This window comes from Clostridium ihumii AP5, from assembly GCF_000612845.1.
Taxonomy (GTDB): Bacteria; Bacillota; Clostridia; order Clostridiales; family Clostridiaceae; genus Clostridium_J; species Clostridium_J ihumii.
Genome location: NZ_CCAT010000007.1, coordinates 1 through 57671 on the forward strand (window position 1 = coordinate 1; position 57671 = coordinate 57671).

The following is a 57671-nucleotide window of genomic DNA, read 5'->3' on the forward strand; positions in this document are numbered from 1 at the left end:
GAAAGCATTTCTTGTTTTGCTTTTAACCTATCTAATCCTTTTCCATGGTCTTTAAGTCCAGCCGTAGCATTCTTAAACTCAGATTGAATTTCTTTTAATGACCTATTTAAATTTTTAACGCCTTGGTCAAAACTACTATTTTCCATTGCTACTCGAACAACTAAACTTCCTACATCTTCTGCTATATAAATCTCCTCCTTTCCCTAAAAATAAAAAGAGATTAATGAATAAACACTAATCTCTTATAACCACCCACATTGATCTATATATATTTCTTTTTCTTTTTCTTCTTTGTTATTTTTTGATGTATATGCTAAAACATCAATATAATAAAATATATCCATATCATCTATATCATTCATAGTCCACTTTTCTTGTTTTAATAGGTTACTATAAATATCCAACATAAAATCCTCTGTAGTAAGTGTACAAGCACTTTCACCTTCCACTTTCTCAGAGGAATTTAGTTTTTTAATTTTTTTTCAAAACTACCTATAACTTTTTCCATATCTTCAACTACTTTATCTATAAACTCATTTGCTGGAAATCCATCCAATAATTCATCTATAGTGAATTGCTTTCCATAAACAGCAACCATATATTCTCCTAATGTATCTATTGAATCTGAATTAACCCCTTTCTCCATTAATTTGCTTAAAGCTAATGTTTCCTTTAATCTTCTAGTACTCACAAAAGGTGCTATAAAAGTTTTTTCTTTTCCACCTATTAACAATGTAATTTTCATCTTATTCACTCCTAATTTTAATTAATTTTTAATTACTTTTTACTACTGTTGTTTTTTTACAGCTTTTTAAAAATTCTTGTTTAAAAAATTCCTCTTGAGTTGGTGCCCCAGTTAAATCTGTATCAGCTGTAAGTTTGTAAACACCATCATTTATACGCGGCATAAATTTAAATTTAACCTTTTGAGTTTGAAGTTCTATTTTATCCTCTCCAGTTTTACCCTCTTCTTCTAATGGCTCTGCTTTACCCTTTGTTAGCCACACCATTCTAAAGGCTTCCTGTTCATTATCACTTTTTGATTTTGGTGCTTCAAAACCAAAAGCTATTTCTGTTGCCGTAGCATCTTTATTTTCTACAAGTACACCATTTTCTATTTTATAACCTAACAAATCAGCTCTCTCTTCTAGTTTTAACTCTGCAACATCTATTTCAACCTCAATTGCTCCAAGTGCAGTTACTGTTTCTAGTAACTGGTCATCTCCATACAATTCAGCTGAATTTGTTTTAGGTGAAATTTTTATACTCTGAGCACCTACAAGTTGTTTTATTTTTGTATCATATTCTAATTCATCTTTAGTATCCTTTGTTAACTTTACATATCTAAAATTTCTTAATCCTTTAATTGCCATAATTATTCCTCCTAATTTTTTATATAATAAAAGAACCTCAATACTTTATGGAATAATCCTGTATCGGGTTCATATGCTGCATCATGTATTGTTCTCTTAATGAATCCATTCTTCTTTAATAAATCTACTGTTATTTCTTTTAATTGTTCTAAGTTTTTTTTGCTCCAAATATCTATTTGCACATAAAATCCTGTGATGCCTTCTACATCATCATAATAACTCTCACCCTGCTCTAAGTAAGTAAAAAAAGTAATATATGTTTCACTATTACCTGTGTATGTTCTGAATTCTACTGGAACATCTAATTCTTTAAGTGTATCTATTATTATTCTATTTATACTGATAATACATCACCTACTTTAAATTTAAAGCACTTTTTAATTCTAACTTTATAACTTCTTGTGCTTCTTTCTTTTTACTCTCATAAGCTGGAGACATAAAAGGCTTTGCTGGCATTTTACTAGTTCCAAATTCTAAAAATTTACCATAAAATATACTACTATTATCTCCTTTTTGAATTCCTACAAGTACATATTTACTAGTACCTTTTTCCCTAATCCCAGATAATTTCAACCCTTTTTTTAACTTTCCTGTTTTTTTAGGTGTATTTATTCTAGCTTCTTCTAAAATTATTTGACCTGCTTTTTTAAGTGCTCTATTTTCTGCTTTAACCCCTTGTTTCCCCATCTCCTCTATCTTTTCTATCAAATCTCCTATACCTTCCAACTCCATATTAGCCACTTTTTCTCACTTCCTTTGCATGTATCTCATATTCAATGTGTTTTTCCTCTAAATCATTTATAGAATAAATATTAAATTTTCTATTGTTATACAAAATGTTCATTTTAGTTGTAATTCCTTCAAAATATCTACAATTGAATATTTTATCTTCTTGTGATTGTATTGATGCTGCATTGTAAAATTCTCTTCCTCTTAATCCTCTAACACTCGCCCAACATTCTCTAATAACTTTAGTACCTTCAATTTTATATCCATCTTCATCAACACCATTTTCACCTATTATAGATATGAATTTTATTCTTTTGTCTAATTTAGAAAAATTCATATTTCACCTCTTAATAAGCTAATTGAATTAATATCATTGTAACTATCTCTCTAACTTTGACACCTACTTTTTCAGTTGTCATTGTTCTATTTTCGTGCATATCACCAATTAGAAATAATGCTACAATTTTAGCTAACTTATTATTTGAATCAAATTTTTTACCAGTTCCATTCATTATAAATTCTTCTGCTGCATTTATTAATATTTCTAAGTATTTATTTTCTTCATCACCGTCTATTTTTAAATATTCCTTAACTTCTTCAACAGAAACTATCATTTTATCACCTTTTTAAAAGCACCAGTTTTAAACTGATGCTTTTTTCTTTAAGTAGATTAATCCTTGTGCTCCAACTAATTTATTATTACTATCCTTTCCGACTGCCATTTTACCATCTGCAATCATTAAAGCCTTATGAATCCATTTATTTTTATCATCATTAAAGTACTTTTTATAATACATATTTAAGTTTGAATTTAGCATGTAATTATTTAGGTCTATTACAGCACCAAATATATCTCCTGCCTTAGCAGTATCAAAGCTTGGAAGTTTATCTACTGTTAATACTTCTCTACCATTTAATATTTTTTGTCCTTTTTCATTTATCTTTCCTAATCCTATTTTTTGTCCGTTTTTATCAGTCATTCCATTTAGATACTTCTCCCATGTTGCTTTACTCATAACATATATAACACTATCTTCACTTACTTCTGGAATACTTGCTTCAACTTCTGCCCACTTTGCTACTGTTCCTATGTCTTCTACTGTCATATCAATTTGTTGTTCTTTAGGCACTTCGACTTTTGTAAATCCTAATGGTTTTCCACTTCCATCACCACTTACAATTGCAGTTTCTATTGCCCTTATCATTGCCTTTTTTAACTGCTTAACTACAGTAGCTTCAAATATTGGTAGTGATACTGTTGATGTTAATAATCCTATAGCAACCTTTGCTTCTAACACATGATATGAAAAAGTTACTTTTGCCTCCATTTTTGATTTTTGTTCATCTGACACTGTACTTTCATCTGCTAACCATGTTGCTTCTGGATTCACTTCTGAAATAGGTATCGCTACTCCACCTTGATATGATGTTTGAGTAACTCTATTTAATATTTTACCTTCTATTGTCATATCTTCTATAACTTTATTCATTATTGTTGTTGGTATTACAGCTCCTATATCTGCTACTGTTGTCAATGAATCTGCTCTTTCTTCTTGTATAAATTTTTCAGGTATTGGTGTTCCATCTACAACATAATTTCTAAATGCTTGTCTATATTCCAATGATCCATATAAATCTACCTCTGTTCTTGTTTCTGTATTTGTTCTATATGTTGCTAAAGGTTCAAATCCTCCAACTGGATCATTACCTAAACTTCTTTTAGCTGGGTCTTGTTCCTCTTCTTCCCTTATTTTAGATTTTAATTCTTCTATGTCTATATCAATTTTTCTTATATCTAATTCTATTTTATCTAATGCTTCTCTTGTTTCTGCACCTTCTATACTTTTTAAAAAATTTGCCCTTTGTTCTTGTTTTTGTTGTAATAATTTTTTTAAATCCATTTGTGTTACCTCTTTCTTTCATTTATTTATATTTATACTTAATTTCTAACTTCCTTTTTTGTAAGTCTAAGCCATCCAGCTGTTTTAAATTATTCTCCAACAATTCAAAACTCCTTGCATAAACAGAAGTTGTATCATAAAATGGAGTATCCACTACACTTACATCAAATAATTTATTAATGTTTGTAACTTCCCTTAATGTTTCATCCTTACCATAAGTCCAAGTATCACCACTTTCGCCTACAGTGAAAGCAAAAGACATCTTATCAATCAATCCTTCTTGAATTGATTTATAGATGTCTCTGTTACTTTGTGTATCTATTAATTCAGCTTTTATTTTAAGTCCTATATCATCTTTTATTAACTGTAAGCTATTATTTCTAGTCCTTGCCATTATGCAAAATGTATCATTATGATTATATCTTAATGGTACATCCTTCATATCTGTATTGTCTAAAGCACCTCTTTTTATAGTTTCAGTGAATTTATAACCACCATATTCATGTGTTGCTGGTTGGTCATACTTAATAGCATAACCCTCAATAAGCATTTTATTTTCATCATTATCTACAGCTCTAAATTCAACTAGCCTTTTTTCTCTTTCATCATTCATTTTTAGTCTCCTTTACAACGTTACCCTTACTCATTTGATATGCATCCGCTATATCTCTATTTATATAGTTTAAAGACATATGTCTAATATCTCCGCCCTCAAAAGGTGGAAATCCAAATATACCTAATATTTGATTATCTGTAAGAGTTCCTCTACTGCTTAATACATCTACTGCTGATATTTTATTTTTCATATTAGTAAACATTAACCCTTGTGAATAAAAAATAATTTCATTTCCAAAATCTAACTCTCTTACTGTAAATAGTACCTTTGAGAACACTCTTCCTAAACTTATAATCATTGGTTCTAATGTTTTTTCATAAAAAGCCTGGTATTGTTCCTCTGTAAAATCTCCATTTAATACTGCTAAAGATACCCCGTAATTGTTTAAAATTTTCTTATCTATAAATTCCATTGTATCTTTATCTATAAACTTAGGATTTACATTTAATGGTGTATATTCTGATTTTAAATCTATTGGCAATATACCACTACTTGCATCTAAAATTTTTTTTTCAAATTCTTCTCTTTCTTTAATTTGTTTATCATCTGATAACATTGTATTTATCTTTAATAATCCTCTAATTGACAATGATGATTTTATTCCCTTATCAATACCTTGAATTATAGTATCATTAGTTTTTAATAACTTTAATAATGCTTCATTGTTTGGTTCTCCATTTATATCCCCACCCATTAAATCATTAGCTCCAAAATCTTTTCTCCAATGAATTATCTCATCATAAGGTAGTGTAACATCACTCCCACCTTTAAATGTAAATTTTACAAATATTCTATTTGTAGTATCCTCTAAAAATTCAACTAAGGTTGGATTTAATGGATATAACCCTATATATTCTCTTTTATATGTTCCTTGTCCTAAATCTATTTTTTTATATTTAGGATATATAAAACAGTTTTTATTTACTTCTCTAAGATAAGTTATTTTTTCTAAAAAATCTGTAGTTGTCATTACTTCATTAGGACCATATTTCAATAGTCTATTAATGCTGCCATTAATAATATTTTGTTTTCCATCATATACACGAATATGTTTAGGTTGTAACTTACTTATTTCATTTACAATACACCTAATACAATTTTGTACAATGTCACTTGCATATATATCCGAACCGAATTGAGAAAAGATAGGTGTTGAACCATTAAGCATTTTTGCATATTCTCTTTGTATTTTTGTTTCTTTAAATAATTTAAATATATTTTTAAAAGCCATAAGTCACCTCCTATCTAACTATTTCTAAATATTCTCTCCTGTATCTGTCATATACTGCATATAAAATTATTAAAGTTACTGCTCCATCAATTCTTTGTGTTCCTGTATCATTATGTTTCATTGGCATTATCTGTCCATATTGATTAACTTTTGCAACTGTATTTTTTAAACACCATATATCTATAGGATTTTTATTATAATTTATTAACTTGCTTTTTAAGTCTGCTTCAACTAACTTCATGGGTGTTGATAAATTATTATAATCTTGTCCTATTTTTTCTAATTCAAATCCATAGTCCTCCATTTCTTTTACAAATGATTTTGCATTCCACCTATCATAACCAATTTTAAATAATCTTATATTATATTTTTTATATAAGCTTACAAACCACATTACTATATCACTATAATCAACTTCATTCCCTCTACAAACATGAATTAATCCTTGTTTTGCCCACTCTAAATAATTTTTTTTATCTTCTTCTGACCCTTCTTCAACCTTCGTTTCTGGAATAAAATATTTTTGTAAAATATATTTTCTATTATCATTGGGTCTCTTTATAAGTACTTTTGCACTAGATAAGTCTGTTGTTTCTGATAAATCAACTGCTCCTAAACCTATTGATCCAACAAAATCCTCAATATTATAAGTTAGATCATTAACTATATCTTTTTCCATTAACCATGCTTCACTACTATTTTGTTTAAAATTAAAATCTTTAGATAGTGTAAATACCCTTTCTGCCTTATCATGTTGAGCTTTTCTTAATTGGTCTCTTAGATACTGAATTTTTTTAACAGTTCCTAAGCTTGGATTAGCTTTAAACCAACTTTGTTCATCTTGATACACTTCTGTTTCACTGTCTTGTGTATATAACCAAGGTAGTAATGTATCATCCTCTATTTCTCTTTTTAATACTTTTCTAGCATAAATAAGTTCTTTATCTAAATATCCATCATCAACAAAACCCTCTGTAGTTATATTTATAAACATTGGTTCATCTTTAATACTTTGTGATTGCTCTATAGACTTTGCTATTACATTATCTTTCATTTCATGGCTTTCATCTAATATTGCAAGTTCTATATTTCTTCCTTCTTTATTTCTTGTTTTATCACTAAGCTTTTTGATAGTTGATTTATTTTTTAGATTAAATATACCCTTTAAATTTTTATGAGTTCTTTTGCTTTTCTTATCAAACATTTCTCTCATATTATTAATTTCATCAAATATGAGATTAGCCTGTGCATCATCATTACTACTACATATAATATCTGAACCTGCATTGCCTATCATAAATTCAGTAAAACATAATGCTGCACAAAACGTACTTTTGCCATTTTTTCTAGCGACTAATAAAATTAACTTTTTAAATCTTCTTAGTCCTGTATCTTTCCATTTAAAAGAATAGAACGCTTCTATTACTGCCTTTTCCCATAATTCTAATAAGAAAGGCATTCCGTTAAATGGAGATTTTGTATGCTTGCAAAATGTTTCTATAAACTCAATTCTTAAATCTGCACCACTTGTATCATATATAAATCTATCATCAGCTAAATCCTCTATTAGATTTTTAAGGCAAGTTTTTAACTCATTGCCTAGAACAATTTCTCCTGTTATCGATTTATTGTAATACTCTAATAACCATGAATGTTTACCATTAATTTCACTATTGGCTAATTTAACAATTGTTTTTAAATTTTTGCTACTCATTTATACTCATCTTATCTTTAATCCACTTATCAAAATCATCATCTTCTTCAATCACATTTTTCTGTAATATACTATTTAATGTTTTTATAACTATAGAATAACTATTGACATTCTTTAAATATTGTTTTCCTGCTTCTGTTGACTTCTGTAATGCTTTATTTACAGGATTTATTTTAATCGTACCAACTTCCATTATTAATTCTCTTAAAACATAATTTTCAGCATATAAAAAAGAAGCATCTTGAATTAATCCTTCAACAAGCTCCTTCTTATTATCTTCTACATCATTAAATATTTTTTTTATTTTTTCATATTCTCTTTTATATACTAACGTTTTTTCCATTTTTCTGAAAACCTCTTTCAATTTTCAAATTTTTCGGTTTGTGTGTTCCTGATGTGTACCTCCACCGGTCCTTTGAGTTCTCACTCAAAATTAATTATGGGGGGTTACTTAGTGTATTCACTAAACCATTTCTCTATATATTTAATCCATTCATCTTCATACTTTTGTTGTCTATAATCATTACAGTACTTCAACCTATATAAACATTCTTCTTTATCTACATCTATGAAGATAAGTTCTGCCCCTAACTCTTTTGCTAATTGCTCTCTTGAATACTTATCTGCATATCCACCAATTATCCAAGCACTTTTAAATCCTCCATATCTTGTTTTTATATTATCTAATATAGTATTTCTAATTGACAATACATTGTACTTTAAATTGTCTGGCTTATCATATCTAGGTAATAATGTAACGGCTTCATACAATCTGTCCATATCAACTACTATGTCACCTTTATTCATATTCTCTTTAACATAAGATGTCTTCCCTGATAATGGTGGACCATATACAATATATATTCCTCTTTCCTTTTTCTTTTTTATTTGACCTTTACACCATCTTCCATGTAGTTTATTGTGGCACTCTTGACAAAGTACTTCTATATTATCTGGATTAAGAGTTATATTAACATCTGTTATATTTGTTGGTGTAAGTTCCTCTTTATGATGTAATTGTATATGTCGTGATTCTCTAATTATCTTCTTACACTGCTGACATATTGGACCTCTTTCAGCTAATATTATCTTTCTAAAGTCAATCCATTCTTTTGATTTGTAAAACTTTCTTGAAAACTCCTGTGCCATTTAATCACCATACTTTCATTGCATCCATAGTTTTTATATGTTCAAACCTCTCTCTTTCTAACTCCAACTTCTTAATATCATGTTCTTTTCTATGTCTTAACTCTGGATTATCTATTTGTACTTTTAATCTTTCTACCCTAAGCTTTTGCTCCTCTGTTACTATATCCCAATTAGCATTTAACATTTCATCATATTGTTTAATTAACTTTGCTAATGTATTAAATGCTTTAGACTGTGTATTGATAAGGTTAGCTTCCTTATCCCAAGCAAATTGTATTTCATACTCTTGACTCTGCATCTTATCACCATATGTTGTTTTCTTTAGTTCTTTAGTTATATCTTCTTTGCTTTCAACATGCATTATGTCTTGCATATTAATTATTCTTGCCTCTTGTAAACAAATACTTCTCCATAGCTTTTCTAATGGATCTTCTACGTTTAACTCTTCCATTATATTTTTTACTGCTAAAGGAATCCTTGAACTATAGTTACCATACTTATAACTATTTGTGTTTCCCTTTGGAGCTCCGCCTTTGTTTCCTACTGCATTTGTATTTCCTAATGGAGCACCACCTTGTGGCTTATATAATTTTTTCCACTTGTCTACTCTCCTCCAATAGTTTATATTCGATTCTTTTTCATTAAGCAATTTAGCAATTTCTTTTGAAGTTATTTTTCCTTTAAATTTCTTATAAATTTTAAAGGCTTTTTCTCGATTATTGCTTTTATGTTTGCTCATTTCTCATATATTTCTCCTTTCTAATTTTCAAACTCATAAATGTTAGTTTGAAATTGATATATAATCAAAGTTATTTACTATGTTTATTACGAATTTTAGTTGTGTTGTTTTCCGTTGTTTTTTACATTTTATTCCTTGAATTGTAACACACTCTTCCTTGTATCTTTTATAAGTGATATTTTAAGGGATTAAATACCTTACTTTGCTCCATTGTGAGGTATTATATTTTTTATAACTCTACTTATATATGCATTGTTTTTTATACCATTAATAACTATTAGCTTAAAAATGAGGTATTCTAGTGTAAAAAAAATGAATATATCAATATTTTAGAACACATACTTATCTGCTTTTTTAGCTGAATCTTGAAGTATATCATTGTCTAATCCTATATACTCCATTGTTATACTTGGCTTACTATGCCCAAACAACTTTTGTACATAATTAATATCCTTATCATGCTCTAAATACTGAAAATATCCATATGTTTTTCTTGGTGTATGAACACCTATAGAATTTTTAGCAATACCCAATTCTATAATGACCTCTCTAAATATTTTTCCTAAACTATCTCTTCTTATATGTTCTTTAAATGGTGCAATTCCTTTTCCCTTCTGTGACCAATACAAATACTCTGAATCATGTTTACTTTCAATATAATCTTTCAAAATAATTAAAAGCTTACTACTTAAAACAACTACTCTTTCAAATTGTATTTTACGAGTCTTTTTAGTTTTTTCTTCTAAAATTACTAATTCACCTGTTTCAAGTGATTTTCTTATATCTCCTACAGTTAATTCAACTAAATCACATCCCCTATATCCTGTATTAACACCTATGCTCCATAAAATATAAGCTGGATAATTATATTCTTTTAACCTATTGGATATTCTTTGTAAGTCCTTTACATCTTTTATTGTTACTGATGCATTTTTACCTTTCTTTCTCATTTTTGACTTACCTGCCTTATTGCTCCATGAACTTTCTTGTATACTCTTTCATTCATACATTCTTTTAAGCTATCTTCAACTTTCAAACTTTTTATATTTCTATTATTGCAGTAAGGACATGCTAAATAGCCCTTAAATTTTTCTATATCCTCTGTTAATAACACAAATTCTTTCTTACAACCTGTACACTTATAGGAACTATATATCTTACCCATATCCTCACCTACTTTCTTTGTTCGCATAAAAAAAGACTAAGTACAAAATACCTAGTCTTTTAACAGCTATAACTTTTTAATCCCTGAGTGCAATTTACCGTTATATAATTATTTCATGATATCATTATATAACATTTAAACTACCATTAAAACTCCATCTTTTTACCATTGTTACACCACTTCAAATTTTATTCCTTCTACTCCAAACAGCAATATTCCTAACTCTTTAATCATTTCATTAATCCACCTTCTTGGAGTATTGATTCCACAATTTATTTTTTTTACTATATCATCATATGGTACTTTTTGAAAATAAAACATTTCTAAAACATTATATTTCTCAATTGTGCCTAATTTTTTTTGCTTTTTTTTCAATATATTCATTGCCATATCTATATGAGCTATCATTATCAAAGTTTTACTTTTACTTCTCTTTATACTTAGTATATATATTTCATCTTTTTGTGATGTATCTAATTCCATTAAATACTCTTCCTTTAATTTTCCTGCATCATCTATTGCATTATTGACATGTTCTTTCAACTCATTATAATTCTCTAATAATAATTTTGTGTTATGGAAAATTTTATCTTTTGAATCTTGTATCCTCTCTTTATTAAATTCTTTTATTGCCTTTTTTGTTGCTTTTTCTATTATTTCATCTATATTTTCATTATTCATCTCCATATTGTATCCCACCCTTAACCTAATATATTTTTATTAAAATATTCTATACTATAAAACATAATACTATCTCTTCCAACACCTATAATAAATTTTTCACCTTTACCTATTTTTTCAAAGCTATCATTTATAAATTCTACAGCGCCCTTACTAATTTCCCATGCTTTCATTCCAGCTAATCTATATCTTTTGTAATCATCTTTTGTGAATATCCTATATTCCTCTACTCTTTTTATATCTTTACTCCTTCTTGCTGTACCTTTCGTTAATGCTTTAAGTTTAAGTATTTCTCCTTGAAGTAATTTTATTTTATTCTCATAATGACAAACACTTATATTTAATAATGCTATAATTATCATTATTAAATATAATTCTGTTACTTTGCCATTCAATAACTGTACTAAACTCAAAGCTATTGAAAAAATTACTATCACTTTAGTACATCTATCTAAATTACCATATATCTTCTTTAAAAAATTCATAATTTCACCCTCTTTATCTCCAATTTTAATTATTTATTTAATAACCTTCAACATTGGTTTACTGTTAGATTCTCTAAAGTTTTCATTAAATTCATTTACATAATAATCACAATTACAATATAAAAGTAAATATCCTTTTTTATTGTCCCATTTAACTCCTTGAATCCTTTTTATTTTTATTCTTGTATCTTCACCATTAAGTGTCCAATCATCACACCATGTGTCAAACGGTTGTAGTTCTTGATATAATGGAATTGGTATCATGAAATCCTTATTTCTTATACACCCTAAAGGATTTTTTTTAAATATCAAGCATCCTTTCTCATTGTTTTTCTTTCCACTACATTCGCCACCTTGTTTATAGCTTCTTACACAATAAGCACATTCTAATCTACAAGGTATGTTTTCCATTTACTCACCTTCTTCTCTCTAATTTTGAACTTCTAAATATTTTGTTTTTATAATTAATATCCAATATTTACATTTGTATCAATAGTAATATAATGTTATATATAACAAATAAAGGAGCTGAATTAGATGTATTACTACTATAGATATATTTTTACTAATAAAGATTTAAAAATTTATAATGTTTGGGCTTATTCACAAAAAATTATAAATGCTTTAGAACTTACTTATAAAAACAACTTAATTTCAGTTGATTTTTCTTATGAATACTATGGCTTTTGGTTGAATAGGGAAAAAGGACAACATGAACATAGTAAAGCTGGCAAAATTATAGCATCATCAATTAGTGATTTTAATAAAAAAAAATCTACTTACACATATACTTGTTCCGATGGAACGCCTGGAATTTCCACTCAAATATTCCATGAAGATAAATCTAAAAGAAAAATCCAAGCAACTATATAAATCTTTTATATAAAGGACTACTTTTAAATTAGTCCTTTATTTTTTTAAATATTACTAATTACTCTAATTCGTAATATATTTGTATTGTGAATTATAACTTAGTTAAAGAATTTTTTTCTTCTTCTGTTGCGCAGTACTCACAGATTTTTTCTCCAGCTTCAGTAATATACCAATCACAATCTTCTATTGTCATTGAATCTTCACATCTACTACAATCATGCTCAATATAATTTAAAGGGTTATAGCCACTTATAGTAGTACCTATAACTTCTTCCATTTCCTTTATAGTTGTGTCTGATACCTTTACTTCGGTAATTTCGCCTTTTTCTAAAGTCCCATAAACTTCACTATGTTTTCCAAGTATCTCGCCAAAATATATCTCTTGACCTATAGCTTCTTGAACTTCTTTTTCTTCTGCTATGAACATTCCTTTTACATCACCTCGTCTACCACAATCCCAATAAAATTTATATAATTTTTTCATTAAATTTACCTCACTCTCATTTTTTATTTAAGTCACATAATAATCAAAATATTTATTTATCGTTATATATAGATAATAAAATATTTATATTACTTCTTTTAATGGTTCTTTATACTGTAAATTAGCTTGTACTAATACTTTTGCTAATGTTGGCACTACTGCATTCCCACACCTTGCTTTTTGCTGTGTTGTTGGATATTTCTTTCCTGTGTAATCTCTTTCTATAATATAATCTTTAGGAAATCCCATACCATTGAATAGCTCCCTAGCTGTAAGCATTCTTAATCCTATATCTGCTATTCTATAATCTTTGCTTTTTACAGTAATTAATCCAAATCTATCTTTAGTGGTTATAGTGTGTATTGGCCCATTTAAACTTTGACCAGTATCACATCCATAATACTTAGTAAGGAATGCTGCTACACCATCTTTTATTGGTAACTTAATATCTTGTAACTTAACTGATACTAATCCAAATCTGTTTTGAGTTGGTATTGTTGCTATTGGCTCTCTTAAGCTACTACACCTCGTTTCTTTTCCTTGATGTGTATAATAATGACTTAAAAAATATGCAATATTATCTATGATATATGGTTTATCTTCTATTACATATTTCTGTATTCCCCTTGCAATTCTTATTAATGTATTTTCTGCTAAAGGCTTTTTTCTTTCAAATATACTTGGTACTTCTAAATTCCAATTTATTATTGAACTTGCTGCTACATAAGGATTTTTACCTGGACCATGTGTAGCTTCTGGCCATACTATCGGCTTGTCATCACACCTAGCAATTAAGAAAAATCTTTTTCTCGTAGTTGGTGCTCCATAATCTGCAGCTACTAACTCTTTATATTCTGTTTTATATCCTAAATACTTAAATGCATTTAAGAAACTTCTAAATGTTCTTCCTTTTTCTTTAGCTATAGGTTTCCCATTCTTATCTATAGGACCCCAGGTCTGAAATTCTTCTACATTTTCTAAAATAATAACTTTTGGTCTTACTGTGCCGGCCCACTTAATAGCTACCCAAGCCAACCCCCTTATATTTTTATTTACTGGCTTCCCTCCCTTAGCCTTACTAAAATGCTTACAGTCAGGACTACACCAAACTAAATCTACTTTCTTTCCTTTTGTTATTTCTCTAATATCAACATCCCAAACACTTTCTTGATAATGCTTTGTTTGTGGATGATTAGTTTTATGCATTAGTATTGCTGCTGGATCATGATTAATTGCTATATCTACTGGTCTGTTTAATGCCATTTCTATTCCTGTACTAGCTCCACCACCACCCGCAAAGTTATCTACTATTAATCCCATATTTTCACCTACTTTAGTCAATTATGATTTCCTGTTATAACAAGTCCTAACCATAGTAAAATAAATATTCCTATCATAACCCACATTCTATTTACTTCACCTCGTAATCATTTTGTGTATGTTTTAATTATTTTCTGTTGTTCTTTCAAAACGCTGTATGGTATGGCTCTTACTACTTTCCTTAGTTCCACACTCCTTTATAAAATTAAGCTGATCTACTTTCTCTTCTAACTTAATTTTTAATTCTCTATATCTCCATCCCAGTGAACTCTTTATTTCACTCTCTACTATTTTCATTTTTACTACCTGCTTTTTTTAATTTAATGTTGGCATCTTCTAAAAGTTCTATAATATTTCCATTATCAAAATATCCTTTAACTACGTCTTCTGCTAATTTCTTAATTAAATTTTTTTTCATATTTCTTTTGCTCCTTAGATATAAGCTTGTCCAATTCTGTGCTAATACATATGGTTCTCGGATCTAGTAATCCATAAAGATTTATTGCTTTATGCATTTTTTCTCTTAATTCTTCCATCCATATCAACTCCTTCAATTTCTATTGTTAAAATCTCTCCTGTTTTCCTGTTAAAAAATTCTTGAAAAGTGCTTGTATTCTTGATGCAAAGGTAATCTTTAAAATTATATCCTTTGCTTAATAAAAATGTTTTTTGCTTTCTTGTTAGACTCTTACCATTTTTCATTTTTTCCCCACCTTATATTTAAACTTGACCCCTTCTTCTCAAATTTCTTCTTCTTGATGAATTCATGTTTTTTTCTATGCTCTTATCAAAATATGCATTAATTAATTTTTCCTTTTCTTTTTTCTTTTTCATATTTTTATTCTGTATTGCCTTATAAGTTTTTTCTGCTACTTCGCTCCAATCCATTTAGCACACCTCCACTTGGCTAATATGAAATGTTGTATTACACATTTTCTCTTGTTTTTCAAAATCAATGCTATAAGCTTCATAAATCGAATGTTTTGACCTTACTACACCCTTGCACTTGCAATTATCATAAAATACAACAACTTTATCATCTTTTTTTAATTCTTTTCTATTAATCTTATCTTTTCCCAAATTTTCAAAGATTATTTCGTTTTCTTCGTAAACAGCTTTGCTCTTGAATTCTAGTACCCATCCTTTGTTATTTATGCTTAATACTTGTCCATCTTTTAAGATTAAAATAATGTTTCCATCACCTTTTCTCTTAATAATTTTTTTAGCAATATTTTTATATTTTTTTAATACTTCTTCTTGGGTTTTGTTGTAATTTAATGCTTCTGCTGTAAATAGTATCTTGTCCATTGGCAATACTGGACACCTATTATTTATTTCAAATTCCTTTTCTCCTACTCTGTTAATATATAAAGTAATGTATTTCCTTTCCTTATATATTTCAATGCCATATCCACCGCCACAATAAGATATAATCCTATTCAAGTTTTCTATGTTTCTATATCTACTTAATACTTCTGTATCATTAAGTTCTATTTCTTCTTTATTTATTTCCACTACTTTCAAGTTTAATATTGGGTTATTCAAATTATTGTTAGCAACTTTGGGTATATTTGTATCTAAATCGAATAAGCTTAATTGACCTTCTAACTCAACTCTTCTCAATTCAGATCACTTCCTCCATTATTATTTATATCTTCCCTGTCATTCCAACCCAATAAGTCTTTTTCTAATTCATCATAGTTATAATTTCTTTGTTCAAAATTATTAAAGCTATCTACCTTTTTTGATTTGTTTTTTAACTGTTCTGCTTGTAGTATATCTTTTGTTTTACCATCATCATTCCAATTTCTAAGTATTCCATACACATAAGCTAAATTGAAATTTGAGTTAAATACTGCAATTTTTAATGCGTCTTTAATCCACCAACTAGGAAATTGCTTAATAATAGCCTTTATATTTTGATCTGTAGCTCTTATAAATCCATTTTTTAGAAGATATACTTTTAATTTTTCAAATTTAATTTCATCACTACTACTACCACAAATTTTTTCTATCTCTATAGTTGTAGTCTCTATCTCTTTATCTCTAGTTCTATCTCTAAACTCTATCTCTGTCTCTATCTCTATCTCTGTCGGACAATTAGTAGACAGTTGAGGGACATTGTCCCCATCTTTATTTTTTAATCTTTGCTCCCTTTTTTTCTTTGCCCACTGAGTTTCACTACCAACCATATTATCTAATTGTGATAAATAAATTTCTCCATTTTCTAAAATTTGAACTAATCCAATATTTTTAAATACCTCCATAGCAATACGTACTGTATCTGGATTAGTATTAGTCATAGATGCTAATTTTTTAACATCATATGGCACTAATATCTGTCCTACATTTCTTATAAGAATGCCATTTGTTTTTAATGACTTTAAGCATAACTTTAAATAAAATAAACAATATTCTTTGCCATTTTCCTGTTCTTCCAACCACTGAATAGTATCTTCTTCGAAAAAATCTTCCTTCATTTTTAGCCAATAATATTTCTTATCTTTAGCCATTACCCATTTCCCCCTTGCCAACTATAGAAACACTATGCTACAATTTACTTGGTTATTTTTTAGAATTATAGCGTAGTGCTTAGATTGCTTTGCAGAGCAATCTTTTTTTATATTTGTCATTTTTAACCTCACACTTAAATTTTTATAATTCAATACCTAAATGTCCTTCTAGCCAATCATCCAACTTAGATATAACTGTCAATCTTTTCTTTCCTAACACAATAACAGGAAAATCTTTAGCATGTGTTAGCTCTCTTGCCTTATTTTCGCTAACCCCTAAGATCATAGCTAACTCTTTAACTGTATATGTTTTTCTTTTAATATTCTCTTTATGTTTTCTAATTTCTTCAGTCAAATCTATAGAATTTACCATATTCCTCACCTACACCCTTTCTATTCTTGAACACCTTAATAATAGATAAAAACTATTTTATTTAATGATTCTTGAATAAGTTTTTCTAATGCCTCTGAATTGAAAAACTTAATCCTATATTCTTTTTCTAAAATATCTTTGATTTTATATACGTCTACTTCCTTAATTTCTTCTAAAACTACTTCTGTTACTTTTAAAACTGCTTCCTTTACATTTCCTGGTATTATTTTTTTCATGTCATACTCTCCTAACTTATCTAAATAACTTCTTCCAATCTTATTTGTACATTGAATTGTAATATCTTTAAAATTGCATTTCTTTTTCTAATCTAGAAATTACATATACTTGTCCTTTCCCAGTAATACGTGTAGTTTGATAAGTGAATGTTCCTTTTGAATTTTCCCTAGTTCCCTCTATCACTTCAAAATACCCTCTATCTATTCCATATTGTTTAGGTTCTCTACTATTTTTAAATATTAAATTCCAATCTCTAAGTTTTTGCCAAAGTCTTTTTTCACCTATAGATATTCCTTTTTTACTTGCCAATTTAGCAACTTCTCTAACTAATAAGCTATTTTGTGATTCTGATACTTTGTTTGCAAAATTAACTAGTGGCTTTTGTTCTTCTATTATTTTATTTTTCTTCTCTATAGTTTTTTGTGCTATCAATACTGCCTTTGCCAAAATATCATTTTCGCTATCTTCTTCATTATGTGGAATATATCCACCTGTTTGTCTTATCTGTGGTAAAACTTCTGATGTTATCCATCTTTTAAATTTCTTTGAATTTGGAATTTTTGAAGAAAGTATTAAGCTATAAAACCCACTTTCATTAATTAACCAAGTACCCCTTTGACCAAGCTCAGGGGCAAATTGCCCTTGAGTTTTAGAATTAATTCTATCTTCTTCATCAACATGGTCTAATACTGCATGTCCTAAATCTGCATATCCTAAAACTTTTGCAACATCTTTTCCTATAAAATAAGGTTCATTATTAATGACTAATGTCCTTACTTCTCCAAACTCATCATTCTTAAAAATTAAAATTTCTTTACTCATAGTTTCCCTCCCTTGTTTTGCACTATGCAATATTTGAAGTAAAAAAATATTCACCAAATTGCATAGTGTCTATTTTCAACATATCTGCTAATATATCAGCTTCATTCAAATACATTGGTCTGACATTGTTTAACTTTTGGCTTACTGTTGAATTTGCTAACTTTAAAGCTTTAGCTACATCTTTTTGTGTAAAACCAAATTCAACCATTCTAGCTTTTACTTTTAATGTATTTACCATTTGGTTCTCCTCCTTTTGCATTATGCAATTTCTATGTTTTTATATTATCACCTTGAAAATTCAGTGTCAATAGCATTATGCAATTTTTGTTAGTACTTTTTATTTATTATGTTGCAGTATGCAAATTTTTGTTATATAATGTATTTATAAATTTAAATGCGGAAAGGATTTCATTATGGATAATAAAGAAATAGGGAAAAGGATTAAATCTAGAAGGAAAGAATTAAAATTTACGCTTAAAGAAATTGCAGATATTGTTGGAGTTGCTAGTTCTACTATTCAAAGATATGAAAGTGGTTTTATTTCTCAATATAAATTACCAGTATTACAATCAATTGCAAAAGCTATAAATGTAAATCCTACTTGGTTAGTAAAAGAAGATGCTCCAATGGAAACTGGAATTCCTGATGACCAATTTATAAAAGCAAATAAAGAGATTATAAAAAATATGAAACCAATATCTTTTACAATGGACATAAGTGACCTTTATACTCCTTCTGATGAGGATAGATCTTATACTTTATCTAAAGAAGAAACAACATTATTAGAAAACTACAATAAATTAAATAACTTAGGTAAAGATAAATTAATTGAATATAGTAATGATTTAACTGAAACACCTAAATACATAGAAAATACTATAAATAACAATACCAATGATTTAATTACAGCTACTAAAGTAGAATATAGAAATTCATGCGATAATATTCCCAAACTAGAAGTAGCTGAAAGAAAAGAATCTTATGTTCCTACGACACTGGCTGCACATGCTAAGGATAATCAAAATGATGAAGCAAATAAAAGAGATATTGAAAAAATTAAATCCCTTATGGCTAAAAATAAAAAATTCTAATTATTACTTGGGGTGATTATATGACTAAATATGAAAAAGCTATTACTAAAATTAATGATATTAATATTGATGTTATTGAAACAACTTTAGAAGCTAATGATGGACTTTATTGTGATAACACAATTTTTATTAATGAGAATATAGATACTGATGTTAAAAAATGCTGTATATTAGCAGAAGAGCTAGGTCATCATTTTACTACATTTGGTGATATATCTGACCAAGAAAAATTAGAAAATAGAAAACAAGAGTTAATTGCTCGTAGATGGGGATATGAATATCTTATTAAAATTTCAAACTTGCTAAATGTATGTAATTTAGGTTTAAAATACAGGTTTGAAACATCCGAATTTTTAGAAGTTACAGAAGATTTTTTAGCAGGCGCAATTCAACATTATAAAAATAAATATGGTGCTAAATTAGAAACAGAGAATTATATAATTACTTTTGAACCAACAATTGATATTATACCTAAAACTAAATTAAAAGAAAGTGTTTAGACTATGAGTAAAAATAGAACTTTTATTTTTTATTAACTGTGAGGTGACTTTTAAATGACACGAAAATCTAGAACTAAAGCTAATGGTGAAGGTACAATTTTTAAGGAAATAAAGAATGGTAAAACATATTATAGAGGTATGTTAACTATAGGCTATGATGAAGATGGGAAACTTAAGAGAAAATCTTTTACTAGTACAAAGAAACAAATAGTTATCGATAAAATGGCTGATTACAAATCACAATATAATGCTGGTATTTTGCCACAAAATGATAAGATTACACTTCAACAATGGTTTTATACTTGGTTATTTGATTTTAGAATAAATGATTTAAAACCTTCTTCTTTAGAGAGATATGAAGGCATTTACAGAAATTATATTGAGGGTTCTCCAATAGGTCAAAAAAAACTTTCTAATCTTAGAGCCGCCGATATACAAAATTATTATAACGCTCTTATAGCATCTGGTAAAACGGGTAATGTAGTTAAAAGTTTAAATAAATGTTTAAAAGCTTGTATAAATGAAGCAGTAAAACAAAGTTATATAATGAAAAATTATTGTAATTCTGTAACTCTACCAAGAATTCAAAAGAGTAATGATATAACTGTATTCACTAAGGAAGAGCAAAATATTCTATTGAATTCATTGAAAAATAATGAATTAGAAATGCTAATAACATTTGATTTAGGAACAGGTTTAAGACAAGGTGAACTTTTAGCTTTAGAATGGTCTGATATAAATTTCAAAGATAATACTGTTTCTGTAGATAAGTCTATTAAATTAGTTTACATAGTTGGCAAGGATAAAAAGAGAAAAAGCAGTATTTTAAAACAAACTCCTAAAACTAAAAGCAGTATAAGAACTATTCCAGTACCATCAATAATTATGGAAAATCTAAAAACTTATAAAGATAATCAACAAAAGATAAAAAATGAATTATATGAAGATAAGAATATTGTGTTCGCAAATACTACTGGAAGTTATTTAGATAGTAGATATTTATCAAAACGATATGCTAAATTATTAAAAGATGCTAATATACCACATAAAAAATTTCATGCCTTACGGCATACTTATGCAACAAGATTATTTGAAGCAGATATACCTATAAAAACTGTTCAAGTTTTAATGGGGCATAGTGATATTAAAACTACAATGAATATTTACACACATGTAATGCCCGAACAAAAAATTAAAGCTGTCGAAAAAATAAATAATTTATTCAAACTTTAAACAACTAATTCTATCTATATTTTTTTACTGCACTACTATTGCACTAAATTTATTAAATTAATATAAAAAAATAAGGTTTGAAATTTAGCAATCCATTCAAATCACTACCTTTCAAACCATTCTATCTAATTGGCGGGAATATGTGAGAATCGAACTCACCCGTCGTGGTCTTAGCACGGCAACACGGTTTTGAAGACCGGCAGGCACACCAGCACCTATCTACTCCCAAATTTGCTACTATTTTTTTATGCTTTTAAGCACATTTATTATTATAACAAATTTCTTATATTTTTCAACAGTTTTTTTTAAATTCTTTAAATTTTCTTTACTATTTTACATATATTGAATTATTTTAATACAAAATTCTATCGTTTTCTACTCTTTTAGTAACTTTTATAGCATCTAAATGTTCTAATAATGCTACAGCATATTTTCTATTAGTTTCTAATAATTCTCTTGTTTTACTAGCATTTATAGAATTATTATCCTTTATATAATTTACTATAAGTTCTTTTCCTCTTTTGTAATTTTCAATTTCTAATATGCAATCTTCTGAAAGTTTTATTAAAGCTTCTTGATCTAATAAAGATTCAAATACCATTTTAAATGCACTCTTATCTTTTTCCTTTGCACTTAAGTCACTAACTTTAGGGCAATTATATTTTGAAACTTTATATTCTTCTAATATAAAATTTTTAATTCTCTCTTGCTCTTTATTGTAAGCAATTTCAAAAATGTATAGTGATATAAACTTTGATGTAACTTTAATAATTTTTCTTTCTTCTAATACCATTAAAATTTCATCATAATTTTTTTGCTTTAAAGATTTTCCAAATACTTTGTTTTTAACTTCTTCTTTTGACATACCAAATTTCAATGGATTTTTTTTATGATATTCAGTTAAAAGTTCTTCTATTTGATTTATTTTTTCTTTTACAAAATCTTTATGAACATATATATTATTCTCAGAAGCTGTAAGCTTTACTATAATACTATCTTTTAATAAATTTTCAAGTTCTTCATCAATATTCTCTAAATTTTTACCAAGTGATTTTATTATAGTTTGTTTATCTGGATAAGTGCTGCTTAATTTTTTAACTATGTTTTCAAGTATACTATGTGATTTCCCACTTTCTTTTACTTTTAGTTCTTCAATATATTTTTCATCAAATCTTTTTGCTTTTTTAGCTACTGGTTCTATAATTGTTCCACCAGCAATAGTTATCATTGGAGAGTAACTCCTTAATACATATCTATCATTTCTTTGTGCTGTTATTTGCTTTTCTAATCTTAGTTGTACATACGCACTTTCACCTGGCTTTAGTTCTTCCTTATCTAATATAACAACTCTAGCTATTACTTCTTCTGTTCCATGATAAACCCTAACTCTTTGTCTATTTACTAATGGTTTATCTGCACTTTTTAAATAATATAAATTACAATCTATATTATATGATGGTTCCATTATATTTTCTCTGGCTATTACATTTCCCCTATTAACTTCATCAACTTTTACATTTGCTAAATTTATAGCACATCTTTGACCAGCTTCACCTACTTCACAAGGTTCATCGTGTATTCTTATTCCTCTTACTTTTGTTACAGTTTTAGATGGATATATTTCTATATTGTCACCAACAGTGACCCTTCCACTTATTATTGTTCCTGTGACAACTGTACCAAATCCTTTTATGGTAAAAACTCTATCTACAGGCAATCTAAAATGTCCTTCTGTATCTTTAGGCTCTACTTCATTTGTAAGCTTCTCAATGTCATCTATTAAACTTTCAAAGCCTTTCTTTGTTTTAGATGAAACTTCATGTATTGGTGCATCACTTAAAAAAGTTTCTTTAAATTCTTCTTTAATATCATTTTTTATCATTTCAACCCATTCATCATCTACTAAATCACATTTTGTAAGAACTATTATACCTTTTTTTACATTTAAAAGTTGTAATATTTCAAAATGCTCTCTAGTTTGAGGCATTATTCCCTCATCAGCTGCTATTACTAATAAAACTACATCTATACTACTTATTCCAGCAAGCATGTTTTTAACGAACTTTTCATGACCTGGAACATCTATTATTCCCGCTCTTTTTCCTGATGGCAAGTCAAAGTATGTAAAACCTAGGTTTATTGATATTCCTCTATCTTTTTCTTCTTTAAGAGTATCTGTTTCTTTTCCTGTTAATGTTTTAATAAGTGTAGTTTTTCCATGGTCTATATGTCCTGCTGTACCTATAATAATATGCTTCATATATCAATTAACACCCTTTCAATAATAACTTTTAGCTTAAATACATATAGTGAAATAAACTAATAATCTTTTAGTCTACTTCACTATATATTTTAATATTAGTTTATTTTGCTTAATGCTTTTATTATTTCTTCAATATCTTCATCAAAAATTGTTCTAACATCCAATATAAGTTCATTATTAAATACTCTAGTTATAATAGCAGTTTCATTTAACCTTAATATTTTTTCCATTTCATTTACTGAAATATTTTCACTACTAATTTTTATAACATAAGTAGGTATTTTTTCAGTAGGCATAGATCCGCCACCAACCATTGAGTAATCTTCATCAATTTTGAATTCAAAGTTATCTAAAGCATGTCTAAATTTTTTTCTGAATTTTATTGCTTTTTTCTTCATATCTTCTTTAGATGATAATATCATATTTAAAGTTGGTATATTTTCTATAGCTTCTTTCTCATCTAAATAATATCTTAAAGTACTTTCTAATGCACTTAATGTCATCTTATCAATTCTTAAAGCCCTTGTAAGCTGATTTTTCTTCATCAATTCAACATATTTCTTTTTACCTATTATAATTCCTGCTTGAGGTCCACCAAGCATTTTATCTCCACTAAAGGTTACTACATCAACACCCTTTTTTATACTTTCTTGTACAGTAGGCTCATGAGTAAATCCATATTTAGAAAAATCCACTAAAACTCCACTACCTATGTCTTCTACTACTGGTATATTTCGTTCATTTCCCAATTTAACAAGACTTTCTAATTCAACTTCTTCAGTAAATCCACAAATTTTAAAATTTGATGTGTGAACTTTTAAAAGCATTCCCGTATTATCATTTATATTATTTTCATAATCATATAAATGAGTTCTATTAGTTGTTCCTACTTCTACTAATTTTGCGCCACTAAATTTCATAACATCTGGAACTCTAAATGATCCACCTATTTCAACAAGTTGTCCCCTAGATACTATAGCTTCTTTTTCCTTACATAAACTATCTAAAACTAGCATTATTGCTGCTGCATTATTATTAACTACTAGTGCTGCTTCTGCACCTGTTATTTTTGTTATAAGCTTTTCAATATGACTATATCTAGAGCCTCTTTTTCCACTTTCTATATCATACTCTAAATTATTATATCTTCCTGCTATTTCTATAGCATTCTCCACAGCTTTTTTACTTAAAATAGAACGTCCTAAATTTGTATGTATGACTGTTCCTGTAGCATTAATTACTCTTCTTAAATTATTTTTCTTTTTCTTTAAAAGTAATCCTAATGCATAATTTAAAACATCATCTTCTTCAAAATCTTGTATTTTATCTTCTAATATGTACTTTCTATATTTTTCAATAGATTCTCTTAAAGACTCAACTATTAGCACTCTTTGAGTTTCCTTTAACTCATTTTGTATAACATCATTTTTAAGCAATTCATCAATTTTAGGTAATTTTCTCAATAATTCTTTATTCATAATATAACCCCTTTCTAATCCCCTAAGATTAGTCACATTTAAAAAGAAAATAATTCAATGTAATTTTATTAATTATTTTCTTTTATATGTATTATTGAACAATTATATTTTTTTCCTCTAGTTCAACTACTTCTCCTATAATAGAAGATTTAAGTTCTAACTTATTTAATTCATCTATTAATTGTTTACTTTCTTCTTTAGGTATAGATACCAAAAGTCCTCCTGATGTTTGAGGATCAAATAGTATATCTTCTACTACTTCATCTACATCTATAAGTTTATATTTTCCATCAAGATATGCTCTATTGTTATAACTACCTGCTGGCACTAATCCCATTTTGGCATATTCAGTAGTCCCATCTATTATTGGTAATTTATCCTTAAATATTTTAAATGTTACATTAGATGCACTTGCCATTTCATATCCATGACCCATTAGGCTAAATCCTGTAACATCTGTACACGCTGTAATATTATGATTTATAATAATTTCTCCTGAATATTTATTAAGTGTACTCATAACCTTAACAGCTTCATCATAATGCTCCTTAGATGCCATTTGAGCTTTTATGGCTGTATTTAAAATTCCTGTACCTATAGGTTTTGTTAAAATCAACACATCTCCAACTTTTGAACCATAGTTTTTTAAGACTTTATCTGGGTGTACAAGTCCAGTTACTGAAAGACCATATTTGGGTTCATCATCTGATACTGTATGACCACCTATTATTACAGCTCCAGCTTCTATTACTTTATCTGCTCCACCTTTTAATATCTCACCTAATATATCTATATTAAGACAATTTGGAAAACAAACAATATTTAATGCTACTACTGGTTTTCCTCCCATTGCATATACATCACTCAAAGAATTTGCTGCCGCTATTTGACCAAACATATATGGATCATCTACTACTGGAGTAAAAAAATCTAAAGTTTGTATAGTTGCTACATCATCGTTTATTTTGTATACCGCTGCATCATCTGAAGTTTCTATTCCAACAATTAAGTTTTCATCATGCATTTTAGGAATTTTATCTAATATTTTTGAAAGGGTCTCCGGCCCTATTTTAGCTGCTCAACCAGAAGTTTTTGAAAGTTCAGTTAGTCTTTTATCCAATGCCAATACCTCCCAAATTAATATACTTAAGATATATTTTTATAGTTCACCTAATATATCTTAAATGAAATTTTTTGATTAATACAAATACATTTCACCTTAATAATTCTATAATATTAACTATCTAATGTCTATATTATCTCTTAATTTCTCCAAAGTCTTACTCCCTATACCATCTACATTTAGAAGTTCATCTACATTTTTAAAAGAACCATTCTTCTCTCTATATTCAATAATTAGCTTAGCCTTTGAGTCTCCTATTCCTTGTAATGTCTTTAATTTTTCTACATCAGCAGTATTTATATTCACTTTCCCATTTTTATTTTCTTTTAATGTATTTTCTTTTACAACTGGATTTTCAACCCCTTCTGTACTTTCCCCATTTTTATAAATTACAATACAATCTTCATCTTTCAAAACTTTAGAAAAATGGATTAAATTCTCATTGGCATCATTAGTAAGTCCACCAGCCTTTTCTATTAAATCTCTAACTCTACTTCCCTCTTGCAATTTATATTCTCTAGGATTTTTCACTTCCCCTTTAACATCAACAATAATTTCATCTATGTCTTGATTGCAATCTCTTATATTTGATTCTTTATTTGATTGATTTTTATCATTTCTTTTCTGTGATTCTTTATGTGATTTTTCCTCGATATTTTCCTTTTTATTAGGTTCTGAAAAAACTTCTTCCACTTCTACAAATTTCTTATTATCTCTTGACATTATATATCCAGAAAATACAAATATAATCGATAATATAATTATTATTATTCCCCCAATAATTTTTTCTTTATTCTTCATATTTTTATACCTCCTTTTGTTAAATTATTTCCAATTTTCTTTTTTTTATCGTATTTTTTTAACTTTTCTGCTATAATAATTATGAATTAGCAATTAATTTCATTTTTCTTGGTAATATGTTATAATTTTAAGGTATATAATTTTTTGTTAATTAGACTTTTACAATTAGGAGATAAATATGAAAAAAATAAATAAAATTTTAATTTCAGCAGGCTTGCTTTTGACCTTAAACACTCCAAGTGTCTTAGCAGCATCAGAGCCTCCAACCGCAAGTGCTAAAGGTGTTGTAGTTTTAAATGCTCAAACTGGTGAAGTATTATATGATAAAAACAAGGATACTGCTTATGCACCAGCGTCTCCAACAAAACTAATGACAGCACTTCTTACTTTAGAAAATTGCAATTTAGATGAAAAAGTAACTGTTGGTGAGATTCCCCCAACAATTGAAGGTTCTAAAATATATATTGATACTGGTGAAATTCTAACTGTTAGAGAACTTTTATATTCATTGATTATGGTTTCTGCAAATGACTGTGCAGCTGCTCTTGCTGAACATATGGGTGGAAATATAGAAGGTTTTGCTAAAATGATGAATGATCGTGCAAAAAAACTTGGATGTAAAAATACCAATTTTACAAATCCACATGGCCTTTATGAAGCAAACCATAAAACTACAGCTTATGATTTAGCTCTTATAGAAAATGAACTTTTAAAAAATCCTACATATCTAGAAATATCAAAAACTAAGAGTATGTTATTACAACCAACAAATAAGTTCAAAGAAAAGAGACCTCTTTGGAATGATAATAGATTAGTCCAATCTGGTGATGATTATTATTATAAATACTGTTTAGCTGGTAAAACTGGTTATACAGATGAAGCATTGCATTCTTATGTGGGTTCAGCTAGAAAAGATAATGAAACATTTGTTGTAGCATTTTTACGTGACCAAGATAAGACTTATTTTGGTGATAGTAGAAATTTCTTTGATTGGGCATTTAATAACTTTGAGACTGTTAAATGTTTTACTAAAAATTCAGAAGTAACAAATTATACAACTTCTGATGGAACTAAAATTCCTATTTTAGCTTCTAATGATGCATATTATACTAAGGATAAAACATTAAATGAGGAACCTATTATATCATATGATATTAACAAAATAGACAAATGTACTATTTTATCTGGTCAAACCATTGGTACTGCTACTTTTAAGTATAATAATACAGAGAAGAAAGTTGATCTTATAAGTGGCGTAGATTATGAGCCTAAAAATTCTAATTTTTTAACTAAAATATTTAAGAGCAATTCTAAAATGTTAAACATAGGTTTAATTGTAGTTGGAATTTTTAGTAGCTTATTAATATTAACTTTGTTCATTGTTAAAAAGAAAAAACACAATAAAAATTATTTTAGAAGATAGAACATTAGAGAGTTCTCTAATGTTCTTTTTTTAAGATTTCAATTAACTCTTCCATATCTTGAGGAATTTCACTTTTTATCTCTAGCAAATCATTGCTTCTAGGATGAGGTAATATTAATTTATATGCATGTAATGCTTGCCTTTTTATGTATTGAGGTTCTTGCTTTCCATATAATGAGTCACCATATATAGGATGACCAATAGAGCTTAAATGTACTCTAATTTGATGTGTTCTACCTGTTTCTAACTTAAGCTCTACTAATGTTGCATTGTTAAATCTCTTTATTACATTATAATGAGTTATGCTTCTTTGACCATTCTTCATAACAGCTCTTTTTATACTATCATCACTTGGTCTACCAATTGCTGCATTAATAGTTCCTGAATCTTTCTCTATTATTCCATGTACTATTGCTAAGTATTTCTTCTCTATAAGATTATTTTCCATACTTTTTGCTAGTGTCATATGTGCAAATTGATTTTTAGCTATCATTATAAGTCCTGACGTATCCATATCTAATCTACTTACTAATCTTACTATACAATTTTGATTACTACACTTAAAATAGTTTAAAACACCATTTGAAAGTGTTCCTGTAGGATAACTTTTAGTTGGATGAACAACCATATTACATGGTTTATTAGCAATTAATAAATCCATATCTTCATATTTTATATCTAACTCCATCTCTTCTGGAATTATATTTTGACTTTCATCTTTTTTTTCAACTTGAATTTCTAAAAAGTCTCCTTCACACAATTTATGATTTAATCTTACTACATTTCCATTAACTTTAATTCTATTACTTAATCCTACTTTTTTTATAAATCTTCCTGAAAGATTTAATACTTCTTTCATATAATCTCTTACTTTAACATCATTGCCTTCATTAGTAACTGTATATTTTAAATTACTTTCCATTAATTCACCACCAATTTAATGTTATATCTCATAATAACATAATATAATTAATTCATAAAATAAAAACTCCAGATTTTACACTGGAGTTTTATTTTTATTATTCAGCTATTGCTACTACTTCTATTTCAACTAAAGCATCTTTTGGTAATGCTCCAACTTGGAAACAAGATCTTGCTGGTGGGTTTGATGTGAAGAATGTTGCATAAACTTCATTCATAGCTGCAAAATCATTAATGTCTTTTAATAAAACTAATGTTTTAACAACTTTATCCATTGATGTTCCAGCTTCTTCTAATATAGCTTTAACATTGTTTAAAGATTGCTCTGTAGCTTTTCTTATATCATCGTTTACTAATTCTCCAGTAGCTGAGTTTATTGCTAATTGTCCTGAAGTGTAAACCATATTTCCAACTTTAACTGCTTGTGAGTATGGTCCTAAAGCTGCAGGTGCTTTTTCTGTGTGTATTATTTTCTTTTCCATAATTAAAATTCCTCCTAGAAACTTTTATTTATTTATATAAAAATTACTTTATAAAAGTAATTTTTTTATCTTAATCTTTTGCTTTGTCATCACCTAAAATAATTTCCATCTCATAATTAGGATTTACTTCATTCATTACTTCAACATTTTTTATGCCAAATTCTTTTTTTAATATTTTTGCATCATCACTAGTTAATCCATATAACTTTATTTCTGAAACTTTTACTGGTTTTAAATTAGCATCATAATTTCCAAAGTCACAATTATTATATCCTAATTTCATAACTTTATTTGCAAATTCTCCAGCTAATCCTTCCTTGTTAGTTCCATTAAGAACATTTACTCTTATGCTTTCTTTACTCATTGAAAGTCCACTTCCACTATTAGAAATACTTGAATCACTAGTTTGATTTGGCTCAGAATTTTTTAAAATATTTAATATATCTTCATTCATTTCCGGTTCATACTTGTAGTATGAAGTACCATCAATATATGTTGATTCTCCTTGTAATGTATGAAATCTGATATTTTCTTTTGATGCTGTTACAACACTAATTCCATATTTCATAATGTCTGTAGCATCTAAGTTAGTTTCCATATACTTAGGAAAAATGCTTAAAATCTTAGGTGCTTTAAATATCATAGATGGACTTTTTAATTTTTGTAAAACATTGCTATAAAAACTTTGTTGTTGTTTTATTCTTCCAATGTCTCCATCAGCAAATCCTGTACCATCATTATTTTTTCTCCATCTAATAAACTCTTCTGCTTTCTTACCATCTAAATGTTGCATCTTATTACTTGCTTTAAAGTCTATCTTTAAATCTTGTGATTCATCTTCATATTGCATATCTTGCTCTATCAGTACATCAACACCACCTAAAGCATCTATAAACTCTCTAAAAGCTTTAGTATCTACTTTTAAATAGTAATCTATATTTACATTTAATAGTTCTTCTACTTTATCTACAGATTGTTGTACTCCACCTAAAGCATGTGCTGCATTTATTTTTCCAAGTTCCCCATCAAAATAAACCATTGTATCTCTAGGAATGGATATAACATCATAAGTGTGTTGTTTTTTATCATAATGAACTAACATTATAGTATCTGTTCTTTTAGGATAACTTTCATCTTCACCTATATCAACACCCATAACTAAAAAGTTTACAATGTTAGAATTTTTATTTCCACCTAAATCTATATTTACTGAATTACTACTAAGTCTAGATAAATATAAAAATGATGCAAAAAATAAAATTATTATAATTAAAGGAACAATTAAAAGTATCTTTTTTAATCTTGATGACTTTTTTTTCTTTTTTCTTTTTCTATTTTTTACTTCTTCACCCATATTTAAACCCTCTATTACTTGTTAATTAATAAGTAATTTCTAGCTTCTACTGTTTTAGGATATAACAGTAATCCCTTTGATATTACATAATTTATAGTATCATTATATCCTTTTAACAATGCTAAATTCAAGTTTGAAAAAGCTAATTCTCTCATTTCTTCTATTCCTTCAAAACATCTTGACGGTTCTATATAATCTGCTATATACAATATTTTTTCTAAAAGAGTCATGTTTTCTCTTCCAGTAGTATGATATCTTATTGCCTCAAGTATTTCCTCATCATTTACATTAAACATTTCTTTCGCCAAATATGCTCCAACAAATCCATGTAATAATCCTGGAGATTGTATAAAAATTTCATTTAGCTCTATCAAATTTTTTTCTTTAGTAACTTTTATCAATTCTTCATTTTTCATATTTTTAGCACAGTCATGTAATAGTGCAGCAATTTTAGCTTTTTCAACATTACAATTGTACACTTTTGCCATTTTTTCTGCTACTTCAACTACGCCTAAAGTGTGATTGTATCTTTCAGTTTTTAAATTTTCTTTAATATACTCTCTCATCTTTGTTTCATTATACATTTCTACACTTCCTTTACTATATAAGTTAAGCTTATTTATTTCATTATAAGCTTCATAAGGCACTAAATACTTAATTTCTTCGCCTTTTCTTATTTTCGTTTTTATATTAGTTGAAGAAACATCTATTAATGGTACATCTAAAACTATAATTTCTTTATTATATTTAGCTTTTATATATTTCTTAGATTTAATAAATTCATCTAACCTATATCCCGGTCTACCAAAAACTATAAGTTTACATTTTTCAAGTATAACTTCTGGTTTTCTCCATTTTTTAAAATTTATTAAACTATCTGCACCTATTATAAAATACCATTCAGTGCATGGTTCTAATCTTTTAAAATATTCTAAGGTTTTATATGTATAACTACTTTCTTTTTTAGACACTTCATAATCACTTACTTCAAACTTATCTTCATTTTTAATCACATTTTTAACTATATCTAACCTTATTTTAGCATCTGTTACTCTACTATTTTTCTTATGTGGTGGATTTCCACTAGGTATGAAAATCACTTTATCTAGCTTCATTTTATATAAAGCTTCATATGCAATATTCATGTGACCATTGTGTATAGGATCAAAAGTTCCTCCAAATATAGCTTTTCTCATCACAAAACCTTCTCTTTAAAATATATAATTATCTTACCATATAAAAGTAGATTTTACCAAATGTAAAATCTATTTATACTTTTATTTATTTTAAACAATCTTATTCATGCTATGGTTTTCGACAATTTTTATTATCTTGGTAATTCTATTTTAGGCTTTTTACTTGATTTTCTGTATAGAACTAATTTACTTCCTATAGCTTGAATACCTTCACAATTTAATTTTTCACATAAATATTCTGATGCTTCTCTTGGAGTTATACCACTATTATTAAGAGTTTTTATTTTAATTAATTCTCTTGCTTCTAATGCATCATCTACTTGTTTTATAAAATTTTCTTCTATTCCACCTTTACCAACTTGAAATATAGGTGTTATATCGTTTGCTAAACCTCTTAAATAACTTCTTTGCTTAGTTGTTATCATATTCCATCCTCCTAAAGTAAAAATTCAAACTCAAAATCATTAAGTCTTATTGTGTCACCATCTTGTACTCCCATTTCTTTTAATTCATCAAATATTCCTTTGTTTCTTAATACTTTATGGAAATATCTTAATGAATCTGGATCATTTACATTTACACTATTTAATAATCTATCAACGAAACTTCCTTCAACAACAAAAGTATCTTCGCCTTGCTTTTGTATTGTATATGTAAATCTCTTTTCTTCTTGTATAAATAATTCATCTGAACTTATTTCAAGGTCTTTTACAGGAATTTCAGTTAACATTTTAGCAGCTTCCTTCATAAGTTCTTCTACTCCTTGATTAGTAGCTGCAGATATTTTAAATATTTTATCATATCCCATTTTATTTAATTCTTTTTTAAAGTTTTCAAAAACTTCTTCATCAAATAACATATCACATTTATTAGCTGCAACTATTTGAGGTCTATCCCATAATTTTATACTATAATTCTTTAACTCTTCATTAATTCTTTTAAAGTCTTCTAATGGGTCTCTTCCCTCTATTCCAGATATATCTACTACATGTATAAGTAATCTTGTTCTTTCTATATGTCTTAAAAAGTCTAATCCTAAGCCTACACCTTCTGATGCGCCTTCTATAATTCCCGGAATATCTGCAATTACAAAATTTTGAATTCCATTTAAACTTACAACACCTAAATTAGGTTTTAAAGTTGTAAAATGATAATTAGCTATTTTAGGTCTTGCTTTTGATACCACTGAAAGAAGTGTTGACTTTCCTACATTAGGGAATCCTAAAAGACCTACATCTGCCAATAATTTTAATTCAAGTTTTATAAATCTTTCTTCTCCTGGCATTCCTGGTTCTGCAAAATCTGGTGCCTGTCTTGTTGGTGTACAGAATTTACAATTACCTTTTCCACCTTTTCCACCTCTACAAACTATGTATGTGTCTCCATCATGAGCTAAATCACACATAATTTTATTGCTCTCAAAATCTCTAACAATAGTTCCCATTGGAACTTTTATAATAAGATTTTCACCATCTTTTCCATAACATTTAGATCCTTCACCTTTACCACCGTTATCTGCAACGAATTTTCTATGATATGAAAAATCTAATAAAGTAGTCATATTTTTATCTGCTTTTAATACTATACTACCACCATTACCGCCATCTCCACCATCTGGTCCTCCTAATGGTACATATTTTTCTCTTCTAAATGAAATAGCACCATTACCACCATCTCCTGATTTAACAAATATCTTGGCTGTATCTATAAACATACACTTCACCTTACTTTCTAAACTAAGTTATTGTCATATTATATTTTCACTTTTAGTTTTAATTATATCATAATATAATTATAAAAAAATAAATTATATTATCATTTATTTTTTATTTTATATATTAAAGTTTTGCCTATAAAATTTATATAATACCTATATAAATTTATAACAATGTACTTTATATTTTAAACTCAAATCTTAATTTATATAATGTTATTTATAAAAAAGATTAAATTCTTAATGCTAAGTTCCAAGTTTTATAATTAATAGATTTAAGTATAAACTTAAAACCAATAAAATTTGTATAAATTAAAATTTAAGTTTATCTCATATAATTATAAGTTTAAAGTTTAATATTTTTTAATTTATACATTTAACTATGCTATATTTAAATAAAAAAGCACCCTTAAAGGGTGCTTATTAACTATTCAGCTATTGCAACTTCTACATCAACTGGATAAATACTAGCTTTTTTCTTGTTTTTACCCATTCTCTCGTATCTTACAACTCCATCTACTTTAGCGAAAAGAGTATCATCTCCACCTATTCCAACATTTGTTCCTGGGTGGATTTTTGTTCCTCTTTGTCTAACTAAGATGTTTCCAGCAAGTACAAATTGTCCATCTGCACGCTTAACACCAAGTCTCTTAGATTCACTATCTCTTCCGTTTTTTGAGCTACCTACTCCTTTTTTATGAGCACATAGCTGAAGGTTTATTAGTAACATATCACTGCACCTCCTCTACTAACACTTTAATATATTTTCTATAACTTATTTCTAAATTTTGCAATCCTAGCAGCATCGTTTCAAGTAAAACTTGTGCTTTATCTATTTCTATATCAGACAGGTTAGATAAATCCAAACCTATATTTCCTTCTTCTGCAACATATGTAGCTTTTAACTTCAACACTTCTAACGCTCCTAAGATAGTTACTTGTGCCAAGTTGCTTACGCATCCACATACAACATCATCATATATGTTGACTTTTTCTTCTGCATCAAAGTACTCAGCATGACCATCTACATGAAATGATACAAGCATACTAGATTTTCTTGTAAAATTTATTGTAATCATAATTAAGCTTCTATCTTCTCAACTACGATTTTAGTGAAAGGTTGTCTGTGTCCTTGTTTCTTTCTGTAGTCTTTTTTAGGCTTATATTTGAATACTATAACCTTTTTAGCTTTTCCTTGCTCAACAACTTTAGCAACTACTTTAGCTCCTTCAACTACAGGTTTTCCTACTACTAAACCTTCCTCTTTTCCAACTGCTAAAATTTCAGTGAATTCTACAGTTGAATCAACTTCAGCTTCAAGTTTTTCAACGAATAAAACGTCTCCCTCTTGAACTCTGTATTGTTTTCCTCCAGTAAGTAAAACTGCGTACATTAAAATACACCTCCTCAATCCAGTCTCGCCAATTAAGGTTATCCACCTAAAAGATGAATATTTAAACCTATTCTGTGCGGTCTACAAAAGCCATTATATCATTTAAAAATAACTTTGTAAAGAAATTTAAAATGTTTTATTAAAATATTTTATAAACCTCTGCATTTCTTATTTGATTTGCAAAGATTAGCGGCTCTAATTTAAATGATTCCATATCATGAACATAGTTTAAATATATACTTTTATCTAATCCATTTATATTTTTTATAAATGATATTAAATCTTTTTGAATTTGATTTTTATAACTTTCATCTATTTCTATATATATATCTTTTACATTTTGTTCTAAATTTAATCTTTCTAAAGAATCTTTTATCATATTTTCTAAATATGATAGTTTTACTTTTACACCTTTACCATGGCAAGTACTACAGCTTTCAAATATATATTCATAAATAGATTTTCCACTACGTCTTCTTGCAATTTGAACTAAATTTAATTCTGTAAAATCATAAATTACAGTTTTATTTTTGTCATCTAAAAAACTTTCCTTTAGAACTTTTAATATTTTTTCTTTTTCATCTTTTTTATACAAATCAATAAAGTCTATAATTATTATTCCACTCATATTTCTAAGTCTTATTTGACTTGCTACTAATTTTGCAGCTTCTACATTAGTTTGAAAAATATTATTTTTTATGTCTTTAGCCGAATTTACATCCACAACATACATAGCCTCAGTCTTTTCAATAACTATATTTCCTCCACTAGGCAAATTAATCTTATTGCTTCTAAGACTTAAAATTTCTTTTTCTATACCAAAGTTATTAAATAAACTTATATTTTCGTCATATAATTTTATATCTATATCTATATTTTTAAATTCCAATATTTCTTTGCAATAATTAAAATCTTCTTCTGTGTTTACTATAACATTACAATTACTTGAACTTAAACTTCTTATGGTGTTTCCTAAAATACCATCATTATCATATAAAAGTCCGCACTTATTAGAATATGTAAACTTTCTTTTTATATTTTCATATATGCCATATAACACCTTAATTTCAGAATTAATAACTTCTACATCCACATCAGATGCACTAGTTCTTAGTGTTACCCCAATGCCTTTAGGTTTTTCTATGTTTTCTTTTACTAATTCTTTAAAGTCTTTATCTTTTATTTTATAAGAAAATCTTATATCTTCATTTTCATTAGTTATAACTACATAATTTCCTGGTAAATTTATATTATTTACAACTTTAGGACCTTTCTTGCCTATAGATTCTTTTATTACTTCAACAAGTACTTCATCACCTTTTTTTAAGTTTTCTTTTAAATAAATATATGCATTTTTATTAGTGCCTATATCTATAAATGCTGATTTTATTGATGGAACAATATTTTTAACTACACCCTTATATATATTTGAAACCTTGGGTTCATCATTTTTTTCTTCTATATAGCACTCAGTTAAAATTCCATTTTCCTTTATTGCAATTCTTAAAAACATTTCTTGTCTTTCAACAAATACTTCCTTCACCTTAAACACCTCATACTCTTTTTCTTGTAACAATGAGATTACATACTTTATTATAAACAATTTTTTTATTTATTGATATATAATAATAAATTTTTATAAATTTAAAATACTAGCTCATTAAGTATTTTTTATACCTTTGAGCTAGTATATATTTTACATATTATAAATATTCATTAAGAGGCACTAAAGTATTATCTTTATTGGCATACATATCTATTCTTTCTATGTCAACAAAGGCATCTTTATCTAAAGAACTTACATGTTCCTCTATGTATTCTATTAGTAATTTAGCTGATACATTTTCCCTACTTCCACAAGCAAGCATTGTATCTATTAATATATTGTTATTATCATTCACATACTCTATTTTCTTAATCAAAGGTTTTATATCTATATCTTTATCACCTTTTTTACTTTTTCTAACAGTCATCCAAGAACTTTCATTACTTAATTCTCGTATTTCATTTAATGCTTTTTCTCCATCTATAGCTTTAACTTTTATTTTATATAAAGCTGCATCTATAATTGCCATTGATTGAGGTGTTTTTTTATTTTCTTCTACTTCAACTCTTTTTGCATCTAAAAACTTAATTCCCATTGGAGAATTTTCATTTAATCTTTTTACAATCTCTTCACAACATACTTCTTCTTTAAATACTGTATCTAGATACTCTCCTCTAGAATACACTCCTACTGATAAAGGCTGTGCTATTGATATTGTCATATGTGGATTAAATCCCTTAGAATAATCTATTGGAAGTCCAGCTCTTTTAACTGTTCTTTGAATAGTCCTCATTAAATCTAAATGAGATATAAATTTTATTTCACTTTCTTTAGTGTATTTTATTAAGTATCGCACCTTCAAAGCATTTACCCTCCTTAAAGCATACATTTACTCCACAACCAGTACATTTTTCTCTACAATCTGGTGTAAGAACTTCACTTTTAGCTTTTTCATTTTCGCTCATTAAGTATCTTTTGCTTACTCCTATATCTATAAAATCCCATGGAAGTATTTCTTCATAACTTCTTTCTCTATATGTATAGAAGTCTCCATCTACATTGCACTCTTTTAGTGATTCTTGCCATCTTTCAAAGTCAAAATATTCACCCCAACCATCAAATCTAGCGCCTTTTTCAAATGCTTTTATTAAAACATCACAAAGTCTTCTATCACCTCTAGCAAATACTGCTTCCATATAGCTAACTGGAGATTCATGCCAATTATAAACAATTGCTTTACTCTTTATAGAATCTCTTAAATTGCTAATTTTTCCTTTAACATTATCCATTCTGTCCATTGGTGCCCATTGGAATGGAGTAAATGCCTTAGGTACAAATATTGATGTACTAAGTGTTACTCTTAGCCCTCTTTTTCTTACATTTTTAGGAACCTTAAAATATTCTTCTACTACTTTTTCTCCTAGTTCTCCAATTCCTAAAACATCATCCATTGTTTCATATGGAAGACCTATCATAAAGTATAATTTTAAAGTTGACCAACCAGCTTCAAAAGCACTTCTGCTAGAATCTAATAAATTTTGTTCATTTACACCTTTATTTATTATATCTCTCATTCTTTGACTACCTGCTTCTGGAGCAAAGGTTAAGCCTGTTTTTCTAACTTTTTGTATTTCTTTTATTAAATCTACTGAAAATGAATCAATTCTAATTGACGGAAGTGACACACCAATTTTTTCATCTTTATACTTTTCTATTAAAGAAAAAACTAGATTTTGTATATCTGAATAATCACATATACTTAAAGATGTTAATGAAACTTCCTCATATCCTGTTTTCTTAATAATATCATCCGCTTGTTTTACTAATGTTTCTGTTTTCTTTTCTCTTACTGGCCTATATATCATACCAGCTTGACAAAATCTACAACCTCTTGTACATCCTCTAAATGTTTCAAGTGTTATTCTGTCATGTACAATTTCCGTATAAGGAACTATAAGCTTATCTGGATATACATTTTCATCAAAATTGCTTATTATTCTCTTTTTTACAACCTTAGGAACATCATCATACAATTGTTTAAATTCTTTTATAGTGTTGTCTTCATTGTATGTAACCTCATAAAGACTAGGTACATATACCCCCTCTATCTTTGATACAGCTCTTAAATATTCCTCTTTAGTTTTATCTTTGTACTCAGTATACAAATCTAAAACCTCATTCATAACCACTTCCCCTTCTCCTAAAAGAAAGAAATCTGCTATATCATAAAGTGGTTCTGGATTATATGCACAAGGACCGCCCATCATAATTATTGGGTATTCCTCACCTCTTTGAGATGCTCTAAGTGGTATATTAGACATATCTAACATATTTAATATATTAGTATAACTCATCTCATATTGAAGTGTAAAACCTAGAAAATTAAATTTTCTTAATGAATCTTTTGTTTCTAATGTAAATAATTCTATGTTATTTTCTCTTAACTCCTTCTCCATATCTGGCCAAGGTGCATATGCTCTTTCGCAAAATGTATCTTCTCTTTCGTTAATTACATGATAAAGTATTTTACTTCCTAAATGAGACATACCTACTTCGTATACATCGGGAAAACAAAATGCATATCTAATTGATACATCATTTTTATCTTTATTGTAAGAATTAAATTCTCCACCTATATATCTAGCTGGTTTTTCAACTTTACATAATATATCATCGGAAATTTTATTCATTTAAATTCCTCCTTAAGTTAATTGCAATACTTTATTTTATCATAAGCTAATAATATGTCAAAACATATTATCAATTTTTTTGTTCATTTTTACACAATTCCTCTAAAGATATGTTTCCATCATTTTTTAATAAATTTATTATTTCTTCTTCCCCTAATGTTTTTATTATATTCATATTATCATCTAAAATAGTAAATATATGATAATGGGTTTTATCTATAAAGTCTAGTAATTCTAATAAATTAAGTTTATAATATACCGAAATGCTTTTGTTTTCTATGTATCCCCTCTTAGTGAGTTTTTCCTTCTTTCTTATTGTGTATCCCATAATTACATAGACTATCCTTTCTCTTTCTTTTTTACTCATTATTAAAATGAAAATAGCTATTAATACTAAAGTAATGTTTGATATATCACAAAACATAGAGAATGTACTTAATATTAGTAAACTATATCCTAAAATCATACTTATTCTTAATGCTATTTCATTTGCCTTTTTATATAAAAATTTTTTTCTTAATAAATCCCTAAGAACCCTACCTCCATCTAAAGGAAATGCAGGAAATAAATTAAATGCTCCCAATACTAAATTATATTCATAGAACAGTTGTAAAACATCATTGGTATATTTCAGAAGTATTACTTTACTTATGAATGCTAATATAAAATTCCCTACAGGACCACTAATAGATATTAATATATCCTCTCTTACTGTTGCCTCATCTAAATCTTTTAATTTTATTGATGCTCCTATAGGCAGTATCTCTATACAAAAGCCTTTAAATCCTAGACTCCTTGCCATTAAATAGTGTATAAACTCATGTATAACTACTATAATAAAGCCTAGTATTAATCTTCTATTTAATCCTAAGACAATTAAAAATATAAGATAAGGTATGGAATATTTATTAAATTTTATTGATTTCATTTCTTTCTTATTTTTCAAATTGCCATATATTCATACACATCTTGTGCTTTGCCCATATACAATATTTCAAAATAAAAATTACTTTCCTTATCTTTTCCATTTACCTCACCTATTACATCACCTTTTTTTATCTTTTCTCCTTGTTTTACAAATATATCAGTCATGTTATAATACTTGCTTTCTATGCCTTTTCCATGATCTATAACAATGTACTTTCCTAGTTTTTCATCAACATCTATTTTTTTAACTTTCCCATCATTACAATTTTTAATTTTTTGTACATCATTAACTTTTACCTTAAGAATTTTGTTTTTATCTTTTTCAAACTCATCTAAATTATTTGACTTACTTGCCATTACCGGTATTGAATATTCCGTCCTAAGTTCTTCTAATATAGTTTTTCCACCTATAATTTTTGATTTTACTTTATCTATAAAATTTACACTTATGTTTTCCATATCATCAAGACTTAAATTTTTTATATAATTTAATGCCTTTTTATAGTCATATGTCTTTGTCATTTGTGTTTTTGCTAAAGAAAAAATTTCCTTTGTATAGTTGTTATTAACAACTCTACATCCCATAAAAATAACAATCAACATTACAGATATAGCTAATTGAATAATAAATTTATTTACCAGTTTTTCAACCTTTTTATTTGAGGCTTTATCCATAACAGTTGATTTTTTATTTTTAGATTTAATATTATAACTACCATTATTTCTTTTTAAATTGTTATAATATTTTTCATACAAATTCCTATATTCGCTCATAACAATCCCCTACTTCTACTTATATTCCTACTTTAATATATACTCATTTATTTTTTAATTATGAATAACTAAACATATAAATCTTATAAATTTTATTTAACATTTAAACTTTAAATTATTCATGTTTCAGTTGAGAAATTTAACTCCAAGTTTTAATCCATATTTTTTAAAATTGACAATGAACAATTAAAAGTGAACAGTGAAGGTGAAAATTGGATTTGCAAAGCAAATTAGTTGAAAACAATATAAAACGTAGTTTTTATGTATTTCTATTTTAAATATTAGGAATGAAATGAGTAATATTCACCATAACTATTCACTTTTCACTCTTACTTATTAACTTAGCTTCAAATATACAAATAGGAATAACTTTAAATTTTTAATTGTAAACTGCTTCCATATATAGTATTAGGAATGTACTATAATTTTCTTATAAGAATTTTAATTTTAAATAAAAAGAAGCACTTTAGAATATTTTTTATTCTAAAGTGCTTTAATTTGATAATTATCTATTTTTCAATGATGTCATCATAGATTCTGCTGTTCCTATATTAGTAGCTAATGGAATACAATGAACATCACATAATCTTATAAGTGCATTTACATCTGGCTCATGTGGTTGAGCAGTCAATGGATCTCTAAAGAAAAATACTAAATCTATTTCTCCTTCTGCAAGCTTTGCTCCTATTTGCTGACCACCACCCATTGGTCCTGACAAATATTTATGTACCTCTAAATTTGCAAGTTTACTTATAAATGTTCCTGTATTTCCAGTAGCATATAATTCATGTTTTTTTAATATCTCTCTATACCTTCTAACAAATTCAATCATATCATCTTTTTTCTTATCATGAGCTATAAACGCAATCTTCATAAAGTACCTCCTAAAAGTTTATTTTCTTTCTCCTCATACCAACATTTAATATAAGTCCTAAAGAAATAAAGTTTGTAAGCATAGAACTACCTCCATAACTTACAAATGGAAGTGTGATTCCAGTAATAGGCATTATTCCTATAGTCATTCCTATGTTTTGAATTATAGAAAAAATCATTCCTCCTATTATTCCTATACACAAAATACTTCCAGCCATATCTTTAGATGTCCTAGCAATTTTTATAAGTTTATAAAGAAGTATTCCATAAAGTGTTAACAGAAGTATTCCTCCCATTAACCCCCATTCTTCTCCAATAACTGCAAAAATAAAATCTGTATGATTTTCTGGAACAAATTTATATTGTTTTCCATTAAATAATCCTAATCCAAAAATTCCACCTGAACCTATTGCAAGTTTAGATTGTATAAGTTGTAGACCTTCATTAAGTTCATATTTCTCTGGATTTAAAAATGCCAAAAATCTAGCTTTTTGATATGTTTTTATTATATTTGTATTCCATACCAACACAATTGCTGTAGTTAAAAACGCAAGTCCTCCGCCTATTATTTTCCAATCTATATTAGCAACTATAACTATTGCAAGTACAATAAAAAATGATACCATAGTCATTCCCATATCTGGTTGTGTAACTATTAAAACCATTGGTATAGCTGCATAAATGCCTATTGTAAGTATGCTTTTTAAATTATTCACATTTCCATCCATATCTTGAATAACTTTAGCAAGCATAATTATCATACCTATTTTTGCAAATTCTGATGGTTGTATTGCTCTACTACCTATACTGATCCATCCTGTAGCACCATTTATATTACTTCCTAATACATAGTTATTTAAAACTAAGAGTATTACTCCACCCCAATAAATAACAGATGCATAATTTAAAATCAAATTATAATCTATTAGTAATATGCAGTACATAGCTACAAGCCCTACACCTAACCACATAAATTGAAGTTTTGCATAATATATGCCACCGGTGGTATGCGTCGCACTATATATATTAATTATAGAAAAAGCTACTATTAAAATCACTGTTATAATTATGCTATAATCTAGTCTCTTACCTAATTTATTATTTAATTTTAATTTACTAAGCATTATTTATACCTCCAACATAAATATGATTATAACATATTTAATATTATAACAAAAGATTTTATAGGGCTATAAAATTTTTATCATTTTTTAGGTTTTTTTATAAAAAATAAAGCCACAGATATTATTAAAATTAATATCTATAGCAATAAAATTATCTATTTTTTATTTTTTTTATAGGTATACTTGCTATTAACGCAGGTGATGTTCCTTCTATTTGTTCTGTACTTGTAATTTTAACATCTACCTCAGTATCATCTATCTCAACATAATTTGATATTACTTTTAATAAATCACCTTTTATAAGTTCTAGCAAATCTGGAGAAAAATTTGCTCTATCATGAATTAATATAAGTTTCAACCTATCTGTTGCTATACTCTTAGAAGATGCCTTATTTGAAAATAATTTAAACAAATCCATCTAAATTCACCTCCTATTTTTTATTACCACTGAACATTTTTTTTATAGCTGCTAAAAATCCGCCTTTGCTTATAGTTGAATTTAAATCTAAAAATTCAACTTCTTCACCAATTATTCTTTTCGCAATATTCTTAAAAGCTTGACCTGCATAAGCTTCAGTATCTAAAACTATAGGTTCTCCCTTATTAGTAGAAACAGTAACTTTTCTATCATCTGGAACAACACCTATAAGTTTTATTGCCAAATTCTCTTTTATATCCTCAACATCTAACATTTCACCATTTTTAGTCATCTGAAAATTAATTCTATTAACTATAAGTTGAACATCTTCTAATCCTTTAGCACATAATTTACCTATAACTCTATCAGCATCTCTAACTGATGTTATTTCTGGATTGACTACTACTATAGCTCTATCCGCTCCAACTATGGCATTTTCAAACCCTTGCTCTATCCCTGCCGGACAATCAATTATTACATAATCAAAGCTTTCTTTTAACTCATTTACAACTTTAAGCATAGATTCTATATCTACATCATTCTTATCTCTTGTTTGTGCTGTTGGAAGCAAACATAATTTATTAAATCTTTTATCTTTGATTAAAGCTTGTTTTAATCTGCATCTATCTTCTATTACATCTATAAGTGTAAATACAACTCTATTTTCAAGACCCATAAGCACATCTAAATTTCTTAATCCAGTGTCTCCATCTATCACTACTACTTTTTTATCCATTGCAGCTAATGCTGTTCCTATATTGGCTGTGGCTGTTGTTTTACCAACACCGCCTTTTCCTGATGTTATAACTATTGATTCTCCCATCTATTTACCTCCATTAAATATATTTATTGACTAAATATGGTTCTATAACTATATTTCCATTTCTTATTCTTGCAACCTCTGGGTAACTCGGTTTTATATCATCATCTGGTGATATTGTCATAAGATTGGCTATTTTCATAATCTGTGGTTCTAAGTAAAATGCTGCAATTATTGCCTTATCATTTCCTGTCGATCCTGCATGAACACATCCTCTTACACTTCCTAAAACTATAATATTTCCTGCTGCTGAAACTTCAGCACCATTATTTACATCTCCTATTACAACTAGATTTCCTGAATACTCATAAGTTTGTCCACTTCTAATAGTTTTTCTTAAATACTTAGTCCTACCTTCATTTATTCCATTAAAAATTTTACTAGTACTTTTTTCTTCTGAATCTATAAATATACAATCCTTAATTTGAAACTCTTGAAATAATATATCTTTTATAGTGTTCAATTCTCTATTAGTAAACTCTTTCAATTGCATAGTCATTCTAACAATACAACCTTTATAAAAGTTTTTTCCTTTTGAGAGCTTTTCTATAAGAGCATTTATCATTTCTTCAAAGCCCCTAAATTTTTGAAAATCTATAATTATGTTTAATCCTTCTCTATTACCCTTTAGTATAATATTATCTTTTTGCATACATATCCTCCAACACTACACTACTTGATATATTTCAACATGTTTTAATAAAAATCCTTCTTTGCTAGAAAATTTTTACTTTTCCCAGGAAATATGCTTATTTTTCTCATTATTTCATAAAATTTTATCTGACTAAAAAAAATATAACATAAAATCAAATTAAAATCCATTATGTAGAAGTATTTTAATTAATAAATTCTACTATATATGTAACTTTGATTTAGTTTATCATATAATAAATAATAATTTTTCAAAACAAAATTCATTTTATAAAAGAAATTTTACTTTAATTATTTATACATACATATACTATATCGGTCTATAAAAATCATGTTTTCACATTTTATTTTTTACAAATACATATTGCTAATTAATTTCCATATTATATTTAAACAAATGAACTTTAACATAATTCATTAATGATTTCTTGATAATAAAAAATGACATTATAAAGTAAATTTTATAATGTCATTTATTATTATTATTCTTCCTCAACGATTAAATTTGTTTCAGCTTTATTTTCTATTTTTTCACCATTTTCATTTATAGTCTTTTTTTCAGTTTCACTTTTATCTATTTTACCTTCACTTTTTATTAATTCTGGATATCTAAACTGATAATTGGGATTTATTCTTAATATTTCTTTACTAAAGTACTGTTCATATACATTTCTAGCTACTTCTGCAACATTTCCTCCATGTCCACCATCAAATACTATTACTGAAACTACAATTTCAGGGTCATTATATGGTGCAAATCCAACATAAGTTGCATAGGACGTTCTACCTAATGCATCTTGCTTTTCTTGATTAAATGTAGATGAACCTGTTTTACCAGCAATTCCTATTTCTGTTGGAAAACCTTCAAATGCAGTAGCACCTGTTCCTTGTTCTCCTCTTGTAGCTCTGAACATACCTTCTTTTATAGCCTCTACATTTTCATCATTCATTTCAATTTTTTCTAAAAGCTTTGGCTTACTAACGGTTTCTTCCCCTGTAACTGAATCTACTATTTTGTTCACTAACTGCATCTCATATCTATTCCCTCCATTAACTAAAGTTGCTACATAATTAGTTAATTGAAGTGGTGTAAAGTTATTCATACCTTGTCCTATGGATGCATCATATGCATTAGCTGCTGATTTTCTATTTGATATACAATCGGTAATGGAATAATTTATTGCCACTGTCATTCCGTTTATATCTTTTTCAGTATAACCTTTTTGTTTTAATTCTGTTGAATCATTTATCATATTTTTTAATAAACCTTCAGTAGTTTTAGCAATTTCTTCTTCTGGTGATTTTTTTTCTTTTTTCATCTCTTCTTTTATGTAATCTATTAAATCTGTTTTCTTTTTATTTAACATAGAAATTTTTTCTTTGTCTATACCTATTTCTTTTTTTCTAGTTATATCAATTCCTTTATATTGCATATCACCTAATGAATTATTACCATTATTCATTAGTGTAGCCAATTTATCTATATTTTCATTTGCAAATTTATTTTTACTTGATTCATAGTTGTAAACTTGACCAAAGTGTTCATCTATTTCTATTCCAGTAGATGCTTCCTTGCCAGAACCTGGTTCTACCCCCAATCCAAATTTCCATCCATATTTAGCTATATAATCAAGACCTTCTGAAACTTTATTACCTCTTTCAAATAATCTATCTGCAACGTCATAAAAGAAGTAGTTGCAAGAAACTTCAAGTGCTTTTTTAACATCTACATCTCCATGAGTTCCATGATTATCTTTATAAATCCAACAAGAACCTTTATATGTGTCATATCTTTTATTATATTCACCATTATCATAAATTGTAGTGTATGGGTCAATTACGCCTTCTTCTAATCCAGCAACGGCAACTAATGGTTTAAAAATTGATCCTGGCGGAGTTAATGTGAGTGTTGCATAGTTATAAAGTGGTTTTGGAAATATATCATATTTATCTTCCCTATTTCCATTATCATCTTTAGGAAATATTCTTTCCATAAGAATATTAACTCTATCATCATAAGATAAAGTTATAACTTCTTCATCACTTAAAACACCACTAACATTAGCTAATTCAAATTTTTCTATATATTCTCTTCCTTTTTTCTCTAAATTAGGATTGAAATATTCACTTGATAATTCATCCGTTAATAAACCTGGCGTAACAAATATGTTAGGATCATATCCTGGTCTACTTGCTAATGCTAAAATTTTTCCTGTTTTAGCTTCCATAACTACTGCAGCACCTCTTGTTGCATTTCTAGGGTTTGTAAGACCACCACCACCTGCATGTTCTCCAGATAATCTTAATTTTTCCATAGTGTCATCTAATGATTTTTCTGTAACTGCTTGCACTTTGTTATCTATATTAAGATATATATCTTTTCCTGGATAAGCTTCCACTTCTCCAAGTGTTTTTACTTTTCTTCCTTGTTTATTTACTTCTATACTTTCTTGTCCTTTAGTGCCCTTTAATTCACTTTCAAGGCTAGATTCAATACCTGCAGTACCAATAATATCAGTGCTTACATCATAGCCCCTTTCTTCATATTTATCTTTTTGCCATGACGCTATTTTAGATGTATATCCTAAAAACGCAGAGCCCAGTTCTTTATTTGGGTAATATCTCATTGGCTTAGTTTCTACTATTATTCCTGGTAAATCTGGTTGCAATTGTTCAAATATAAAAGCAACTTCTTTTGATAAATTTGTGGCTATCTCTACAGGTTTATATCCAGAGTAACTTTGCATTTTCATAGCATCTAAAACAACAAGAAACTTTCTCTTTTCAATTAAATTGTATTTGTCATATTCCTTCTTATCTAATTGATATTGTTTTAATAGCTCCTTTAATACATCTTCAGCTGATATTTTTAAAATAGCATCATCTATTTCTTTTTTCTCTGAATCTTTAAGTTCTTCATCATTTTTATCTTTATACAATTTTTTTCTTACTATTTCATCAAACCCTCTGTCTTTTTTAAATCTAAGTTCCATCCATAGCCTATCCTTATTTGTACCTTTAAACTTAAAATTTATATTATATATTTCTTCATGTCCATTTTTCTCTTTTAAATCCACAGATATAGGAAACTCATCTTCTATTGGAACTTTATTTTCATCTAGCTTTTTAAAAACTTTATTCATTGTGTTTTCAAACTTTTCTTTGCTTTCTGTTGTTTCAGAAAACATTAAAGTATAACATTGAATACTTGTAGCTAGAGTTTCACCATTTTTATCTTTAATATCTCCCCTTGGTGCAACTTTGGCTACATTTTTAAAATGCTTTTGGCTAGCTTCTTCTCTATACTCATCAGCCATTACAACTTGTAAATACAACAATCTGCTTACTATAGCTGAAAATATTGCTATCATAGCAATAAAAAATATTGTATATCTTGAAAACTTTTTATCTCTTTTTTTCTTAATCATAACACTCCCACTCCACTTACTCTCTCAAATCCTCATAAACACTTATTAGTATAATAATATTTTTTTAATATATCACCTTATATAATTCAACATATATTTCTCAACTCCTTCAATATTGCTATTTTTAATGCTTTTATAATTATAAATATGTCTTAAAACATTTTTCCTATATATCTTTTACCTAAATAAAAATAGTACTATGAAAATCATAGTACTATTTCTTTTAATTTTGTTCTTCATTTAAAATATCTGCTTCAGAATTGTTTTCTGTATTTTCACCATCTTCACTTATGTTCTTTTGTTCATTTTTAGTGCCATTATTCGCTTTATTATCAGTTTTTTCTCCATTTTTTATTAGTTCTGGATATGCAAATTGATAATTTGAATTTATTTTCAATAACTCATCACTAAAATATTGTTCATACACAGCTCTTGCTACTGGAGCAACACTTCCTCCATGTCCTCCATCAAATACTATTACTGTAACCACAATTTCCGGATCATCATATGGCGCAAATCCAACATAAGTTGCATAAGATGTTCTTCCTAATGCATCTTGCTTTTCTTGGTTAAATGTAGAGGAACCTGTTTTACCTGCAATATCTATAGGGAATCCTTCAAATGCAGTAGCACCTGTTCCTTGTTCACCTCTTGTAGCTCTGAACATACCTTCTTTTATTGCATCAACATTTTCCTTTTTCATTTCAATTTTTTCTAAAAGTTTTGGTTCAATAACAGTTTCTTCTCCAGTTACTGGATCTATTATCTTATTTACCAATTGCATTTCATGCCTATTTCCTCCATTAACTAAAGTTGCTACATAATTAGTTAATTGAAGTGGTGTAAAGTTATTCATACCTTGACCTATAGATGCATCATATGCGTTTGCTGCAGATTTTCTATTTGATATACAGTCTGCAATAGAGTAATTTATTGCTACTGTCATTCCATTTATATCTTTTTCAGTATAACCTTTTTGTTTTAATTCTGATGAAGCATTTATAATATTTTTCAATAGACCTTCAGTAGTCTTTGCAATTTCTTCTTCTGGAGATTTTTTTTCTTTTTTCATCTCTTCTTTTATGTAATCTATTAAAGCTGTCTTCTTTTCATTCAACTTAGCAATTTCTGCTTTTTCTTTATCTGTACCTTTTTCTTTTTTTCTAGTTATATCAATTCCTTTATAATTTCCAGTACTTAAAGAGTTGTTACCAGCTTGCATGAATTCTGCTAATAAATTTACATATTCATTAGCAAATTTATTTTTACTTGACTCATAGTTATAAACTTGACCAAAGTTTTCAGATATTTCTATTCCTGTAGATGCTTCTTTACCTGAACCCGGTTCCACACCTAATCCAAATTTCCATCCATATTTAGCTATATAATCAAGTCCCTCTGAACTTTCATTTCCTTTTGCAAACAATCTATCTGCAACATCATAGAAGAAATAGTTACAAGAAACCTCCAATGCCTTTTTAACATCTACATCTCCATGACTACCATGACTATCATTATAAATCCAACATGCACCATTATATGTGTCATATCTTTTATTATATTCGCCATTATCATAAACTGTAGTATATGGATCAATTACTCCTTCTTCTAACCCAGCAATTGCAACTAACGGTTTAAAAATTGATCCAGGAGGAGTTAATGTAAGTGTTGCATAATTATAAAATGGCTTTGGAAATATATCATATTTATCTTCTCTATTTCCATTATCATCTTTTGGAAACATTCTATCCATAAGAGTATTAACTCTATCATTATAAGATAATGTACCAACCTCTTGTTCAGTTAAAACACCACTAACATTTGCTAATCCAAATTTTTCAATATACTCTCTTCCTTTTTTCTCTAAATTTGGACTAAAGTATTCATTAGATAATTCATCAGTTAATAATCCTGGAACAGTAAATATGTTTGGATCATATCCTGGTCTACTTGCCAATGCCAAAATCTTTCCTGTCTTAGCTTCCATAACTACAGCTGCACCTCTTGTTGCATTTCTAGGGTTAGTTATATTTCCACCACTACCATGCTGGCCCATGCCTCTTAATGTAGTCATAGTGTCATCCAAAGACTTTTCTGCTACAGCTTGTATATTCTTATCTATATTAAGTTGTATAGTTTTCCCTGGATAAGCTTCCACTTCTCCAAGTGTTTTTACTTTTCTTCCTTGTTTATTTACTTCTATACTTTCTTGTCCCTTAGTACCTTTTAATATACTTTCAAAACTAGACTCTATTCCAGCAATACCTATACTATCAGTACTTACATCATAACCTTTTTCCTCATATTTATCTTTTTGCCATGATGCTATTTTAGATGTATATCCTAAAAATGCAGAACCCAAATCTTTATTTGGATAATATCTCATAGGTTTAGTTTCTACTATTATACCTGGTAAATCTGGCTGCAATTGTTCAAATATGAAAGCAACATCCTTTGATAAATTAGTAGCTATTTCTACAGGTTTATATCCAGAATAACTTTGCATTTTCATTGAATCTAAAACAACAAGGAATCTTCTTTTTTCAATCAAATTATATTTTTCATATTCCTTCTCATCTAATTTATATTGCTTTAATAATTCATTTAATACATCTTCAGCTGATATAGCTAAAATGGCATCATCTATTTCCTTTTTTTGAGAATCTGTAAGTTCTTCATCATTTTTATCTTTATACAATGTTTTTCTTACTATTTCATCAAATCCTCTATCTTTTTTAAATCTAAGTTCCATCCATCTTCTATTTTCTTCATTTGTAGCTTTAAATTTAAAAGCTATATTATAAGATTCCTTATCATTAGTTTTTTCTTTTAAACTTACCGATATAGGAAATTCATCTACTATTGGAACTTTATTTTGATCTAACTTTTGAAAAACTTTTTCCATTGTAGTTGCAAATTCTTCTTTACTTTCCGTTGTTTCAGAAAACATTAAAGTATAACTTTGAATACTAGTTGCTAAAACTTCTCCATTTTTATCTTTAATATCTCCTCTTGGTGCAACTTTAGAGACATTTTTATAATGCTTTTGGCTAGCTTCTTCTCTATATTCATCAGCCATTACAATTTGTAAGTATAAAAGTCTAAACATTATAGCTGAAAATATCACCGCCATAGCAATAAAAAATACTGTATATCTAGAAACTTTTTTATCCTTCTTTTTGTTTTTCATCATAATATCACTTTCCTAAAATTTCCATTCTTTTTTCATAAATTTTGTTTCTGAAAGTTTGTAAACATATCTATATGCTATAGCTGATAAAACCATATTATATATACTCACTAATAATACATTATAAGTATTCATTTTAATTTTTAATAAATAAAAAATTCCTAATATAAGAATTCCTTTAAATAAACTAAGTAGTAATGTCATTATTATTGGCACAAATGATTTTTCCTTAAATATACTTTTTCCTATTATTGCAGCAATATAACATACTAGCATATTTACTAACATGTTTATTCCAAAACCGTGAAAAAAATAAATATCCTGAAGAAACCCCGAAAACACACCTAACATAATAGCTTCTACTTCACCATTTATAATAGAATAACATATCACAAATATAAATAATAAACTTGGATAAACAGATTTTATTGCAAAAAATGTAACAAAAGAATTATCCAATATAGTAAGTAATAATGTTATTCCTATTAACGTTAATACTTTTTTCATATCACTCACCTAATATTTAACTTCCGTTGAATCTTTTGTATCTACTTTTTCTTGTGTATTTATTTTTTCTTTAGGTAGAACTATTAACACTTGTTCTAAGGAATTAAAATCTATGTTAGGTTTTATGATAGCACTTTTCATAACAGCCGCTTTATCTTCCCTAACCTCTAAAACTTTTCCAATTTCTATTCCTTTTGGATATACTCCACCTAATCCAGAAGTTAAAATAGTATCCCCTTCTTTTATATTAGAGTTAATAGAAAGTCCTGTTATTTCCGCTAAGAATTTGTCTTCACTACTTTTATATCCTTTTACTATTCCATCACTTTCTTTGGTAGATAAAACATGTCCTGCTACTGCTATATTTTCATTACATAAAGTTTGAACTATACACCAATTACTTCCAACTGATGTAACTTGACCTACAAGTCCTGCTGATGTAACTACAACCATTTTTGTTGCTATTCCATCCTTGCTTCCCCTGTTTAATCTAAATCCATCTAAGAAATTTTGCCCACTCATGCCTACTATATCAGCACCAACATATTCATATTCAGATTTTGTATTTTTAAAATTCAACTCTTTTCTAAGTCTTGCATTTTCATCTATTAGCATTTTATTTTGGGCTATAAGTCTATTAGCTTTATCACTTTCTTCTCTAAGTTTATCATTTTCTTTTTTAATATCTTTTATATTAAATATAAAGCTAAAAGAATCTTTAATCTTATTTCCTACATTATAAATAACACCTTCAACACTATTTAATGCCACTCCAACACCATTTTCCACGAAAGACATATGTTCTCTTTGAACAGTATATCCAATAAGAAATAAAAAGCATACTGACAGTATTATTACTACTACTGCCAGTTTGTTTTTGAATTTATTCACTTTTAGCCTCTTTTATCCATTATATCTAAATTATCTAAGGCTTTACCAGCTCCTATAGCTACACAATCAAGTGGTATCTCAGCTATATTCACAGGCATATGAGTTTCGTGGTTTATTAATGCATCAAGTCCTTTTAATAATGCTCCCCCACCTGTTAGCATTATTCCTTTATCCATTATATCTGCTGCAAGTTCTGGTGGTGTTTTTTCAAGAGTTGTTTTTATTGAATCTATTATAGATGCTACTGGTTCACTTAAAGCTTCTCTAACTTCGCCTTCATTTATTTCTATAACCTTTGGCAATCCAGAAATTAAATCTCTTCCCTTAATTTCCATAGTTCTTTCTTCATCACCTATGTCGAAAGCTGAGCCTAATTCTATTTTTATAGCTTCTGCTGTACGCTCACCTATCATTAAATTATATTGTTTTTTTATGTAAGCTATTATAGATTTATCTAATTCATCACCAGCAACTCTTAATGATTTGCTAGTTACTATACCACCTAAAGATATTATAGCAACTTCTGTTGTTCCTCCTCCAATATCTACAACCATACTACCTGTTGGTTCATTTACTGGAAGACCTGCTCCAATTGCTGCAGCCATAGGTTCTTCTAATAGAAATGCAAATCTTGCTCCTGCACTTTTAGTTGCTTCTTCTATAGCTCTTTTTTCAACTTCTGTTACGCCTGATGGAAAGCAAACTACTATTCTAGGACTTTTAAATCCATTTTTAGCACCAGCTTTTTCAATAAAGCTTCTTAACATTTTTTCAGTAACATCAAAATCAGCAATAACTCCATCTCTCATTGGTCTTATAGCTACAATGTTTCCTGGTGTTCTTCCTATCATTTGTTTAGCTTCATCACCTACTGCTAATACTTTGTTAGTTTTCTTATTTATAGCCACTACTGATGGTTCTCTCAGTACTATTCCTTTTCCTTTTACATAAACTAATGTGTTTGCGGTACCCAAATCTATACCCATATCTCTTGATTTTGCAAAAAATCTCATCATATTTTCTCCTTCCGTTTCTATAAAAATGCTTTTTCTTTAAAGCTAACATAAATACCATTTCCTATAATAATATGATCTAAAAGTTCAATCCCTATTATCTTACTACACTCTTTGAGTCTATTAGTAATATTAATATCTTCTCTACTAGGAGTTGGATCTCCTGACGGATGATTATGACAAATTATTATAGAAGCACTACTATTTTTTATAGCTTCTACAAAAACTTCTCTAGGATGGACAATTGAACTATTCAAACTTCCTATTGATATATTTTTAATAGATATAACAACATTTTTTGTGTTGAGCATTATAAGTCTTAGATATTCCTTTTTTAAGTATCTCATATCTTCCATCATATATTCTACAACATTTTTAGGACTTATAATTTTAAGTTCTTCTCCTGACTTAAAAGTTCTAAATCTTTTAGATAGTTCAGCTAAAGCTATAAGTTGAGTTGCTTTTGCCTCACCAACGCCATTTATTTTCAAAAACTCTTTAGCATCTTTTTCTAAGATTCCATTTAAGCCATTGCATATTGAAAGTATTCTATTAGATAGTGCTAATACATCTTCACCTTTAATACCTGTTCTAAGTATTAGAGCTAGTAGTTCTGAGTTAGATAAATTTTCAGCACCATATCTTAAAAGTTTTTCTCTTGGTTTTTCATTTGTAGGTAAATCTTGAATTTTAAAGTTGTTCAAAAACTCACTCCCTTTTAAAGATTTACCCCCATCTCCTTCAAAGCTATGTTTAATCTATTTAAAGGCAATCCTACAACACTATAGTAATCACCTTTAATTTCTTCTACAAATATTGCTGCTTTACCTTGTATGCCATAAGCTCCTGCTTTATCCATTGGTTCTTTTGTATCTATATATTTTTGTATTTCAACATCTGTTAAATTAGAAAATTTAACTTTTGTACAAACTGCATCAGTTTTAATTTCTTTAGTTTTAGAATTTAAAACAACTATTCCAGAATAAACCTCATGAACTTTTCCACTCAATTTTTTTATCATATTAAATGCATCTTCTTCATCTTTAGGCTTTAATAAGATTTCACCATTAAAATACACAATAGTATCACTTGCTATTATTATACTTTCTTTAGAAATTTTATTACAAACATCCATTGCTTTTCCCTTAGATATATCAATTACATAACTATTACAGTTACCATTGAAAGATATTGAACTTTCATCAAAATCGCTAGTTATAATTTCAAACTCATCTGTGATAAGTTTTAAAAGTTCTTGTCTTCTTTGTGATGAAGATGCTAATATTAAATCCATTCAAGCTCACTCCTAATACTTTCTAAATAATATTATTGCCATTATTACGCATATTATAGACATTAGATTTAAGTTGAAGTTTAGTCCTAAAACTATGTTTATGACTTTTAAGTCCAAAACTATAGGTTCTTTAAGTCCTATAAAATACGACTTTCCTAAAAAATCTAAAAAGCCTACACTTTTACATAATACCTCCCCAATAAAGCTTCCAGAAATAGCTGCCAATAGTATAACAAATACATAATCTTTGGCCTTCTTATCTGAACTTTTCAAGTTTTAATCCCCCATTTATAACTTTATCTTATATAGTTTATCATTTAATAGTATTATAAACAAGTATATAACAGTTATTTATAATTTTTTTGTACTTTTTGAAATATGTAGTTGAATCCTGTAAAACTTGATTTATTATATTGTATTAAAATAGATTTTCACCCTGTAAATATAATTTTTTCTTTATAATTTAAATTAATTTATAAATTTATTTTAAATTATAAATTAATACTTCATTTTAGTTACTTATATAGAATTCTAATCTAATATCTTATATTTTATAGTTTATACATTTATTAATCTGTACAATAAATTTTAAAAATAAAAACTGAAAACGATAAAATAATTTTATCACTATTTTATAGCAATTAAAGTATTTTATCGTTTTTCAGTTTATTTTAAAATATTGAAATTATTACTTAATTTTAAATTGTTCTATTTATTTTCTATATCCTTAATTAAATTATATATAAATTTGCTCATTTCTCCGCCTTCATTTTTAGATACTTCTTCTGGCAAAGAATTTATATGCTCTTCTATCTTCTTTACTTCATTATAGCATAGAGATTTTTCATCTACTTTTTCCAATTGACTTACCCACTTTTTTAATTCTCCTGTTTTTACTGATTTTATATTTGGTGCTTTCACATTACTAATTATTTCTATTTCAGCTTCTATAATTTTGCCAAGTTCCGCCATAGATAAATCTTTGTATTTTATTTCTTTTGTATTTTTACTGTGTTCTATTTTCATATCTGAAAGTTTTTTTGATTCCTTTTCATACTCTTCATTATTTTTTGATACACCATAATACACCTTAGTTATATCACCCTCATTAAGAATAAATGGGCAGCCTATACTCTGCAAATTTTTAACTACTTTATCTGCATTCTCCTTTACTTTAAATACTCCACATGGTATAAAAACAATTTCACTTTTTTCACTTTGTGTTACTTTTTCATTACTCTCTTCTTTTTTCTCAACATTTTCTTTTTTATTTTTAACATCCTTTTGATTTTCTACACTTTCAATGTTAACTTTCTGATTATCTTTAACTTGAAGTTTTTTAAAGTCAAATTTATTCATAACTAAATAAGTAAACAACAAAGCTATTATTATAACTACAATTAGATAAACCATTTTGGATTTTTTCTTATTTTTAGGTTTTACATTATATCTTGTGTACTTCATTTTTTCTCCCCCCTCTTTTATTTTGTTTATTAAATTTATATTTTATTTTTTTTATATTATTACATTTTTAAATAAAAAAGCAGAAATAAAGTATTTCTTTATTTCTGCTTTTGCTCTACTTATTTAAAAATCTTTTAGCTCCAACATATGCTCTTTTATAGTGTACATCTTCTAATGAAGTTATTACTATTCTTCCACTTTCTTTTTCAGCATGAATAAATTTATTATCTCCTATATATATCCCAACATGCGATGCTTTATCATTCTTTTCTCTAAAAAAAACTAAATCGCCATCTTCTATTTCTTCTTTTTTGACAGTGATACCATTTTCCATTTGTGCTTTAATTGTATTTTCTATTTTTATTCCTGACTTATCATAAACATTAACAACAAATCCTATATCATCAAAACTATTAGGTCCACACCCACCTATCATATACGGTAATCCTAATTTTGAAATTGCATTTTTTACAACTTCATTACTTTGTGAATTTTCATCTTCAGAAATTCCCCTAGAATAATTATTTATCTTCGTATATTTATCCAAAACTTTTATTGTTTTATCTGTAGTTATTGTTATTGTTTTTATATTTGTAACTTTTTTACTATCTGTCCATGTGTATGCATAAGTTTTTTCACTCAAAAATGCAGTCATAATTAAAAGTATCATAAATAAAGACGTTA

The 57671-nt window shown here is 27.6% G+C and carries 70 protein-coding genes and 1 tRNA gene (1 of these 71 running past the window's edge); 5 read left to right on the forward strand and 66 right to left on the reverse strand.

Features of this window, described 5'->3' with window-relative positions; all coding sequences use genetic code 11:
- Positions 1–242: 242 nt before the first annotated feature.
- The 19 genes from BN346_RS21440 to BN346_RS01370 all read right to left on the reverse strand — a co-directional run bounded on the left by BN346_RS21440 (position 243) and on the right by BN346_RS01370 (position 12194).
- A complete protein-coding gene (locus tag BN346_RS21440) occupies positions 243–407 on the reverse strand; it encodes a hypothetical protein (RefSeq protein ID WP_158644430.1) in 165 nt (54 codons plus the stop codon).
- A 56-nt stretch (positions 408–463) separates the two neighbouring features.
- Positions 464–745 carry a phage tail assembly chaperone G gene (gene gpG, locus BN346_RS01285; protein ID WP_034438547.1) on the reverse strand — a complete coding sequence of 94 codons (282 nt, stop codon included), beginning with the start codon at positions 743–745 and terminating at the stop codon, positions 464–466.
- A 28-nt stretch (positions 746–773) separates the two neighbouring features.
- Entirely contained in the window at positions 774–1373 is a 600-nt protein-coding gene (locus tag BN346_RS01290; RefSeq protein WP_034438548.1) for a major tail protein, read from the reverse strand.
- An 11-nt stretch (positions 1374–1384) separates the two neighbouring features.
- Entirely contained in the window at positions 1385–1555 is a 171-nt protein-coding gene (locus BN346_RS22005) for a hypothetical protein (protein WP_242838375.1), read from the reverse strand.
- 172 nt (positions 1556–1727) lie between these two features.
- Positions 1728–2105 carry an HK97-gp10 family putative phage morphogenesis protein gene (locus tag BN346_RS01300; protein ID WP_423219648.1) on the reverse strand — a complete coding sequence of 126 codons (378 nt, stop codon included), beginning with the start codon at positions 2103–2105 and terminating at the stop codon, positions 1728–1730.
- 1 nt (position 2106) lies between these two features.
- Positions 2107–2439: a phage head closure protein gene (locus BN346_RS01305; RefSeq protein ID WP_034438553.1), complete on the reverse strand. Its 333-nt coding sequence runs from the start codon at positions 2437–2439 to the stop codon at positions 2107–2109.
- Positions 2440–2449: 10 nt separating this feature from the next.
- The gene (locus tag BN346_RS01310; protein ID WP_034438555.1) at positions 2450–2716 is read right to left on the reverse strand and encodes a head-tail connector protein; all 267 of its coding nucleotides are present in this window, start codon (positions 2714–2716) and stop codon (positions 2450–2452) included.
- 27 nt (positions 2717–2743) lie between these two features.
- Positions 2744–4003 carry a phage major capsid protein gene (locus BN346_RS01315; protein ID WP_034438556.1) on the reverse strand — a complete coding sequence of 420 codons (1260 nt, stop codon included), beginning with the start codon at positions 4001–4003 and terminating at the stop codon, positions 2744–2746.
- A 22-nt stretch (positions 4004–4025) separates the two neighbouring features.
- Positions 4026–4616 carry an HK97 family phage prohead protease gene (locus tag BN346_RS01320; protein ID WP_034438558.1) on the reverse strand — a complete coding sequence of 197 codons (591 nt, stop codon included), beginning with the start codon at positions 4614–4616 and terminating at the stop codon, positions 4026–4028.
- On the reverse strand, positions 4609–5850 hold the full coding sequence (locus tag BN346_RS01325) for a phage portal protein (protein WP_034438560.1): 1242 nt from the start codon (positions 5848–5850) through the stop codon (positions 4609–4611). The genes BN346_RS01320 and BN346_RS01325 overlap by 8 nt, the downstream gene beginning before the upstream one ends.
- Positions 5851–5860: 10 nt before the next feature.
- Positions 5861–7564, reverse strand: a complete 1704-nt coding sequence (locus BN346_RS01330) for a terminase large subunit (protein WP_051539845.1) — start codon at positions 7562–7564, stop codon at positions 5861–5863.
- A complete protein-coding gene (locus tag BN346_RS01335) occupies positions 7557–7907 on the reverse strand; it encodes a hypothetical protein (RefSeq protein WP_034438562.1) in 351 nt (116 codons plus the stop codon). The genes BN346_RS01330 and BN346_RS01335 overlap by 8 nt, the downstream gene beginning before the upstream one ends.
- 104 nt (positions 7908–8011) lie before the next feature.
- Positions 8012–8713, reverse strand: a complete 702-nt coding sequence (locus tag BN346_RS01340) for an HNH endonuclease (protein ID WP_034438564.1) — start codon at positions 8711–8713, stop codon at positions 8012–8014.
- Between the two features lie 4 nt (positions 8714–8717).
- Complete coding sequence (gene terS / locus BN346_RS01345) at positions 8718–9452, reverse strand: phage terminase small subunit (protein WP_081770885.1); 735 nt, start codon at positions 9450–9452, stop codon at positions 8718–8720.
- A 329-nt stretch (positions 9453–9781) separates the two neighbouring features.
- Entirely contained in the window at positions 9782–10402 is a 621-nt protein-coding gene (locus tag BN346_RS01350) for a tyrosine-type recombinase/integrase (protein WP_034438566.1), read from the reverse strand.
- Positions 10399–10617: a hypothetical protein gene (locus BN346_RS01355; protein ID WP_034438568.1), complete on the reverse strand. Its 219-nt coding sequence runs from the start codon at positions 10615–10617 to the stop codon at positions 10399–10401. Before BN346_RS01355 ends, BN346_RS01350 begins: the two co-directional genes overlap by 4 nt.
- Positions 10618–10788: 171 nt before the next feature.
- Entirely contained in the window at positions 10789–11304 is a 516-nt protein-coding gene (locus BN346_RS01360) for a hypothetical protein (protein ID WP_034438569.1), read from the reverse strand.
- 14 nt (positions 11305–11318) lie between these two features.
- Entirely contained in the window at positions 11319–11783 is a 465-nt protein-coding gene (locus tag BN346_RS20320; RefSeq protein ID WP_051539848.1) for a hypothetical protein, read from the reverse strand.
- Between the two features lie 33 nt (positions 11784–11816).
- Positions 11817–12194 (reverse strand): hypothetical protein, encoded by a 378-nt coding sequence (locus BN346_RS01370; RefSeq protein ID WP_034438571.1) that lies wholly within the window; start codon positions 12192–12194, stop codon positions 11817–11819.
- Between the two features lie 126 nt (positions 12195–12320).
- Here BN346_RS01370 and BN346_RS01375 point away from each other — a divergent pair, with 126 nt between their 5' ends.
- Positions 12321–12656, forward strand: coding sequence for a hypothetical protein (locus BN346_RS01375; protein WP_034438573.1), 336 nt, complete (start codon positions 12321–12323; stop codon positions 12654–12656).
- A gap of 91 nt (positions 12657–12747) precedes the next feature.
- Here BN346_RS01375 and BN346_RS01380 read toward each other — a convergent pair whose 3' ends face one another.
- From BN346_RS01380 to BN346_RS01420, 13 genes are all read right to left on the reverse strand, one after another.
- Complete coding sequence (locus BN346_RS01380; RefSeq protein ID WP_074432657.1) at positions 12748–13140, reverse strand: hypothetical protein; 393 nt, start codon at positions 13138–13140, stop codon at positions 12748–12750.
- An 84-nt stretch (positions 13141–13224) separates the two neighbouring features.
- Entirely contained in the window at positions 13225–14481 is a 1257-nt protein-coding gene (locus BN346_RS01385; RefSeq protein ID WP_242838376.1) for a DNA cytosine methyltransferase, read from the reverse strand.
- 102 nt (positions 14482–14583) lie between these two features.
- Positions 14584–14757 carry a hypothetical protein gene (locus BN346_RS21445; RefSeq protein WP_158644431.1) on the reverse strand — a complete coding sequence of 58 codons (174 nt, stop codon included), beginning with the start codon at positions 14755–14757 and terminating at the stop codon, positions 14584–14586.
- Entirely contained in the window at positions 14738–14878 is a 141-nt protein-coding gene (locus tag BN346_RS21450) for a hypothetical protein (protein ID WP_158644432.1), read from the reverse strand. Before BN346_RS21450 ends, BN346_RS21445 begins: the two co-directional genes overlap by 20 nt.
- Entirely contained in the window at positions 14859–14996 is a 138-nt protein-coding gene (locus BN346_RS20815) for an aspartyl-phosphate phosphatase Spo0E family protein (RefSeq protein ID WP_081770886.1), read from the reverse strand. Before BN346_RS20815 ends, BN346_RS21450 begins: the two co-directional genes overlap by 20 nt.
- Entirely contained in the window at positions 14968–15162 is a 195-nt protein-coding gene (locus tag BN346_RS01390) for a DUF6906 family protein (protein WP_034438575.1), read from the reverse strand. The genes BN346_RS20815 and BN346_RS01390 overlap by 29 nt, the downstream gene beginning before the upstream one ends.
- An 18-nt stretch (positions 15163–15180) precedes the next feature.
- The gene (locus tag BN346_RS21455; RefSeq protein WP_158644433.1) at positions 15181–15348 is read right to left on the reverse strand and encodes a hypothetical protein; all 168 of its coding nucleotides are present in this window, start codon (positions 15346–15348) and stop codon (positions 15181–15183) included.
- Positions 15349–16083, reverse strand: a complete 735-nt coding sequence (locus BN346_RS20325; RefSeq protein WP_051539851.1) for a hypothetical protein — start codon at positions 16081–16083, stop codon at positions 15349–15351. It lies immediately after the preceding gene.
- Positions 16080–16973, reverse strand: coding sequence for a phage replisome organizer N-terminal domain-containing protein (locus tag BN346_RS01400; RefSeq protein WP_034438577.1), 894 nt, complete (start codon positions 16971–16973; stop codon positions 16080–16082). The genes BN346_RS20325 and BN346_RS01400 overlap by 4 nt, the downstream gene beginning before the upstream one ends.
- Positions 16974–17115: 142 nt before the next feature.
- Positions 17116–17346: a helix-turn-helix domain-containing protein gene (locus tag BN346_RS01405; protein WP_034438579.1), complete on the reverse strand. Its 231-nt coding sequence runs from the start codon at positions 17344–17346 to the stop codon at positions 17116–17118.
- A 35-nt stretch (positions 17347–17381) separates the two neighbouring features.
- A complete protein-coding gene (locus BN346_RS01410) occupies positions 17382–17582 on the reverse strand; it encodes a hypothetical protein (RefSeq protein WP_034438581.1) in 201 nt (66 codons plus the stop codon).
- 67 nt (positions 17583–17649) lie between these two features.
- Positions 17650–18405 (reverse strand): BRO family protein, encoded by a 756-nt coding sequence (locus tag BN346_RS01415; protein ID WP_034438583.1) that lies wholly within the window; start codon positions 18403–18405, stop codon positions 17650–17652.
- 22 nt (positions 18406–18427) lie between these two features.
- Positions 18428–18643: a helix-turn-helix domain-containing protein gene (locus BN346_RS01420; protein WP_034438586.1), complete on the reverse strand. Its 216-nt coding sequence runs from the start codon at positions 18641–18643 to the stop codon at positions 18428–18430.
- 175 nt (positions 18644–18818) lie between these two features.
- Between BN346_RS01420 and BN346_RS01425 the strand changes: the two genes are divergently transcribed.
- Genes BN346_RS01425 through BN346_RS01435 form a run of 3 tightly spaced genes read left to right on the forward strand, consistent with a single transcriptional unit; the run spans position 18819 to position 21229 of the window.
- Positions 18819–19496, forward strand: a complete 678-nt coding sequence (locus tag BN346_RS01425; RefSeq protein WP_034438588.1) for a helix-turn-helix domain-containing protein — start codon at positions 18819–18821, stop codon at positions 19494–19496.
- Between the two features lie 20 nt (positions 19497–19516).
- Complete coding sequence (locus tag BN346_RS01430; RefSeq protein ID WP_034438590.1) at positions 19517–19996, forward strand: ImmA/IrrE family metallo-endopeptidase; 480 nt, start codon at positions 19517–19519, stop codon at positions 19994–19996.
- Positions 19997–20050: 54 nt separating this feature from the next.
- Entirely contained in the window at positions 20051–21229 is a 1179-nt protein-coding gene (locus BN346_RS01435) for a tyrosine-type recombinase/integrase (RefSeq protein ID WP_034438591.1), read from the forward strand.
- 130 nt (positions 21230–21359) lie between these two features.
- Here BN346_RS01435 and BN346_RS21460 read toward each other — a convergent pair.
- The 5 genes from BN346_RS21460 to BN346_RS01455 form a co-directional block, all read right to left on the reverse strand.
- A tRNA-Sec gene (locus tag BN346_RS21460) sits at positions 21360–21456 on the reverse strand.
- Positions 21457–21581: 125 nt separating this feature from the next.
- On the reverse strand, positions 21582–23489 hold the full coding sequence (gene selB, locus BN346_RS01440; RefSeq protein ID WP_034438593.1) for a selenocysteine-specific translation elongation factor: 1908 nt from the start codon (positions 23487–23489) through the stop codon (positions 21582–21584).
- Between the two features lie 98 nt (positions 23490–23587).
- The gene (gene selA / locus BN346_RS01445) at positions 23588–24970 is read right to left on the reverse strand and encodes an L-seryl-tRNA(Sec) selenium transferase (protein WP_034438594.1); all 1383 of its coding nucleotides are present in this window, start codon (positions 24968–24970) and stop codon (positions 23588–23590) included.
- 91 nt (positions 24971–25061) lie between these two features.
- A complete protein-coding gene (gene selD, locus BN346_RS01450; protein WP_101541660.1) occupies positions 25062–26096 on the reverse strand; it encodes a selenide, water dikinase SelD in 1035 nt (344 codons plus the stop codon).
- A gap of 114 nt (positions 26097–26210) precedes the next feature.
- Positions 26211–26894: a helix-hairpin-helix domain-containing protein gene (locus BN346_RS01455; protein ID WP_034438598.1), complete on the reverse strand. Its 684-nt coding sequence runs from the start codon at positions 26892–26894 to the stop codon at positions 26211–26213.
- 178 nt (positions 26895–27072) lie between these two features.
- Between BN346_RS01455 and BN346_RS01460 the strand changes: the two genes are divergently transcribed.
- On the forward strand, positions 27073–28317 hold the full coding sequence (locus tag BN346_RS01460; RefSeq protein ID WP_034438600.1) for a D-alanyl-D-alanine carboxypeptidase family protein: 1245 nt from the start codon (positions 27073–27075) through the stop codon (positions 28315–28317).
- 16 nt (positions 28318–28333) lie between these two features.
- Here the strand turns inward: BN346_RS01460 and BN346_RS01465 are convergent, their stop codons facing one another.
- From BN346_RS01465 to BN346_RS01605, 29 genes are all read right to left on the reverse strand, one after another.
- Positions 28334–29239 (reverse strand): RluA family pseudouridine synthase, encoded by a 906-nt coding sequence (locus tag BN346_RS01465; RefSeq protein ID WP_034438601.1) that lies wholly within the window; start codon positions 29237–29239, stop codon positions 28334–28336.
- Between the two features lie 97 nt (positions 29240–29336).
- Complete coding sequence (locus BN346_RS01470) at positions 29337–29720, reverse strand: RidA family protein (protein WP_034438603.1); 384 nt, start codon at positions 29718–29720, stop codon at positions 29337–29339.
- A gap of 70 nt (positions 29721–29790) precedes the next feature.
- A complete protein-coding gene (locus BN346_RS01475; RefSeq protein WP_034438605.1) occupies positions 29791–31074 on the reverse strand; it encodes an LCP family protein in 1284 nt (427 codons plus the stop codon).
- A 14-nt stretch (positions 31075–31088) separates the two neighbouring features.
- On the reverse strand, positions 31089–32270 hold the full coding sequence (nadD, locus tag BN346_RS22295; RefSeq protein ID WP_074432659.1) for a nicotinate-nucleotide adenylyltransferase: 1182 nt from the start codon (positions 32268–32270) through the stop codon (positions 31089–31091).
- 131 nt (positions 32271–32401) lie between these two features.
- Positions 32402–32695 carry a ribosome assembly RNA-binding protein YhbY gene (yhbY, locus tag BN346_RS01485; RefSeq protein WP_034438607.1) on the reverse strand — a complete coding sequence of 98 codons (294 nt, stop codon included), beginning with the start codon at positions 32693–32695 and terminating at the stop codon, positions 32402–32404.
- Between the two features lie 11 nt (positions 32696–32706).
- Entirely contained in the window at positions 32707–33984 is a 1278-nt protein-coding gene (gene obgE / locus BN346_RS01490) for a GTPase ObgE (protein ID WP_034438609.1), read from the reverse strand.
- A 427-nt stretch (positions 33985–34411) separates the two neighbouring features.
- On the reverse strand, positions 34412–34714 hold the full coding sequence (gene rpmA, locus BN346_RS01495) for a 50S ribosomal protein L27 (RefSeq protein WP_034438611.1): 303 nt from the start codon (positions 34712–34714) through the stop codon (positions 34412–34414).
- Position 34715: 1 nt separating this feature from the next.
- A complete protein-coding gene (locus tag BN346_RS01500) occupies positions 34716–35063 on the reverse strand; it encodes a ribosomal-processing cysteine protease Prp (protein ID WP_034438613.1) in 348 nt (115 codons plus the stop codon).
- A 2-nt stretch (positions 35064–35065) separates the two neighbouring features.
- On the reverse strand, positions 35066–35377 hold the full coding sequence (gene rplU, locus BN346_RS01505; RefSeq protein ID WP_034438615.1) for a 50S ribosomal protein L21: 312 nt from the start codon (positions 35375–35377) through the stop codon (positions 35066–35068).
- A 139-nt stretch (positions 35378–35516) separates the two neighbouring features.
- Positions 35517–36920, reverse strand: coding sequence for a ribonuclease E/G (locus BN346_RS01510; RefSeq protein WP_034438617.1), 1404 nt, complete (start codon positions 36918–36920; stop codon positions 35517–35519).
- Between the two features lie 160 nt (positions 36921–37080).
- The gene (locus tag BN346_RS01515; protein ID WP_034438763.1) at positions 37081–37779 is read right to left on the reverse strand and encodes a TIGR03936 family radical SAM-associated protein; all 699 of its coding nucleotides are present in this window, start codon (positions 37777–37779) and stop codon (positions 37081–37083) included.
- Complete coding sequence (locus tag BN346_RS01520) at positions 37754–39613, reverse strand: TIGR03960 family B12-binding radical SAM protein (RefSeq protein WP_034438619.1); 1860 nt, start codon at positions 39611–39613, stop codon at positions 37754–37756. The genes BN346_RS01515 and BN346_RS01520 overlap by 26 nt, the downstream gene beginning before the upstream one ends.
- Before the next feature lie 70 nt (positions 39614–39683).
- Complete coding sequence (locus BN346_RS01525; RefSeq protein ID WP_242838377.1) at positions 39684–40559, reverse strand: M50 family metallopeptidase; 876 nt, start codon at positions 40557–40559, stop codon at positions 39684–39686.
- Positions 40556–41314 carry a M23 family metallopeptidase gene (locus BN346_RS01530; RefSeq protein WP_034438621.1) on the reverse strand — a complete coding sequence of 253 codons (759 nt, stop codon included), beginning with the start codon at positions 41312–41314 and terminating at the stop codon, positions 40556–40558. Before BN346_RS01530 ends, BN346_RS01525 begins: the two co-directional genes overlap by 4 nt.
- Before the next feature lie 505 nt (positions 41315–41819).
- Positions 41820–42188 carry a methylglyoxal synthase gene (gene mgsA / locus BN346_RS01535; RefSeq protein ID WP_034438623.1) on the reverse strand — a complete coding sequence of 123 codons (369 nt, stop codon included), beginning with the start codon at positions 42186–42188 and terminating at the stop codon, positions 41820–41822.
- Positions 42189–42198: 10 nt separating this feature from the next.
- Complete coding sequence (gene rodA, locus BN346_RS01540) at positions 42199–43311, reverse strand: rod shape-determining protein RodA (protein WP_034438624.1); 1113 nt, start codon at positions 43309–43311, stop codon at positions 42199–42201.
- 151 nt (positions 43312–43462) lie between these two features.
- Positions 43463–43729 carry a cell division topological specificity factor MinE gene (gene minE / locus BN346_RS01545; RefSeq protein ID WP_034438626.1) on the reverse strand — a complete coding sequence of 89 codons (267 nt, stop codon included), beginning with the start codon at positions 43727–43729 and terminating at the stop codon, positions 43463–43465.
- A 13-nt stretch (positions 43730–43742) separates the two neighbouring features.
- Positions 43743–44552 carry a septum site-determining protein MinD gene (gene minD / locus BN346_RS01550; RefSeq protein WP_034438628.1) on the reverse strand — a complete coding sequence of 270 codons (810 nt, stop codon included), beginning with the start codon at positions 44550–44552 and terminating at the stop codon, positions 43743–43745.
- A gap of 13 nt (positions 44553–44565) precedes the next feature.
- Positions 44566–45201: a septum site-determining protein MinC gene (gene minC, locus BN346_RS01555; protein WP_034438630.1), complete on the reverse strand. Its 636-nt coding sequence runs from the start codon at positions 45199–45201 to the stop codon at positions 44566–44568.
- A 481-nt stretch (positions 45202–45682) separates the two neighbouring features.
- Entirely contained in the window at positions 45683–48628 is a 2946-nt protein-coding gene (locus BN346_RS01560; RefSeq protein ID WP_074432660.1) for a penicillin-binding transpeptidase domain-containing protein, read from the reverse strand.
- A 223-nt stretch (positions 48629–48851) separates the two neighbouring features.
- Positions 48852–51821, reverse strand: coding sequence for a penicillin-binding transpeptidase domain-containing protein (locus BN346_RS01565; RefSeq protein ID WP_081770888.1), 2970 nt, complete (start codon positions 51819–51821; stop codon positions 48852–48854).
- Positions 51822–51833: 12 nt separating this feature from the next.
- Positions 51834–52325 carry a rod shape-determining protein MreD gene (mreD, locus tag BN346_RS01570; RefSeq protein ID WP_034438632.1) on the reverse strand — a complete coding sequence of 164 codons (492 nt, stop codon included), beginning with the start codon at positions 52323–52325 and terminating at the stop codon, positions 51834–51836.
- Between the two features lie 9 nt (positions 52326–52334).
- Positions 52335–53216: a rod shape-determining protein MreC gene (gene mreC, locus BN346_RS01575; protein ID WP_051539853.1), complete on the reverse strand. Its 882-nt coding sequence runs from the start codon at positions 53214–53216 to the stop codon at positions 52335–52337.
- A 2-nt stretch (positions 53217–53218) separates the two neighbouring features.
- The gene (locus BN346_RS01580; RefSeq protein WP_034438634.1) at positions 53219–54229 is read right to left on the reverse strand and encodes a rod shape-determining protein; all 1011 of its coding nucleotides are present in this window, start codon (positions 54227–54229) and stop codon (positions 53219–53221) included.
- A 20-nt stretch (positions 54230–54249) separates the two neighbouring features.
- Entirely contained in the window at positions 54250–54933 is a 684-nt protein-coding gene (gene radC / locus BN346_RS01585) for a RadC family protein (protein WP_034438636.1), read from the reverse strand.
- A 14-nt stretch (positions 54934–54947) separates the two neighbouring features.
- Entirely contained in the window at positions 54948–55523 is a 576-nt protein-coding gene (locus BN346_RS01590) for a Maf-like protein (RefSeq protein ID WP_034438638.1), read from the reverse strand.
- A 12-nt stretch (positions 55524–55535) separates the two neighbouring features.
- Positions 55536–55796 carry a DUF4321 domain-containing protein gene (locus BN346_RS01595; RefSeq protein WP_034438639.1) on the reverse strand — a complete coding sequence of 87 codons (261 nt, stop codon included), beginning with the start codon at positions 55794–55796 and terminating at the stop codon, positions 55536–55538.
- A gap of 435 nt (positions 55797–56231) precedes the next feature.
- On the reverse strand, positions 56232–56987 hold the full coding sequence (locus BN346_RS01600) for an SPOR domain-containing protein (protein ID WP_034438641.1): 756 nt from the start codon (positions 56985–56987) through the stop codon (positions 56232–56234).
- A gap of 115 nt (positions 56988–57102) precedes the next feature.
- Positions 57103–57671, reverse strand: partial view of a C40 family peptidase gene (locus tag BN346_RS01605; RefSeq protein ID WP_051539855.1) — the 3' portion only. 31 nt of this gene lie beyond the right edge of the window; 569 of the gene's 600 nt are visible here — the last part of the coding sequence; its start codon lies off the right edge, out of view — the gene reads right to left on this strand; its stop codon occupies positions 57103–57105.

Coding starts and splice junctions, on each gene's coding strand:
- selB (WP_034438593.1), bottom strand. CDS start 23,489: ATGAAGCATATTATTATAGGTACAGCAGGACATATAGACCATGGAAAA.
- BN346_RS21450 (WP_158644432.1), bottom strand. CDS start 14,878: ATGAAAAAAAATTTAATTAAGAAATTAGCAGAAGACGTAGTTAAAGGA.
- BN346_RS01430 (WP_034438590.1), top strand. CDS start 19,517: ATGACTAAATATGAAAAAGCTATTACTAAAATTAATGATATTAATATT.
- minC (WP_034438630.1), bottom strand. CDS start 45,201: ATGCAAAAAGATAATATTATACTAAAGGGTAATAGAGAAGGATTAAAC.
- BN346_RS01600 (WP_034438641.1), bottom strand. CDS start 56,987: ATGAAGTACACAAGATATAATGTAAAACCTAAAAATAAGAAAAAATCC.
- obgE (WP_034438609.1), bottom strand. CDS start 33,984: ATGTTTATAGATACAGCCAAGATATTTGTTAAATCAGGAGATGGTGGT.
- mgsA (WP_034438623.1), bottom strand. CDS start 42,188: ATGAAGATTGCGTTTATAGCTCATGATAAGAAAAAAGATGATATGATT.
- minE (WP_034438626.1), bottom strand. CDS start 43,729: ATGGATTTGTTTAAATTATTTTCAAATAAGGCATCTTCTAAGAGTATA.
- BN346_RS01470 (WP_034438603.1), bottom strand. CDS start 29,720: ATGGAAAAGAAAATAATACACACAGAAAAAGCACCTGCAGCTTTAGGA.
- BN346_RS01405 (WP_034438579.1), bottom strand. CDS start 17,346: ATGGTAAATTCTATAGATTTGACTGAAGAAATTAGAAAACATAAAGAG.
- BN346_RS21445 (WP_158644431.1), bottom strand. CDS start 14,757: ATGAAAATAGTAGAGAGTGAAATAAAGAGTTCACTGGGATGGAGATAT.
- BN346_RS01330 (WP_051539845.1), bottom strand. CDS start 7,564: ATGAGTAGCAAAAATTTAAAAACAATTGTTAAATTAGCCAATAGTGAA.
- BN346_RS01300 (WP_423219648.1), bottom strand. CDS start 2,105: ATGGAGTTGGAAGGTATAGGAGATTTGATAGAAAAGATAGAGGAGATG.
- BN346_RS01350 (WP_034438566.1), bottom strand. CDS start 10,402: ATGAGAAAGAAAGGTAAAAATGCATCAGTAACAATAAAAGATGTAAAG.
- BN346_RS21455 (WP_158644433.1), bottom strand. CDS start 15,348: ATGGATTGGAGCGAAGTAGCAGAAAAAACTTATAAGGCAATACAGAAT.
- nadD (WP_074432659.1), bottom strand. CDS start 32,270: ATGAGAAAAGCTATATTTGGAGGAACTTTTGATCCTATACACAATGGT.
- BN346_RS01340 (WP_034438564.1), bottom strand. CDS start 8,713: ATGGCACAGGAGTTTTCAAGAAAGTTTTACAAATCAAAAGAATGGATT.
- yhbY (WP_034438607.1), bottom strand. CDS start 32,695: ATGATAACAACTAAGCAAAGAAGTTATTTAAGAGGTTTAGCAAACGAT.
- BN346_RS01315 (WP_034438556.1), bottom strand. CDS start 4,003: ATGGATTTAAAAAAATTATTACAACAAAAACAAGAACAAAGGGCAAAT.
- minD (WP_034438628.1), bottom strand. CDS start 44,552: ATGGGAGAATCAATAGTTATAACATCAGGAAAAGGCGGTGTTGGTAAA.
- BN346_RS01415 (WP_034438583.1), bottom strand. CDS start 18,405: ATGAGTAAAGAAATTTTAATTTTTAAGAATGATGAGTTTGGAGAAGTA.
- BN346_RS20320 (WP_051539848.1), bottom strand. CDS start 11,783: ATGAATTTTTTAAAGAAGATATATGGTAATTTAGATAGATGTACTAAA.
- BN346_RS01580 (WP_034438634.1), bottom strand. CDS start 54,229: ATGAGATTTTTTGCAAAATCAAGAGATATGGGTATAGATTTGGGTACC.
- BN346_RS01325 (WP_034438560.1), bottom strand. CDS start 5,850: ATGGCTTTTAAAAATATATTTAAATTATTTAAAGAAACAAAAATACAA.
- BN346_RS01455 (WP_034438598.1), bottom strand. CDS start 26,894: ATGAAGAATAAAGAAAAAATTATTGGGGGAATAATAATAATTATATTA.
- rpmA (WP_034438611.1), bottom strand. CDS start 34,714: ATGTTACTAATAAACCTTCAGCTATGTGCTCATAAAAAAGGAGTAGGT.
- BN346_RS01590 (WP_034438638.1), bottom strand. CDS start 55,523: ATGGATTTAATATTAGCATCTTCATCACAAAGAAGACAAGAACTTTTA.
- BN346_RS01460 (WP_034438600.1), top strand. CDS start 27,073: ATGAAAAAAATAAATAAAATTTTAATTTCAGCAGGCTTGCTTTTGACC.
- rodA (WP_034438624.1), bottom strand. CDS start 43,311: ATGCTTAGTAAATTAAAATTAAATAATAAATTAGGTAAGAGACTAGAT.
- BN346_RS20815 (WP_081770886.1), bottom strand. CDS start 14,996: ATGGAAGAATTAAGAGAAAAAATGCATAAAGCAATAAATCTTTATGGA.
- BN346_RS01410 (WP_034438581.1), bottom strand. CDS start 17,582: ATGAAAAAAATAATACCAGGAAATGTAAAGGAAGCAGTTTTAAAAGTA.
- BN346_RS01435 (WP_034438591.1), top strand. CDS start 20,051: ATGACACGAAAATCTAGAACTAAAGCTAATGGTGAAGGTACAATTTTT.
- rplU (WP_034438615.1), bottom strand. CDS start 35,377: ATGTACGCAGTTTTACTTACTGGAGGAAAACAATACAGAGTTCAAGAG.
- BN346_RS01310 (WP_034438555.1), bottom strand. CDS start 2,716: ATGATAGTTTCTGTTGAAGAAGTTAAGGAATATTTAAAAATAGACGGT.
- BN346_RS01380 (WP_074432657.1), bottom strand. CDS start 13,140: ATGAAAAAATTATATAAATTTTATTGGGATTGTGGTAGACGAGGTGAT.
- BN346_RS01475 (WP_034438605.1), bottom strand. CDS start 31,074: ATGGGTGAAGAAGTAAAAAATAGAAAAAGAAAAAAGAAAAAAAAGTCA.
- BN346_RS01530 (WP_034438621.1), bottom strand. CDS start 41,314: ATGAGCGAATATAGGAATTTGTATGAAAAATATTATAACAATTTAAAA.
- BN346_RS01425 (WP_034438588.1), top strand. CDS start 18,819: ATGGATAATAAAGAAATAGGGAAAAGGATTAAATCTAGAAGGAAAGAA.
- BN346_RS01400 (WP_034438577.1), bottom strand. CDS start 16,973: ATGGCTAAAGATAAGAAATATTATTGGCTAAAAATGAAGGAAGATTTT.
- BN346_RS01355 (WP_034438568.1), bottom strand. CDS start 10,617: ATGGGTAAGATATATAGTTCCTATAAGTGTACAGGTTGTAAGAAAGAA.
- selA (WP_034438594.1), bottom strand. CDS start 24,970: ATGAATAAAGAATTATTGAGAAAATTACCTAAAATTGATGAATTGCTT.
- terS (WP_081770885.1), bottom strand. CDS start 9,452: ATGAGCAAACATAAAAGCAATAATCGAGAAAAAGCCTTTAAAATTTAT.
- BN346_RS01290 (WP_034438548.1), bottom strand. CDS start 1,373: ATGGCAATTAAAGGATTAAGAAATTTTAGATATGTAAAGTTAACAAAG.
- BN346_RS01565 (WP_081770888.1), bottom strand. CDS start 51,821: ATGATGAAAAACAAAAAGAAGGATAAAAAAGTTTCTAGATATACAGTA.
- BN346_RS01360 (WP_034438569.1), bottom strand. CDS start 11,304: ATGGAGATGAATAATGAAAATATAGATGAAATAATAGAAAAAGCAACA.
- BN346_RS01335 (WP_034438562.1), bottom strand. CDS start 7,907: ATGGAAAAAACGTTAGTATATAAAAGAGAATATGAAAAAATAAAAAAA.
- BN346_RS01500 (WP_034438613.1), bottom strand. CDS start 35,063: ATGATTACAATAAATTTTACAAGAAAATCTAGTATGCTTGTATCATTT.
- BN346_RS01390 (WP_034438575.1), bottom strand. CDS start 15,162: ATGAAAAATGGTAAGAGTCTAACAAGAAAGCAAAAAACATTTTTATTA.
- gpG (WP_034438547.1), bottom strand. CDS start 745: ATGAAAATTACATTGTTAATAGGTGGAAAAGAAAAAACTTTTATAGCA.
- BN346_RS01420 (WP_034438586.1), bottom strand. CDS start 18,643: ATGGTAAATACATTAAAAGTAAAAGCTAGAATGGTTGAATTTGGTTTT.
- BN346_RS01305 (WP_034438553.1), bottom strand. CDS start 2,439: ATGAATTTTTCTAAATTAGACAAAAGAATAAAATTCATATCTATAATA.
- BN346_RS01375 (WP_034438573.1), top strand. CDS start 12,321: ATGTATTACTACTATAGATATATTTTTACTAATAAAGATTTAAAAATT.
- BN346_RS01465 (WP_034438601.1), bottom strand. CDS start 29,239: ATGGAAAGTAATTTAAAATATACAGTTACTAATGAAGGCAATGATGTT.
- BN346_RS01560 (WP_074432660.1), bottom strand. CDS start 48,628: ATGATTAAGAAAAAAAGAGATAAAAAGTTTTCAAGATATACAATATTT.
- BN346_RS21440 (WP_158644430.1), bottom strand. CDS start 407: ATGTTGGATATTTATAGTAACCTATTAAAACAAGAAAAGTGGACTATG.
- BN346_RS01520 (WP_034438619.1), bottom strand. CDS start 39,613: ATGAATAAAATTTCCGATGATATATTATGTAAAGTTGAAAAACCAGCT.
- mreD (WP_034438632.1), bottom strand. CDS start 52,325: ATGAAAAAAGTATTAACGTTAATAGGAATAACATTATTACTTACTATA.
- BN346_RS01320 (WP_034438558.1), bottom strand. CDS start 4,616: ATGAATGATGAAAGAGAAAAAAGGCTAGTTGAATTTAGAGCTGTAGAT.
- BN346_RS01370 (WP_034438571.1), bottom strand. CDS start 12,194: ATGGAAAACATACCTTGTAGATTAGAATGTGCTTATTGTGTAAGAAGC.